The organism is Allorhizocola rhizosphaerae, from assembly GCF_003426775.1.
GTDB lineage: Bacteria > Actinomycetota > Actinomycetes > Mycobacteriales > Micromonosporaceae > Allorhizocola > Allorhizocola rhizosphaerae.
Map to the genome: position 1 here is coordinate 1 of NZ_QJUG01000037.1, position 50,208 is coordinate 50,208.

Below are 50,208 nucleotides of genomic sequence, written 5' to 3' on the forward strand. Positions count from 1 at the left end.
GGCCGCCAGGTGTGGCGGCGGAGCCGGGACGGTCGCGAGATGCGGCGGCGGCGCGGGAACCGCCGGCGCCGCGACGGCTGCGGGCTTTAGCTCGGGCGCGGCCCGTGTGGTCAGCGGCGCGTGCCAGTCCTGCGGTCCCGTGGGCATCGACGCGGTCACCAATGCCGTCACCGGCACGGGCTTCACCACCGGCGCGGCGATCCCGGCGTGCGCCACGCTGCCGCCCACGAAGATGGCAATCATCGATCCCACGAGCGCGCCCGCGACCTTCTGCTGCACGCTCAGGCCGGGGATCCGCCGGGCCCGCCGCCCACGGATCTGCGCCGGTATCTCGACCAGCACACTGATCGTGAACGTCGCCCAGGCCAGCCACCCGATCCACGTCAGCACCCGCATGAACAGCGTCCCGTTGTCGGGCGACAGCAGCAGCTGCGTTATCTCGTCAAGCGTGGGCACATGTTTGGGTAGGGGATTGCCGGCGACTCTGAGCAGGAGCATCGGTGCCCCGCCGATGACGCCGACGGTGAACAGCAGCGCCAGCATGCCGGTGACAAGCCGCCGGAACATCTGAACCTCCCCCTACCCCTTATCCCACAAGCAGTGTGGCGTTGGCGACCCCGGTCGCCGTCCAGGTCGCCCCGCCCAGAAACGCCAGTCCGGACGGGTTGGTGTATTCCAAGTAGACAGTCACGATCAGGTGTGTGCGGTCGTCCGCCACGGCAACCTTTCCCGTCGCCCCAGCGGCCGTGATGTAGGAGCTCGCCGCCTGCTGCGCCTTGACCGGGTCGACAACCTTCTCCCCGCCCTGCACGGCCTGTCCGGCCTCGATCGCCGACCCGGCCGCGCGTGCCGCCTCGGCCGCGATGTTGTCCGCCCGTTGGTAGGCGCGCATCCGCCCGCCGCCGACCACCACGAGCCCGAGCATGAACACCCAGAAGTTGGCCACGATCACCGTGAAGAGGGCCACCTTGCCGCTGTCGTCCCGGAAAGGTCTCATGACCGGCTCCTGTAGCGGTCCAGCGGGCTGACAAAGTTGGAAGTCAGCGTGACGTCCGGCATGGGCAGTCCGGGGAGCGTGAGGTCCTCCAGCGCCGCATGGCATTCGACCGTCGCGCTGACGGTGGCGGGCTCCCCGACCGGGATGTCGAATCCGGTCGTGTTGACGATGACGTTGAGCGTGTTGCAGTTGATGCCCTGCGACTGGAAAGACGTCAACGCAGCCTGATATGCGGTCGTCTCCGCCTCCGTCTTGGTCCGGGCGAGGCTCGCGGTCCGGGCCGCGTCGTACGCCGCCGCGTCGGTCGCCTGATAGGCCAGCGTCAACCGGCCCGCAGCGATGATCGCCGCAGTGCACATGATTACCGGCACCGTCACGATCGCCAGCTCGATGCTGGCGCTGCCGCGCTGCCCGGAGGCCCTCATGGCACGAACCGCTCTCTCGGGCCGCTGGCGCTTTGTGCGACCCCGAAGTTGAAGCCCGGAAGCACCGGCACGGCATTGCCCGTCACCGTGACCGTCACATCGGTACCGCTAAAGACCACGATGACATCGTGGTTGCGCAGGCCGCCACCGGCCTGGTTCAAAAAGTTGTTGGCGCGCAACTGGCCCGCATCGGACGGGGCGTTGTAGGCGCGGGCGGCGTTGGCCCCCTGGGTCGCCGCCGCCAGCGCCGTCGAGCGCGCGTAGTAGACCAGCGCTGCCTGCACCACCATGAACGTCACGATGAGCATGGGCAGCGCGACGATGGCGAACTCGACCACCGCGGCGCCCTTGTCGCGGGACGCCACGTTCGGCCAGGTTCGACGGATCATGGGTTGGGGCCCTCCGGCAGGTCGCCGACCCAGCCTTCCGCGATGACCATGATGGCGCCGCCCACGAACACGGCGACAAGGGCCACGAGGCCCACAAGGATGATGTAAGGCACCGGCCCCTCGCCCCGGTCCGATCGGAGCGCCGCGAGCTTGGCAGCGAGTTTGTGCAGCATGGCCGTTCCTTTCTATTTGCCGGTGAAGAAGACATTCATCATCAGGGGGTACCCGACGAGCACCAGGAAAATGATGATGAGCATGGTGGACGGGACATCCAATTTGGACGTTCGCGTCTTCGCCGACTCCAGCGCCTTCGCCCGCACCTGGTCGCGCAGCGAGGCCGCCTGGGCCCGCAGGGTCGAATAAACTTGCGCCCCATCGGTTCCGGCGCTCTGCATGATGTCGGCGAACGTGGTCAGCTCGACCACGCCGATGGCCGTGGACAGCCGCTTGAGCTCGTCCCACGGCGGGGCCATCTGTAGCTGCGCCGTGAGCAGAGCCATGCGCAGCCGGGCATATGGCCATCCAGTGCACACCGCGGCGGCGCGCTCCATGGCCTCGACCGCCCCGTGTCCGGAGTGGACCTGGTGCGCGGTGAGCGCCGTGTAGGTGCACAGCGCCCGCACGAACTCGGCTCGTGCCGCCTTGGCTCGCGCCTTCAGATCGAAGTGGACCAGCGCCGCCCCACCTACTCCCGCGGCGAGCGTGGCCAGCAGCGGGATGCTCCACGGCAGGCTCATCCCGAAGATGACCAGCAGGAGCGAGACCATCGGCGGGATGAGCAACGACACGACGCCGCCCAGGATCACGTGGAACATGTGCTTTTCCCGGCTTCGCCCCAGGATCTCGAAGTCGGCCGAGGATGCGCGCACCGGCACGGGCTTCGGCTCGGCCACGACAATCGGTTCGGGCGTGGGGTGCAGCCGCTTCAACGCCGGCCCGAGCGCGGGCGTGGCCGGAATGAATTGCACGACAAGCAAATACAGCCCGTACCCAGCTACGGCCCCCGCCGCCACGGCGATCGCCACCCACACTTGCGGAATCATGATCCTCGCTCCGCCCGCAGCAGGCGCGGCAACCGCTCCGGCATCGACAGCGCGCGAATCCACAGCATCAGCCCGGCGTAAAGCCCGGCGAGCGCGACCAGGATCACCTGCCCAAGGAACGTCTGATACGGCCGCGCATATGAGGCGTTGACCGCACCGAACAGAAGCAGCGCCACGGTCACACCCGTCAAGAACCGCACCGTGTAGCGGGCCGTCGCCCGCTCACTGTCCACAGTGGACCGTGCCGTGATCTCCTCACTCAGCGCGTGCGCGATGTCCGACAGCGCCCTGTGCAGGCCCTCACCCGCATCCGTCAGCTGCAGGATCAGCGGCGCCACGACCTCGTCGCAGCTGTAGTCATCCATCTCGTCGGCGAACGCCCGCAACGCCGCCTCCGGGTCCATGCCCGCCTGCAACCGGGCCGCGAGCGTCTTGACCTCCTGGTCGATCAGCGGCGGCGCGGTCCGCGCGGTGGCCACGATCGCGGCCTGCAGCCCGATGCCGTTGCGCACGTAGTCACTCACCCGCCGGGTCCACGACTCCAACGCGCTCAGCCGCGCGATGGCCCGCTTCTCCGCGCTGGTCGCCGAGAACAGCCACGGTATGCCGGGGATCGCCACCAGCACGATGAGCCCGCCGATCGGCCAGCCGGTGAGCAGCCAGGTCGCGGCGGCCGCGATGACGGCCACGGCGAGCAGGATCTGGTGGGTGCGGCGCTCACGCGGAGTCCTCCCCGCCCCGACCCAGAACCTGCGCATTTTCAGCCGCCACAGCGACGCCGGCTGCGGCGGTTTGCTGGTGCCGATGAGAAACGCGATGGCCATCGCGACCCCGCCCGCGACAAGCAGGAAGCTCACTGCGGCAAGCAGATAGACGGTCATCGGCGTACCCGCTTCGTGTGCAGTTCGTGCCGCCACGCGCCGCGGTTGTTCTGCCCCGCCTCGATGTATGCGACCAGCTCCCGCGGGTCGTATCCGACGTCCATCAGGTCCTCGCGGATGCGCTCGGGCAGGTGCTTGGGCACGGCCCGCCCGTCCGGTCCGGGCCCGAAAACCGTTGTGGTGACGACCTTTCCCTCGCGCATGCCGCCGACCTCGACCACATGCGAGACGAACCGGTGCTCGCCACCGCCGATCGCACGCTCATCGACAACCGTCGTGTACACGATGAGATCGATCCCTTGTGCCGCCATGCGCAGCGCCTGCTCCGGCCCCATGTCGTTGCCATACGAGCAGGCGAGCTGCACGATCGAGTCCATCACCTCGCGCGCCTGCCGCGCATGGATCGTGCACATCGCGCCCCGGCTCACGGTCATCGCGCGCAGCATCGGCACGATCTCGCGCCCGCGCGTCTCGCCCACGATCACCCGCCGCACGCCGAGCCGCTGCGTGATGGGCATCATGTCGTGCAACGTCTTTTCGCCGCGCCGCTTGCCGCTGGCGTCGTATTCGCCGTGTCCCTGCAGCGCCTCCAAGCTGATGACCCAGTTGCTCCCGACCGGCTCATGCAGCCCGAGCTCGCGTGACTCCTCCAGAGTGATGTAGGGCTCGCCCGCCGGAATGGTCCTCGCGAGCGCCCGCAACAGGGTCGTCTTCCCCGACGCGGCCAGGCCGGCGATCATGATGTTCGCGCCCGCCTCCAACGCCTTCGTCAAGAACCGGAAAAGCAAATGATCTATCATCTGGTACCGGTCGCGGAGCTCCTCAAGCGAGGCCGTGAACAGGCTGTGCTTGCGGATGTACACCACCGGGCGCGGGGAAACCTTGTACAGCACGGTCATTCGCGACCCGTCCGGCAACTGCATGTCCAGTTCCGGGTTGGACTCCGACAGCTGGCGCTCGGTCGCGGCCACCCGCATCGCGAGCACCTGCAGCATGCTGATCAGCTCGTCGTCGGTCTCGGCGATCGGCTCGCCCCGGCTGCGCGAGCCGTCGGCGTGGTGCAGCAGCACCTGGTCGCAGCCGATGATGTGCACGTTGGTGATGTCGGGGTCGTCGAGCAGGGGCTGCAGCCGGCCCGCGCCGAACATGCCGGCCACGACCGCGTCGAGGAGCACGTTTTCCTGCGCGGGGCTGACCGGGCGGCCCGCGTGGGCCATCGCCGTCGCGTAGTCGGCGACCACCTCGCGCCCCACCCGCTGGGCGAGCTCGCGCCGATATGCGGGCGTCACGTTGGCCGCGTCTTCCAGCAGTGCCGTCATCCGCTCGGTGACCCGGCCCTGCAGCTGGCGCACCACCCCATAGTCCACATCGGACACTACCGGCGCGGGCGGCGCGGCGTGGTGCCCGTTGACCCGCTGCATCTCGGCCGCTTCCACGGCCCCCGGCATGGGCACAAACCGCGGCGGGGTGCTCATCGCGCCGCCGCCTCTGCGATGCGGCCGCCGCGCTCTGCCGTGAATGTCGTGTCGCTCATCGCGCCGCCGCCTTGACCGCCGGGAGGGTGTCGGTATCGCGCCGCTCGATCGGTTGCGCCGCCTGCCTTCGCGCGGCCAGCGAGGCGTGCAGCGAGCCGTATGCCGTTGCGGCCGTGCGCATCAGCGGGCCCGTGCGCCGGCCCCGTCCCGACCCGCACAGCGCGGCCGCCGTGGACGGATCCCACGCCAGCCGCGCGAGCACGGGCGTCACGAGATGGCGTGCGATCTCGCGCGCCGCGATGCCGCCGCCGATGAGCATGAGCCCCAGGTGAGCCGGGCTGTCCTTCATCTCGCGCCGCAGGCGCGACAGCGCAGGCACCCCGGGCGAGATCGTCCGGATCGAATGCGCCCGCAACACCAAAAGGACCAGATCGGCGCGCACCAGCACCGGCCACGGCGGGTGCGGCGCGGACAACCGTCCACAATCGACAAGCACGGTCTGCGGCAGGTTGGCCAGGAAGTCACCGAGGTGCGCCCAGGCCGGCTGCAGCGACGCGGCCTGCGCGGGATCGGTGATGCCCGGCAGCACCAGCCGTTCCCGCTTGGGCGAATCGAGGTCGATGAGCTGGCTCAGGAAGTCCTGCTCGGCCGTGCCGCGCAGGGCGGCACTGGCCAGTGGCAGCACACCCCGGTCGGTGGGCAGTTCATAGCGAGCCAGGTAACCCGAGAGCAGATCCCCGCCCGCGGGGTCACACTCGGCCAGCAGCGTCGGTGCGGGCCACGTGAGCGTGAACGCCAGCGCCGCCGTCGAGACGCCGGGGGAGCCCTTCGCGGAAACCATGGCTATCAGGGTCATGTCGATCAGCCCGCAAGCGTCAGCACGATGCGGTCCTCGGCGTGCATCGCGGCCACGGTCGGCGCGTCCGCGGTGCTCACCTCGACATTGACGATCGTGTCGCCCTGCCGCGTGCCCGGTTTGACGTCGACCACCGTGCCGGCGATCGTGCGCGGCGGGACGAGGTCACCCGCGTTCTCCCCGGAACCGCCGACCGAGTTCTTCTTCGGCGTGACCACCAGCAGCACCGACGCGCCCACCTTCACCCGCGCGACCGGCAGCCGGTCCTCGGACAGGGACAGCCCGAGCAGCTGGTTGCCTTGCGCGGGCACGGGATGGTCGGTCACCTGCTCGGGGGTGAGCAGCGTGCCGGGCACGAGCGGGACCGCGGCCCGCTTGCCCACCACCGTGTTGGCCCGGCTCAGCGGGATCGGCTTGAGCCCGACCGCGTCGTTGACCCGGATCACCATCAGATCGTCGGCCTTGATCTCCGCGCCCTTGCCCACCGGTTTGGCCACGCCCAAAAAGTCGTGCGTGGACCCGATACGCAGCGCCACATAGCCCGCGGTCAACGCCCCGGCCACAATCAGCAGCACAGCCAGCGCGCCCTGCATCACCGACCGGCGCCGAGGCGCGGCTTTGACTATCGGCATCGGCCCCGTCTGCTGTTGACGGGGTGGATTGCTGACCACGGTCATCCCACCACCACCTGAAGTTCTTGAATGGTCACGTCGCTGGTCGTGGTTCTCTGCACGACGACCGTGCCGCTGCGCCCTCCGCCTTCCCACTCGACGTTGAACGTCGTGGTGGCGGTGATGATGTATTTGCCGTTGGGCTTATTGCGCGAGGGCTGTTTGTATCCCACGTAGCCGCAGTCCGGCGACTGCGCGTCGCCACGAGACGGATCGTATGGCGTGCCGGGCTTGGCACACACGATGGTCGTGCCGTCGCCCATGTTCCAGACGATCTGCGTGGCCTGCGACTCCGCGCGGACGGTCACGCCCCGCTCCGACACCTGGGCGCTGTTGGGACCCCACGTTTCGGGAGTCACGGGCGTCCACATCCACACCGGCAGGCCGACCAGGCCCGAACCGTCGCGGCGCGGCGCGGTCTGAATGTCCGGCCCGGTGAGGCCCAACAGTGCTATCGCTCGCACCGCAAGGGTCATCGGGTCCGGCAGGAGGTTTTCATAGCCCGGCGGCGGGCTCGTCAGATAGACGATGTTCTGGCGCACCCAGCCCGCCGATGCGCCCTCCCAGCAGAACGCCTCGTACATATAGCCGTTGGCCGGGTCGCCCTTCCACTGCGGGTCGTCGGCGGGCAGGCTCATCCGCTTGAAATAACACTCGGCGTAGAGGTTACCGGGGTCGATGCCCACCCGGTTGAACCAGCCCATGCTGGTGTGGCAGTCGACCCAGCCCTTCTGCGAGTGCAGGCACTGCGCGGGGCCGCCACCGCCCCCGCCGCCTCCACCCCCACCGCCGCCTCCGCCCCCGCCGCCGGGGTCTTCGACGACGATGCGGCATGGTCCGTTGTCGGGCGGGCAGTAGATGTAATCAGCGTGTGCGGGGCCTTGCACGACGACGAGATAGGCACCGATGAGGGTGAGCACGGTCAGGACGCGTCTTAGCATGTCGAACTCCGATCTGCGTAGGACTCGACCCAGCGCCATCGGCTGTCCGGGTAGAGCCCGGCCCGGAGGGTGACGGGATATTTCTTGTTCTGTCCGGGAGCGGCCACCGACTTCTTCGTTGTCTTATTTATTGTGTCGGTACCTGAATCGTCCACACAGGACTCAATGATGATCGTGGTCGGGCTGACGGAAACGACGCGGCGCAGGGTGATCTTGGGGTCACCGGTGCGCACCGCGGACTGTTCCCGCATCAGCTCGAGGTCGCGTTCCAGCGCGGTGAGGAAGGCGCCCGCGGCGTAGTCGGACAACGGGCGCTTCGTGTGGTCGTCGTTCCAGTCGTAGACGCCGGTCTGCGCGGCCTTGATGTAGATGGTGTTGAGCTTGACGTAACTTTGCCACGCGGTGTCGACCAGCGCCTGCTGGTCCGCGCTGAGCTGGACGGACCTGCTGGGCGGGGCCTGAGCCGGTTGCGCCGCAACATCTTCGATGCGCGGTGAACACGCGCCAACCGCGACCATTGCCGCGACCCCGAAGACGGCTAGTGCGGTTGCGCGTCCACTATGGGCTTGTGGCTCCATCGTGCCCCCTGGTCTGGGTTGCGCTCCCGAGGGCCGATCGTACGATGAGCTCCACCGATGTAACAAGGGGTGTTCGATAAGTGAGCGTTGGGTGATCCTGATATGGGTGTCCTGGTGGTTTTGGCCGGTCTGTCGGTCGCACCATTGGTGCGACTGATCATCTTCCGCTGGTCCGTCGACGTTGGACAACCGTTGCGGGCGATCCCGCCGCTCAGGCGGCTCCTGCTGGTAGGGCCCCGGGTGGGGACGGTGGAGATCGTGCTGGTGGGCGTGCTGGGTTTGCTGGCCTGGCGCGTGCGCGACCCGGTCGCTCTAGTCGCGTTCGCGTGGATCGCTGTGATCGGCGTGGCGCTGGCGTTCATCGACCTGGCCGTGCACCGCCTGCCCAACGCGCTCACGCTGTCGGCGTTTCTGGGAGGTGCGGTGTTGCTGGCGCTCGCGGGCGAGCCCCGGCGGCTCGGCATCGCGCTGCTGTGCAGTCTCGGCATGACCGCGTGCTATCTGATGCTGAGCCTGATGAACCCATCGGGCATGGGCCTGGGCGACGGCAAACTCGCGCTCAGTCTGGGCCTCGCACTCGGCTGGTTCGGCGGGATGGTCACGCTCTACGGAGCCGTCGCCGGGTTTCTGCTCGCCGGACTTTACGCTTTGGTCATGCTCGCGCTCGGCCGGGTCACCCGCAAGGACTCCATCGCTCACGGCCCGTTCATGTTGCTGGGCGCGCTCGCCGCGCTGGTCTGGTTGCCGCTGTGAACGAGTTCGAGGTCGGCCCGCTGCACTGTTATGACCGAGGTGGCGACGGGCTCCCGGTGCTCTGGCATCATGGCACGCCAAATCTGGGCATGCCGCCGGAGCCGTTGTTCGCCGACGCCGACCGGCTCGCGGCGCTGCTGCCCGAGCGGGTCGTCGGCGTGGTGAGCATGGCCGGGTTGGCCCCGTTGGGTGCCGAGGGGTTGGACTGGTTCGCGGGCATGGCACCGGTCGGCGAGGCCGCGCTGGGCGCGGCAACGCGCGGGCGCGCGGCCAGGGAGGCGTTCGAGGAGCCCGAGGGCGACATCGGGCTCAACGATGGCGATGGGGCGGCGCTGGCGGGGGAGTGGTCGTGGTTCGGCAAGGTGGTCGGCCCGGCGCCCGGGGGCGGGCAGGTCGACGACGATCTGGCCTATGTTGCTCGGTGGAGGTTCGATCCCGCGACGATCGGTGTGCCGGTGCTGCCGATGCACGGCGGGCGGGACCGGATGGTGCCCAGTTCCCACGGCGAATGGCTGGCCCGCCACATCCCGCACGCCCAGTGGAGACTGTCCACGCAGGACGGGCACATCACGGTACTGAATAAAGCGCCGCAGGCATTGGAATGGTTGGCCGGTCTCTCATCTGGCGGGTAACGGCTGGAACTGATGGCCCAGGGCCTCAGACAGGCCAACGAAGACTCTCGTGGCGGGGGCCGAGCACGGCACGTCTGAAGGATTGTCGGACAGTGTCGGTGATTCCGGGCATTCGCCGGACGAGATGTCGCTGTTGACCATGACGACGACCGAGGTGTCGGTGGTGGTGTCGTAGAAGAGCGTCGTGTTGAAGCCCGGGAGCTCGCCCGTGTGGCCCACCCAGCCGTCGACGCAGCCGAGCGCGAAGCCGTAGCCGGCCGGGGACGGGAACGATTGCAGCCGTTCGGTTTGCACGCGGGTCGATAGTAGTGTCTGGCCGGTGCCGAGCGCGCGAGCGTAGGTCAGCAGGTCGGCGAGATTCGAGATCATGCCACCCGCGGTCCAGCCGAACGAGGGGTTCCAGTCGGTGGCATCGACCGGCTGGCCCGGCGTTTTGACGCCCTGCAGGGTGTAGCCCTGTGCGTGCGGGCTCGGGATGGCCGGCGACACATCGGGCAGTGAGGTGGCGGTGAGGCCGAGTGGGGCAAAGATCAGGCGCTGCAACGCTTGTGCGGCCGGTTCGCCGGTTACCGATTCAATAACCTTTCCCAGCAGTACCGTGTTGGTGTTCGAATAGTCGAAGCGCCCTCCCGGTTCGAAGACCGGTGATGCCGCGACGCCATAGGCGATAAGCTCGTCCGGCGTGAACACCGTCGCCGGATCGCCGAAATAGCGGGCGAGAAACTCTTCGGTGTAATAGCTGGCGACCCCGCTGGTCATGTTGGCAAGCTGGGTCAGCGTGATGCGGTCTCCGTTGGGGATGCCCGGATAGTACTTGCCGATCGGGTCGTTCAGGCTGAGCCTGCCGTCCTGCGCGAGTTGCAGAATCGCCGTGCCGGTAAAGGTTTTGGTGACCGAGCCGATGCGCATGTGCATGTCGGTGCTCATCGGAGTCTGGGTCGTGGGGTCGGCGTGGCCATAGGCCGCCGTCCACGTGCCTTCGGGAGTGCGCACGCCCACGATCGCGCCGGGTGCGGCCGCGAGCTTGAACGACTCTTGGGCGGCAGTGTCAAGCTTGGCGACCAGCTCGACGGGCAGTGCTGCCGATGTCGACGCGATCGTCGGGGCTCTTGCGACCACAGTGGCCGGGTCGGCGACACACGGCGCCTGAGCGGCGGCCGCCGCTTCTGGCACGACCAATCCCGCCGCCATCATCGTGATCACGCTGGCCCACCGCATGCCCTCACCATAGGGAATGCTTGCCCCTCGCGTGTGACTAATCGACAACCATCGCTAGGCTCGCCTGCTGGTATCAGGGGCGGCTCGATGGTCGGCGTTGGCGGAACACAAGCAGCACAAGCAGTGTGACGGCAGCCGCCAGCAGCAGACCGATGCCGCCGGCAATGAGCGCCAGATCCACCGGGAATCGAGCACCCGGCGCCAGGACGGGCGCGGCGGTGTCGATGCCGGCATCCGCTACACCATCACTGCGAGTCTCGGGCGGCGGCAAGAGCGCGACATCGGCGGTCAGCGCGGCCACGATGTCGAGCGCGCCAAACCCATGCTGCGCATCGCGTCCGGGCGGTCCCTTGTCCGCTGCGGTGGCGGTCAGGCGGTTGACGATGTCGCGGGCAGGCAGGTCGGGGAACTTCGCGCGCAAGAGGGCGGCTGCACCGGCCACCAGAGCCGCCGAATACGAGGTGCCCGTGCCCACAGCCCGCTGATGCCGCAGATAGGGCGTGGAGATTTTGTCGCACGGAGCCGATAGGAGAATCTCCGATCCGGACACGGCCGCCGGCGAGTGTGCGCCTTCCCGGTTGACCCCGCCGACAGCCACCACGCCGGGGTAGGCCGCCGGATAACCGACTCGGCGGCTGCGGTCGGTGTTGCCTGCTCCGGCGACGACGACGACATCGCGGGCGACGGCCTTCTCCACGGCTGCCTTGAGCACCTGGTCGCCATCTGGCGAGGCCAGCGAAATCGAGATCACCTTGGCGTCGTGTTCGACCGCCCAGTTGATCGCGGCGCCCACGGCAGTGGGTGAGCCGCCGCCGATGGTCTCGGCCCGGATGGACATCACGGTCGCCCCCGGCGCCACACCGCGGACTTGGCCGTGCCCGACGATCAGACCGGCCATGGCGGTGCCGTGCCCGGAGTCGTCCGTCAGGCCGTCGCCGGGACCCCGGCGGCTGGTGTCGGCTCCAGCCACCACGGACCCGGCCAGATCCGGGTGTGTGGCATCGATCCCGGTGTCGATGACCGCCACGAGCACGCCCTTGCCCGTGCTCAGCTTGTGCGCCTCATTCAGGCGCAGAGTCTGGACGTACCATTGGCCGTCGGAGATCTGATCGGCCCAGGCTCCTTCTGCGGAGGCTCCAGACGGGGCCATGACGATGAGTCCCAGCACGGCAGGCATGACTCGCAGAAGAAACCTCATGAGCCGGTCTCCGTCCGCGGCAGATCCACCTTGAGATCGTCGGTCCAGGGCGTGGCCAGGTCGGCGAACCAGTCGGCGAACTCGGCCTCGGCCAGCCGCAGTTGCTCCTCGGCCAGCGCCTCCTGCGCCGAGGCTTCGCCGATGACCGGTGGCACACCCGACGCGACCTGCCACACCATGGTGCGCTTGCCACGGTCGGTATTGGCATGCTGTCTCATGGTTGACAATGGTGACATAGTCGAGTTCGCGTGATGAGTGGGGGTGCTCTGGGGCGGCGGCATCGGATAGACCCAGCGGCCGTGGCCGATTCCCGGCCCCGGCAGCACGTAGGCACCGCCGCCGGGCGCGTAGGCGTTGCCGGGCGGCACCGGCAGCACAGAGACGGGTGCACCGGGCACCGCAGCGACGAGCTGAGGCGCATTCGCCACACCCTGCAGCTGCGGCCCGCGCCGCATGACCGGATCGATGCCTGGAACCGCCGGAGGTGGTGCTGTCGCGGCGACCTCGGCCTCGGCCTCACCGGTCGCGGCTGCGGCATCACGTGTCTTCCGCACCACTGCTGCTCGATAGCCCGAGCGTTCTTCGGGGAGAGCCATCGAGCCGATCGAGGTCGGATAGGCGTACTGCGATGGAACAATCAGTTGCTGGCGGTAGTCGCCCACGGCGGCGTCCATTCGCTGCATCACCTCGCGCGCTCGCCGGTTCAGATTCTCGGCGGCATGGTCCCACCACTCGGGCAACCAGTCGGTGGTGACACGATCCCACTCCTGCTTCAACTGCCCTACGCGCTCTTTGGCAGTCTTGAGGGTGGTGAGAATCGAATAAACCCCTCGACTGGTGGACCCATGGGCCACCGCGTCCTCGGCCAGCGAGTCGATCAGCGCGTCGAGGAAGCCGAAAAACCTCGCCGCCGCCGGACTCGTGTCCGGGCTCCAGGCGTTGCTCAGGCTTTCGCGCAGACGTTTCAGACTGTCGTGGTGGGCGAGCAACAGTTGAGCCAGATTCTCGAAGCCGCGGGCCTGGGTCCAGGCGGCCTCATCATCGTCGCGGCGCACCATATCCCACAGCCGCGGCACGTCGTAGGCGTTCCAGTTGATGGCGACCACGGCCGGCTGCGGCTGATCGAGGCGCGGTGCCACCGGTCCGACGAAGGTGCCTTTCACCCGCTGGTGCAGCACCGAATCGGGTGTCGTCATGGCTGGAGCCCGGGGCGCGCCGGTGACGGTTGGGCCGCTGCGTCGGCCGTGTTGACGGCCTCCGACAGGGTCGACTCGATGTGCGCCAGGCGTGAGGCGGCAATCTGATCGCCGTCGGCATAGTTTGCCAGCACCTGCTCGATCGCGGCGGTCAGAATCCGGGCGCCGCGCACCTGCCGCGCGGTGTTCTCGCGCGCCCGTTCCAGTGCCGCCGCGAACACCTCACGGCCGGCCGCCAGTTGGCCGCCCACCGCGGCCAGACCGAACCGGGCTCCGTGCTGCAGCTCGCTTTCCGCTCGGGCCGCACCGGGCGCGAGCCCGAGTTCGGCATCGGCTCGCAGCATTTCGGCGAACGAGCGCAGCTCACCCAAATCAACTTCGACTTTCGGCGCCTGCTCCATGCCTCTTGACCCCCAGTCGCGGTGTATGAACGGAGGGTAGCGGAAAATATAGATCGGCGTCGATCATAATTTACCTAGTCATTTGGCAGGAGAGTATGGCGGAAGGTGATCTCGGGTGTGCGTGAAGACGCTGGATGGGCAGAAACTCATACGCGAGTCACTCACGCCAAATCTCGACCTGCCCGTTCGTGCCAAAGTCTCGAAGTGGACAGGTGGGCGCTTCGTGAGTGAATCGGGTGGGTTGAGTCGGATGACCGCGCTGGTGCTCAGTTGTAGAGCGGCAGCCGGTAAAGCTCGTCCGTCGGCATCCGGCCGCGCAGCCGCTCCTCGACCAGGATGCCCACGATTTCCTGCAGGCCGCGGGCCGCGTCGTGTTCGAAGGGTTCGTCCTGGTCGACGCCCACCATCGACGTATGGCGCAACAGCAGGTCGCGCACGGAGTTCAGCCGATCGTCCACTTCAGACCCCCGCCAGGTCGTAGGCCTTGCTGGGCATCCGGGCCAGGAAGTTGCCCAGGCTGCCGGTGAATCCGGCGGCGACGCCCTCCATCACGGCGATGAACCGCTTCGCGTTGGCGACACTTGGCCCGGCCCTCCCAGTCGCCGGTGAACTGCTTCGTGAGCTCGTCGAGCAGATCGCGGCCGGTGAGGCCCTGGATGGTACCGAAGATCCAGCTGGCGATGCTGCTGAGCTCCAGCACCTCAAAACGCGTACCGACGAAGCCTTGCTTCATCGGGTCGTTCCCGGCGACATCGGTGTAGCCCGGCGTGCCCGTGAACATCTTCGCCGTATCCTTGACGTCCACGTAGTTCTTGGCGGTCTTGGCGCCCGCCGGCCGGACCGTGGTGCCGCTGCCGCCGAGGTGCATGAGCCGCTTGGCCTTCGCGTCGATGTCCTGCTTGGCCTTCTCGTCCGCGTCGTCGTAAAATTTGGCCGCCTTTTCCAGCTCCTGGCCGGAGTTGCGGACCAGTGCGCCGATCTGGAGCACGCTGTCCTTGACCGCGTTTCGGGTTGAGTCGTGGATGTCGAGCATCTTGGCGAAGAGGCCCTCGGAGGCGACCGCCTCCATCCCGGAGCCCGCCCCACTCATCTACATAGGACTGTGCCTTCGCCGCCGAGAGTCCATTGCGGACCAGCATTTTGCCGTAGTCGCGCAGCTCATCGGGGTCGACCTTCACCGCCACGGCGACTCCTCCTCGGCCTCGTCGGTCAGACCGCGCATGTAGGCGTTGCTCTGCGCAGTGCGCGCGGCGCGTTCCTCGTCGGACAATGCGTTCCACCAGTCCAGGTTTTCCGTGCGCCTGCTGGGCGAGCAGCTCGCCGTAGACCCGGGACTCGGCCGCTTGGCGCAGCGTCACGGCGCCGGAGAGCAGATCCTTGCCAGGTCGCGGGCGACCGGATCGGGGTCGCTGCTTGCCTGCTCCCGCAGCGAGCGGCGCATATGCCGCTCAAGCTGCGGGTCGTCCAAATGGGGCAAGAAACGCACCTGAGACATGCGGGCGAATCCATTGCCGCCGCCGTCGTGCCACATCTCGCGCTGAGTTGAAATGAGGTCATACCAACGCGGTAGACGACTACCTTGACGGGAAGACCATCACGCGATACTCGCGATTATCGATGTTGTGCCAGGGTGGCGATTCATCGCGGGATCGTCACCACGCGATGAACGTGATTAACATGCGGCGCGCAGGCCAGTCGCCTCCTGGCGAGTTGGCCCGCGCCGGCCGCATGCTGCTGATCTGACCGGATGGTGCGCAGGACTACCAGCAGGGCGAACTCCAACCGGCGTATGCGGCACCGGACGAGTTGATCACCTCCACCGAAGCCCACGACTCACTGCCGAACATGCACCAGCTGGACATCTGGGTCTGGTTGTCAAACGCGGGCTCGTAACCGTACTGCGTCGACCACCGGATCTGCACGGGGGTCGACGAGGTGTAGCTCAGGTAGCAGTTGAAGAAACCCGAGTACTGGGAACACTGCAGGTAGACCTCCGGCACGCTTGAGGTGGTCGCGGCTTGCCGGGAGGTGCCCGGCGCGGCCGCCGCCGGCGACGCGCCCAACGCACCGGCAACAGCAAGAACAAGAACAGCGCCCAGGTGTGCTAACGGCCGCCAGGCCCGCGCTCGGTTCATCACGCCTCCCAAAGATTGAAACGTTCAAATTCTTTCAATCGATCGTATAGCGCAACGTTCTCATGGCGGTACTGCCTTCGCAGCATGTGAGATGCCCGCCCGGCACCGCATGTACACCGACCGGTGTGCGTCCACATAGGAGTGTCACGGATCCGGCGCTTCAGCGATCTTCGGAAAGGTCCCGGCCGGCCCGTGCCTCGAGTTGGCACACCTATCAGGGGAGAGATTTTCATATTATATGCATGCCATTTTGAAGTTTTTAAATATTTATTTCAAATTGTCCCAAATGCCGTTGGTGTTTGGCGCACGAGGGTCCATGGTTGGACTCGTGACACAAACACTGCACCAAACGGACCAGGAGATTCAGACCAACGTCACCGAGGAACTGCGCTACGACCCCAGCTGCAAGGCTGGACGCATAGAGGTAACCACCAACGGTGGGACCGTGAAACTGTCGGGCGAGGTCTCCAACTTGCGGGAAAGGATCGCTGCAAAGCGATCGGCCATGCGAGTACGCGGCGTCACGGCCATCTCCGACGAGATGACCGTGCGGAGCCCAGGCGCGACCGGTGACGCCACCGACGCGGACATCACCCAGGCCGCCCGCCACATGCTCGACTGGACCGTGGACGTGCCCGCCAGGACGGTAACGGCCGTCGTTCGTGATCACAAAGTGACCCTGTCCGGCACCGTCGCCTGGGACTACCAGCGCGATGCCGCGTCGAGGGCAATGGCGAACCTCAGAGGCGTCACCGCGGTCCGCAACGACATCGTTCTCGACCAGCCGGCGTCATCCACTCCGGCAAAGACCGCGATCGTGGCTGCGATGCAGCGCAACGCGCAGCTTGCGCCACAGTCGATCGGTATAGACGTCAACGACCATGAATTGGTCCTGCGCGGCAACGTGCGCACCTTCGCCGAATACCGCGAAGCCGAGCACACGGCCTGGAACGCCGCAGGCGTCACGAGCGTGCAGAACAACCTGGTCATCACCTCCTGACCGGATGAACAACCACGGAGCCCGCGCCCACCAGGCGCGGGCTCCAGGCCGCCGGAAGCAGAACGAGCCGCGCACCTCATGCGGGGCACTTTCGAACCCCGGTCATGAGACACCTGGTCTGCTGGCGACCAGCCAAATGGCAAAGGGCGCGGCAGAGTCCTGCTCGCACATGGCCATTGCCTTGCTACCTGCAGCGCTGGATCGCCTCCTCACAGGCAGGGATAAACCGTCAACCGGTGACAGCCTGCTGGCCGTGCAGCGAGGCCCGGTCGGCAGCGGCACGGCCGGACGCCCAGCCCTCGCTGCTGTTGATCCGCGTCGCGTGACTGGTCAGGTCGGGGAACTGTCTGTCGAACGCGTCCTGCACGGCATCACTGCGCGCGGCAAGCACGGGCAGCAGATTGATCCCGGCCGCAGATGTGGCCGCCACCTCCCGGTCCACCTCCTGCGCTTCCGCATTGAGCCGCTCACCGATGCGCGAAGCGTAGGCCGTCAGGAACGACTGGCGGAACGCGCGGATGTTGTTGCGCCCATGTCGATCCTGCCGCCCGTTGGCCTGGGTCATCGCCCTCGTGGCCTGAACGAGCAATGAGGTGAAGAGGAGCTCCACCGAGTCGAGGTCGGCCGGGAAGCCCACCACCGTGGTGAGGCCGTAGCGCTTCATCCACACCGATCGGCAACGGTTGGACTCGGCAACCACCTGTAACAGCAGCGACTTGGGAGCCTCGTATGGGTTGTCGATCCCGATCCGCCGCGTGATCGGCTCGTCCCTGCCTCCGGCCTTGGCGGCGAGCAGCGCGTGGTCGATGCTGTGCCGTGCCATCAGTTGCTGCGCCTTGGCGGTGAAGGCCTCGGCCTCCTCCGGGAAGTCCGTGGACTCGGCCTTGGCCAGCAACGCCCGTATCCGGGCAAGCATTCGCTGATCGGCATCTGTACCCGGTCCGGCGACCGCGGACCCGGATGGCGTGTTGGCGCCCGGTATCGGTCCGATACGCTCTATCGGCGGCAGGGTCTGCAGGAAATAGAGCAGGTCAAGCAGATGATCGATCGCGACGGCGCGATCCAGCTCCTGCTGTTTTGCCCACGCACCCACATAGTGGTCGTCGTGATCCCACCAGACTTCCGCGCCCAGCGTGACCAGCTGGGCCTGCCATCTCGGGTCGACGGTCGGTGCCGCGTAGACACGCATCTGCGCGGCGATGGCGTCCACCGTCAGGCGACCGTGGCGGACAGTGAGCTCGCGGCGAGCCAACCGCACCAACTCGGCCGGTTGCCAGCCACGTTCCCAGGTTTGCCTGATACTGCGCAGCAGTGCCGTAAACAGCGCGCGGTTCACCACCTGGACACCGGTCGCATCGACGGCCCCCTCGGCCAACGAAGCTCGGAGGCGTACGAAGTCAGACTCGCGCTTGTGGTGCCGGGCATGCAGCGCATCCGAGATGATCTCTTCGGCGAGGCGGAGCTGAAACGGGATGCCGGCGGTCGCGCCGAAGAGCCCGAATGGATCGCCTTGGCCTGAAGCGTCAGCCGATCTGCGACGCTGCTGCGCCTGTGCCGCCCTGCGTTTGGCCTTGTGGCGGTCACGACTGTTCTTGCCCATGGCAATCTCCCCGAGACGATGCAAACGCCAGAGTCTATCGATTACTCGGTGACACTGTGGTCATCTCGGATGGAAGGGAGTGTCGGCTGTCGTCGATCTTCACGCCTCCCCATAATGGCACGGTGAACGACGACGAACTTCTCGCCCAAGTCCGGCAGTTGCGTGAGCGGGGCTGTGCGCCCAAACAGATTGCCAAGGCGCTGAGACTGCGCCCATCCGCCGTAGCCCCGCTCGTGCGCCAGATAGCCGAGCTTGAGCAGAAGAAGTCTGAGCCGTCCGAGCGTGCTTTGCTGGGCTGCTGGGTCAATCCCGGTTGGAGCTGCGGTCTCGGCTTGACCGATGCGCCTCAATGGGCAGCAGCGGATCCGGTCGGCGCCACGGACCCGGACACAGGGGGCTTGGCCGCCGTCCTCATCGCACGACAGGAGCGCGCCAGTCGAGTCACCGTGTGCGGCTTCCTCATCGATGTGTACTGCCTGGGCGTCAAGAACGTCGTCGGACCAGAGCCCATGGGCGCGGGCTCCGTGGACGCCTACCGCCGCGCCTTCTTCGAGGCGTACGACGCGGCGCCCATCACCATCCCGGTCGAGCTGGCACAGCATCTCGTGCACGGTGCGGTCGCCTATGCCCGGGGCCTCGGATTCGAACCGCCCGCCGACTTCGCCACGGCCGCCTCGTACCTCGGCACTCCGTCAGAGCCCACCCCGATCGACTTCGGCCGCGAGGGCAAGCCGTATTACATCTCCGGCCCCTACGACAACCCACGGGCTGTCCTCGAGACCCTGCGATCCTCCGTCGGCGACGGAAACTACCACTACCTCACTCATCTATGAGCCCGGCGACCGACCCAACCACCTCATCTGCGGAACACAGGGGCTGGCATGGCGGCCGCTGGCGAAGCTCGGCGAGCAGCGTGGGTGGGGTTGGTTTCGCGTGTGCCGGGCTTCGGATGTCACCGTGGGGTTCGCGGGGCTCGGCCCCGCGGCTGGCATGGTGGCTGCTGGCGAAGCCGAGCGAAGCTCGGCGAGCAGCGTGCACCTCATCCAAGTTCTTTCGAACCCTGATCATGAAGCGCTGAATCTTCTAGGTGTCCGCCTAAATGGCTAACGCATGGCAAAGGCCAGCGCGCACCCGCGCCATCGTTTGAGCGCTCAATGCTCCGACATCCCGTTTCAGCTCATCCCGGTAGAGCTTGACGATATCGTCACAAAGAACTCGGCCGACAAGCGGATCGTCTTTGGATAGATCGACAACACTTGGGATTTCCGGTTTTAGGCTCGTGGTGATACGAGCGGCAAGGCAGTCGTCAAGCTTCGTATTCCGAGCGTTGTTGCTGACGATGACAAACGGTTTGTCCCCGAAGCCTTCACCCAGATCGGCCATATACACGCGGCCACGAGCAGGAGTGATCACCTATGCCTCCGCCGGCGAAGCGCAGTGTCAAACGCCTCGTCTTCTTCATCGCGAGAAGCCGCCAGGTGTTCGTAATCGCGTAGCGCTACTTCGTCGCCTAGTTTTGCCAGCGCGAGGCCAATGAGCGCATGAAGGGTTGCTGCTTCTGACCGAGTGGCTTCAGGGCCTCGTAACCGCACAAGGGCTTCGTTCCATGAGGTCCCAGCTTCACGGGCTAATTCGATCAGCTCGAGCTCGGCTGGAGTCAGGGTTACTGACTTCCTCGGGCTAAGGGTGTCCGCCATGCAGCAAACTTTACATCAAATTCTGCTGCATAGCCAGCTGCGGTCCGCGCTCCTAGCGTGGCCTATCGGTAGGGCGGCATGTCTGGCTATACGGCGCCGCGCAGGAATCCGGATTCGTGCTGAGTGGCGGGACCGCGACGCTCCTTGCTTGTGCTCCTTTTAGATGGTCGGTGAATTCGGTGGTGCAGAGGCAGCGCGCCGTCTCCTACAGGGCCGGAACGCGTCGGACGGCTTCACACGCTCTGGGAGCGCCGCCGGCTGGAGATGAGCGCGGAAGCCCATGCGCTGCTTCCGTGGTACCGGGATCTGTTCACGGAAACGCAGCTCGACGTCGCCGAAAAGCGGCTGCGGGAGCATCGGTTCGACGTCGATACCTTCTTGGCGCAAGCTGACCAGAAATGGTTGGAGTGGGCGAAGCGCGATGAGCACGAGGCGCCATAGCGTTCATTTCACGGCCCAACTGGGTGCGTCCATTGCCAATTATGATTGGTTCGAGCCGCAGCGCACCCTATTGGAGAGCTTTCGAATCTGTGTGCACCGCCGTTCACGTGGGGTCCGCAGGGCTCGGCCCGCGGCTGGCATGGTGGCCCACGGCGAAATTGACCGAACGTCAATGAGCAGGGTCGGCGGGCTCGTGCGGGAGGGGGGACTTGAACCCCCACGCCCGAAGGCACCAGATCCTAAGTCTGGCGCGTCTGCCATTCCGCCACTCCCGCGCACGCAAGGCGCAAGTCTACGGCATGTGGTCGGCTAGTCGATGCCGAGATCGCGCCGGAGCTTCGCGACGTGGCCGGTGGCCTTGACGTTGTAGAGGGCCCGCTCGATGATGCCATCCTCATCGATGATGAAGGTGGAGCGGATGACGCCCATGACGGTCTTGCCATAGTTTTTCTTCTCGCCGTAGGCATCGTAGGCCTTCAGCACGCTCTTGTCCTCGTCGGAGACGAGCGGGAACGTGATGGCGTCGCGCTCCACGAACTTGGCCAGCTTGGCCGGGGTGTCGGGGGAGATGCCCACGACCTGGTATCCGTGAGCGCTCAGCGACGCGAGCGAGTCGCGAAAGTCGCACGCCTGGGTGGTGCACCCGGGCGTCATGGCCGCCGGGTAGGCGTAGAACACGACCTTACGCCCGCGGAGGTCGGCCAGGCTGAGCGTCTTGCCGTCGACGGTCGGCAGCTCCCACTCCGGTGCTTTCATCCCAGGTTCGAGGCGCATGCCAGGTACCCTATCAACCTCTTGTTGCAACTTATGTGCAACAAGCGTCATGATGATGCCGTGGACCTCGCCATGCACATCAGCAACGGAATCATCAACGGCCCCGTGTCCCTGGCTTACGCGGCCATAGCGGTCATTCTGCTCGCTTTATCCATCAACCGGGCGCGACAGGACCTCTCCGACCGCCTCGCGCCCATGGCAGGCCTGGTCGCCGCCTTCATCTTCGCCGCGCAGATGCTCAACTTCCCCGTGCTTCCTGGCGTGAGCGGGCACCTGCTCGGCGGCGCCCTCGCGGCCACCCTCGTCGGGCCGTGGGTGGGGGCGCTGTGCGTCTCGGTCGTGCTGGTCGTGCAGGCTTTGATCTTCGCCGACGGAGGATTGTCAGCCCTCGGGCTTAACATCGCCAACATGGCTCTGCTCGGCACGGCGGTGGGCTACCTCGTCGTGGTTGGACTGATGAAGTTGTTGCCCCGCAACGCATCCGGCGTGGGCACGGCCGTCTTCGTGGCGTCCGTGGTCAGCGTCATCCTGGCCTCGCAGGGCTTCGTCCTGCAGTACTACCTGGGCGGCGACGTGGCCCTGACGGTGGGCTATGGCGAGATCTCCGCCGCGCTGGCCGGGGTTCATGCGCTGATCGGCATCGGCGAGGGCGTGATCGCGGCGATCACCGTCACGACCGTGGCCAAGGTGCGGCCCGACCTGGTCTACGCGCTGCGTGGGCAGCGCCTGACCACTGCCGTGACGGCCAGCCCTCGCCGGCTCGTGCTCGTGGGCATCTTCGCGGCGCTCGTGCTCGCGGGCGGGGTGAGCTATTTCGCGTCCAGTGCGCCCGACGGCCTCGACGCCACGACCCTGAAGGGCTGCACGGTCGACGAGGCCACCGGCGAGATCACGGGCGGGCAGTGCATCGCGCAGACCGCCAAGGAGCACGAGCTCGCCGGCAGCTGGCTGGGCGACTACGGGATCAGCGGCATCGAGGGCACGACCGGCGTCGCGGGGGTGATCGGCGTCGTCATCACCTTCGCCATCGGGTTGGCCATTTTCTGGGGGGCGCGCCGCCGGCGCGCACGCGGCGAGTCCGCACCATCGACATCCGAGACTCGAGTCTGAGATGGGCGCAGGCCACGCACACGCCATGTATGTGCACCAGCATTCGCCGGTGCACCACCTCGCTCCCGAGGTGAAGATCGTCGTGGCGCTGGCCTTCACCATCACCGTGGTCGCGACACCACGCGAGGCGGTCGTGGCCTTCGGGGGCTACGCGCTGATGGTGCTCGCCCTGGCGGTCGTGGCCCGGGTCCCGGCCGCCTGGCTGGCCAAGCGCAGCCTGATCGAGCTGCCGTTCGTGGCCACCGCGCTGCTCCTGCCGTTCTTCGCGTCCGGGCCGCGGGTCGACCTCCTGGGCCTGTCCCTGTCCGTCGACGGGCTGTGGGGCGGGTGGAACATCCTGGTCAAGGGCACGCTCGGCGTGCTTATCGCACTGCTGCTCGCCGCGACCACCTCCGCCCGCGACCTGCTCGTCGGGCTCGACCGATTACGCGCGCCGCAGGCGATGACGCAGATCGCGATGTTCATGCTGCGCTACCTCGAAGTGCTCGCCGACGAGGCCCGCCGCATGCGCATCGCCCGCGTGTCGCGCTTGGACGATCCACGCTTCCTGTGGCAGATCAAGGGGTTCGCCAGCGGGCTGGGCACGCTCTTCCTCCGTGCGTTCGAGCGCGGTGAGCGGGTCTATCTCGCCATGCAATCCCGCGGCTACACCGGCCGGCTGCCGGCCGCATTGCACGCCGACAGCACCGCAACCGCCAGGCAGTGGGCCGCCGGCGCCGCCATCCCCTTGGTCGCCGTCGTGGTCCTGCTCCTTTTTGGAGGGTACCCATGGAAGCCCTGAGGATCGAAAGCCTAAGATATTCCTATCCGGACGGGCACCAGGCCCTGCACGGCGTCGATCTGCGGATCGGGGCCGGCGAGAGGGTCGCCCTACTGGGGCCCAATGGCGCGGGCAAGACCACCCTCGTCTTGCACCTCAACGGGATCCTTCCCGCGCCGCGAATGCCGGGAGCTGCCGGCTCGGTCACGGTCGGCGAACAGCGCATCGATCCCGCCGACCGGGCCGGGTTGACCGAGATCAGGCGGCGGGTCGGCATCGTGTTCCAGGACCCGGACGACCAGTTGTTCCTGCCCACTGTCGCCGAGGATGTGGCGTTCGGCCCGGCCAACCTGGGCCTGCGCGGCGACGCGCTGCACGCCCGCGTCGACGAGGCGCTCGCGGCCGTGGGCATGCTCGACCACAAGGGCCGCGCGCCGCACCACCTGTCGCTGGGCCAGCGGCGCCGGGTCGCGGTCGCCACCGTGCTCGCGATGCGCCCCGAACTGCTCGTGCTCGACGAGCCATCGTCCAATCTGGACCCACAGGCGCGCCGCGAACTGGCCGAGATCCTGCTCAGTCTCACCGAAAGCGGTCTCGCCGAGCGTGGCCTGACCGAGCGTGGCCTGACCGAGCGCGGCCTCCTTGCTGAAAGCGGCCTGACCGAGCGCGGCCTGACCGAAAGCGGCCAAGCATCCGCGCCCGTCACCATGCTGATGGTCACCCATGACCTGCCATACGCGCTGCAGCTTTGCGAGCGCGCCGTCATCCTCGACGAGGGCCGCATTGTCGCCGACGGCCCGACCGGCGAGCTGCTCGCCGACGCCGACCTGCTGGCGCGTCACCGTTTGGAGCTCCCGTTCGGCTTCTCGCCCCACGTCACCACCATGCCCTGACTGACGTGGCAGGCGAGTCAGGAGCGGCGAGCGGGTTCGCGGGCGGGGGTGAGGGAAGCCGGCGCGCCGGTTACGCGGATTTCCTGCTCGACGGTCCTGATGAGGCGTGAGGCGGCGAACCAGGTTTGGGCCTTGCCGTAGTAAACGTCCGCGGGGCGGTCGTCACGTCGCGCGACGACGAACCAGGGCAGGAACAGCCGGATGACCAGCACGAGCGGGATCACGGCCAGCACCACGAACCGTTGGGCGATGAGCAGGACGAGCAGCACGACGAGCACCAGCACGCCCAGGTAGGTGAGCAACGCGCCGAGGAAGTTATGGCCGAACATGTCGGTCAGCAGCGAGGGCTCAGAACCGTTGCGCGACGCCCGCTTCGGGGGCATGCGAGACGGCCGCCACGGTAGCCAGCGCCGGTTGACGGTCCAATCCTGCTGGTTGTTGCCGTACTGAACGCGCACAAGCCAAGTCTGCCACCATTCTTCGAGAAGGTCAGCTGATGGCCGGTCGTCGTCCGAAAGTTTCGATCCGTACGCCTCCCGCCAATTCCACGAAAGGTGGGATTCCACGCGCTTGTGCACCGCCTTTCAGCCACATGGTGCCGGAAGTTCCGGAGCACCGGCGAGAGGCGGGTCGCCCATGAGACAGCGGTTGATCGCGGCGGTCAGCGTGCTGAGCCTGTCGTGGCGAGCGGGTTGGTCCCGGCGCCCGCCGTGGCGCAACCGTCCGATGTGGTGTTTACCAGTGACTTTGAGGACGGCACCACGGGGCTGGTTCCGTCGCGGGCCCGCGACGCTCACGGCCGGCACGGCCCAGGCCCACGCCCGGCGTCTACCGCCTGCTGACGACCGGCACGGCCCAGGCCCACGCCCGGCGTCTAACGCCTGCTGACGACCGGACGCACCTCGGGCCGGCACGGCGCCGCCCATGATGTGCCTTGACCTCTAAGCAGGTCGCCAAAAGCCTGTCCGGAACGTCGACAAACCGTGGCCAGGTCACTGCCGGGATAGCCGCCGAAGCTACGGACAACACTTCTGAGCAGGTGCTCAGCGCCTCAGCCCTGCAGCAGGCGGCGATAGGCGGTCGGCGACAGCCCAACAGTGGCGGTGAAGTCGCGCACCAGGTGGGCCTGGTCGCTGTAGCCAAGCTCGGCCGCCAGCCATGCCCAATCCACATCGGACAGTGCGCGCTCCAGCGCCTCGTGTATCCGGTACCGCAGGATCACCCACTTCGGGCTGACCCCCACCCGTTCGGCGAACAGCCGCTGCAGCTGTCGCACGGTCATGCCTTGCCGCCGGGCGAACGGCGCGACCCGCAGGATGCTCCGGTCGTGGCGGATCTGGTCGACCAGCGCGATAACCCGCGCCGTCGCCGGATCGATCTGCGCGGGCGCGAGCGCCAGCAAGTATGCGTCGAGCGCGGCCACCCGGTCGGGCGCCTCCCAATCGAACTCCACCGACGGGAAAAGCTCCTCCGCCGGCACCCGAAGATTGGTCAACGGTTTTGAAGAGAACGGCTGGAAGGCGCCCGGGCGGAACTGCGCGGCAGTGACCCGGCCTCGCCCCTCGAGCTTGATCGAAAACAGGTCGAGCCCCACCCCGGCGATCTCGCCGATCCGCACGTCACCATAGATCCCGAACACCGCGTTGACCGAGGGATGCGGCACGACCTGCTGCTCGAACGGTTGCTCCAGGTCCCAGTCGATCAGCCAATAGTGCTCGATGAACGGCCGCAGCGCGGGCGCGGGCAGGTGCCGCCGGAAGTCGACGCGCGCCATCATGCCCGCGGGATCGACGATCCCCCTGGTGTCCTGGCGCGGTCGCATTTCTTCAAGCTATCGCGACCCCCCGACAATACCGTTGCGCCCATGACGACCAGCACAAGCCGCCTGCTGCACCAGGCGGCCACCGCCGGGGTGCCGATTGTGCAGGGCATCGACGAAAGCCAGTTCGATCGGGGGACGCCCTGCGCCGAGTTCACTGTCCGCGAGCTGATCAACCACCTGTTCCACGTGATCATCGGCTTCCAGTCGCTCGCGGTCAAGCAGACCTTCGACTTCAGCACGACGCCCGGCTACGTGCGGGCCGGCGACTGGCGTGCCCGCTTCGAGCACGAAACGGCGATCCTCGTGAAGGCGTGGGCCGAACCGTCCGCATTGGACGGTGTGTCGCCCGGCATGGGGCTGCCGCAGGAAACCGTCGGCGCCCTGGCAGTGCTCGACCTCACCATTCACGTCTGGGACCTGGCCCGCGCCACGGACCGCGAATACGAGGCCGCACCGGAGATCACTGCCAGGCTCTCGGCGCTCGCCGAGCAGATGGGTCCGACGGCCCGTCAGTGGAAAATTCTTGCCGATGTGGTACCAGTTCCGCCCACGGCGAGCCCGTTCGAGCGCCTACTCGGTTTGACCGGCCGGGACCCTTGGTGGCGTGGCCGCTCGTAGCCGCAGCATCGCCGCGAAGCACGCCCCACCCCCGAGCACGATGACGGCCACGATGATCACGCGCGCCAACGAAGCGTCCCACGGCACGGGCGTGATCGCGCGATGGAACACAGCCGCGTTGACCATGCCCGAGAAAAGCCCGACGGCCGCCCCGCCCAGCGCGACCGCGAAGTCGCCCTCGGTGCGCACCAACGCATACACCGCGGCAGCGATCGCCGCGAGCGCGGTCACGGTGGACCACAGCTGCGCGCTGAACAACTGCCCGACGATCGCCCCGAACGTCAGGTTGCCCGCGTCCACTTCCCGCGAGACGCCATACCCCAACGCCAACGCGCTCCCGAGCATCACCAACACCGCCAACACGGGCGTGATCCGCCGCCGCACCAGCCCCAGCAACGCGACCAACCCCGCGCCCACGATCGCCAGACCCCACCACAGCCCAGCGGGCGGCGGCGGCATCCACTCCAGCACACCGTTGACGGACAGCGGCGTGGCGTCGACCCGCATCGGTACCGTCCAATCACGAATGTGCTGCGGCGTGTCGGCCCGCGGCTCCGCAACCCCGGCAGGCGGCAGCGCCCGCTGGTCATGCCACCGGTAGACCGGCTCCTGCGCGACCTTTTTCCACTCAGGAGGGACCGTCGGGTCGGCATGCGCGGGCGGATCCACGTGAGCAATCGTCACGTTCAGATATGTCGCCGGGGAGTGGATGTTTTCGTACACCCCGTCCGGCCGCACCTCCAGATATGGCTCGCCCTGGTAGCCGAGCACCTCCACATTGCGCCCGCTCCGGTTCGTCAGCTGCAGCCGCGCACCCGCCTCGATCATCTTGACTTCGAGGCCGGCCAACACTGGCGCCTGCACGATCCGCGACAGGTAGTTGGTCGCGTCCGGGGCGTCCGCCCCGTGCGCGTGCGCCGGAACCGGGGTCGACAGCACGAGCGCGATCACGACCAACACCAACCGCAGCAGCATGAGGGGAACCTAGCTCTAGCTCGTGGGCGTGGGCGCCGCACCCCCGGCTTCATTGACTGCTGCCACTATAGCCGCCGCGTTCGCCTGGACCTTCTTGCCATTGACAAACACCGTGGGGGTACCGGTCACGCCCGCCGCCCCCGCGTCGTCGGACACCTTCTTGGCCCAAGTCACGTATCGCTTGTCCTTCACGCACTGGCTGAACTCCTCGGTGAGCCCGGCCTGCAGCCCCAAGCTGATCAGCTGCGCGTCGTCGGGCCCCGCCGACCCCTCGGCCGGCTGGTTGGTGAACAGCGCGTCCACGTATTCGGTGAACCTGCCGCCGTCCGCCGCGCACCCGGACGCGGCCGACGAGCGCGTCGAATACCGGTTTGTCGAGAAGCGGTCCAGATAGGCGACCGGATGAGTCACCAGTGTGATCTTGTTTTCGCTCACCAACCGGGTCAGCTCGTCCTTGGCGTCGTCGTGGAACACCTTGCAGTAGGGGCAGATGAAGTCGATGTAGTCCTCGACCACCACCGGCCCCGACCCCGTCACGACGGCGTTGCCATCCTTGTTGGCGCCGGTCGGGACGTTAACCTTGCCGGCCTTCTGGTTGGCATACACCCCCCAGCCGATGAACCCGCCGATCACGATCACCAGCACGGCGGTCACCGACGTCCAGATGGCCCGCTTGCGCCGCTTCTCGCGGGCTAGCTGCTCCCGCACCACCCGCGCCGCGGCCCGACGATCCTCACGCTTGCTCATCATCTGTTCGCACATCCCCCTCGGGTTTATTGATCCAGCCGTCGAGGGAGAAACGGCTGACCGGGTACAGCATCAAAAATATAGCCATGGCCAGGAACCCGATGTCACGCAGGATCTCCGGCAGATAATTCGGTGTCACGCCGGGCGGCAGGTGCCCGCCCTTGCTGAAGCAGCCGCAGTCGATGTTCAGGCCGCGCGCCCAGGCCGACGTGATGCCCGCGATGAACGCGACCATCGTGAGCGCGCTGATCAGCGCCGTGACGCGGGTGGCCAGTCCAATCAGGAGCAATGCTCCCAGCATGAGCTCGAAGAACGGCTGGATCGCGCCGACGGTCATGGCCACGTTGGTGGGCATGAGCTCGTAGGCCACGACGGCCCGGCCCGACGCGGGCAGGTCGGTAACCTTCAGCGCGCCCGCCACGATGAACACGCCCGCGAGCCCCAAGCGCACGAGCAAACCGATCCAAGGCAAGAAACGCTTCATATTCATCTCCGCAGCGGTTCGGGCCGGATCGCTGCGCGCCCGGCCCGGACCGCGCCAAAATCACGGCTTCGCCTGAACGGAGTCAAAACCTTTCTTCTCCGCAGCGGTTCGGGCCGGATCGCTGCGCGCCCGGTCCGGACCGCGCCAAAGTCACGGCTTCGCCTGAACGGAGTCCAACCCATGGCTATGCCGCCAAGGCTGTAACGACGTCGGCGACCAGATCGGCACGGGCGCGGGCGACCCTCGATCGGATGGTGCCGACGGGCACCTCAAGCACGGCTGCGGCCTGCTCGTAGGTGAGCCCCAGCAGCTGGGTGAGCACGAACGCCTCACGCCGCTCGGGCGACAACTTCTGCAGCAGCGCGTGCGCGCTGATCCGGTCTGCATGATCGGGATGGGCTTCGTCGACGTTCAGCGACAGCCGTTTTTCCAACCGCCTGCGGCGGCCGGAAGCACGCAGGTGGTCGGCACATGCCCGCCGCGCGATGCCCAGCAGCCAGGTGCGCGCGCTGGACCGGGCCTCGAACCGGGGCAGCGCCCGGAACGCCCGCAGATAGGTCTCCTGCGTGAGATCGTCTGCGTTGGATGTGTCGATGAGCGCGGCCACGAACCGCCACACCTCGGCCTGGGTCGCCCGCACGAAGGCCGCCTGCGCCAGGGGATCGCCGGACCGGGCGGCGATGGCCCATTCGGTCGCGGCGTCCAGACTCACGTGGCAAACATTACCGTGGGAACTTTCCTCGGCTTAGGCACGACTACCCGGTCATGCGCGCAACCTGTGATGATTTTCGCGTCGCGCTGTCGGCCCGGCTCGACGGCGAACAGACCGGCATCCCCGCCCCTCGAATCGACGCGCATCTGTCCGAGTGCGCGGCGTGCCGGGGGTGGCTGGCCGCCGCCCAGGACGTGACCCGTGCCGTGCGGCTGCAATCGGTCGACGTGCCCGACCTCACGGCTCCCATCCTCGCGGCGATTCCACGGCCTCATAAGACAGAGCGCAGGCGCATCCTGCAGATCGCGCTCGGCCTCAGCGCCGCACTGCAGCTGATCCTCGCGATCCCGGTGCTGCTCGGTGTGCAAGACGTGGGTCACGTCACGCGCGAGGCAGCGTCGTTCGACATCGCGCTCGCGGTCGGGTTCGCTTTGGCCGCCCGGTGGCCCGAGCGCGCCCGCGCATACCTGCCCGTGGCGTTCGTGCTCGCCGGGTGCCTGACGCTGACCAGCGCGTTCGATATCGCCGACGGGGTGACCAAGCTCGCGCACGAGGTGGGCCACGTCGCCGCGCTCGCCCAGGCGGGCCTGCTGTGGGCGCTGAGCCGGATCGCGCCGATGCGGGTGGCCCACTCATGAGGAGGTTCCTTCCCCTACTCATCGGCGCGATGGTCCTGCTTCCTGCGGCCCCGGCGCAGGCCCACGCCGCGCTCGTCAAGACCAACCCGGTGCAGGGCACGACCATCCAGGTGGCGCCGAAGCAGGTCGAGCTCACATTCAGCGAGGCGATCACACCGGTCAACGACAAGATCCGGATCATCGGGCCGGACGGCAAGCGGGCGGACTCCGGCACGCCCCAGGTCGAGGGCGCGATCCTGCGCATCGGGCTCAAGGACAACCCGCCCCGCGGGACCTATCTGGTGAGCTTCCGCGTCATCTCGGCCGACAGCCATCCCGTGCCGGGCGGGTTCACGTTTTCGATCGGGGAGCCGTCGGCCACGCCCACGCAGGAGGCTTCCGAAGAGGACGACACGACCATCACCTGGCTCATCGGTATCGCCAAATATGTGGGCTACGCGGGGCTCGTGCTTCTGGTCGGCGCGGTCTTGGTGCTCACCCTGCTGTGGCCGGCGCGGCTGGACCGGGCGGGCCCGAAACGCTTGCTGTGGCTGGGTTTCGGCCTCGTGACGCTGTCGACCGTCGGGTCGCTTGCGCTGCAAGGGCCGTACACAGGACTGGGTTTTGAAGAGGTCATGGCAAGTCCCTTCGGCATCGCGCTGCTGGTGCGCCTCGGTGTTCTGGCCGTGGCGGCGATCCTGCTGCGCCCGCTGATCAACGGCACGGGCGGCATCGTCGATCGCGTCCTGGTGCTCGGCCTGGCCGTGATCGGGGCGGTCACCTGGCCGCTCGCCGGTCATCCGGCCGGTTCACCGGTACCCCCTGTGTCGATCGTTGTCGATGCGCTTCACCTGGCGGGCGTCGCCGCATGGCTCGGCGGCCTGGCCATGCTCGCGCTGTTCCTGCTGCGCAAGGCCACGGAGACGGAGCTGCACGCGATCCTGCCCGTCTGGTCGCGGTGGGCCGGGCTCGCCGTGTCGACCGTCCTGCTCGCGGGCGTCATCTCGGCGCTGATCGAAGTCGGCACGGTGACCGCGCTCTACAAGACCACCTACGGGCGCTATCTGCTGGTGAAGCTCGCACTCGTCGCGTTGGTGATGGGTGCGGCGATGCTCGCCCGGCGCGCCGTGTCGCAGCACCGCACGACCATCGGGCCCCTGGTCAAAACCGAGCTCGCGATCGCGGCCGTGGTGCTGGGACTGACCGCCGCGCTCACCCAGACCACGCCCGCCCGCACGGCCGAGGCGATCGCACAGGCCCCGGCCATCGGGCAGGGTCAGATCTTCGCGACCACGCTCGAATCCAACCTGTTCCGGCTCCAGATCGAGGTGGATCCGGCCAAGCGCGGCAACAACCTGATCCACCTTTACGCATACACCCCAGAGGGTCAGCCCCTAAAGGTCGTCGAGTGGAAGGCGACCGTGGCGCTGCCCAGCGCGGGCGTCGAGCCGGTCGACGTGCCGATGCTCAGGCTCACCGACAGCCACGCCACCGGCTCGACCAGCATTCCGACGGCCGGCGACTGGGTGTTCAAGTTCACACTGCGCACCACCGAGATCGATCAGGACTCGGTGACCACGACCATAAAGATCAAGTAATGGGAGAGATCAAGTGAAACGACTGCTGACGGTCGCCGCCGCCACGCTGGCGATCCTCGCCATCGCCGCCCCCGCGTCCGCGCACGTGACGGTCAACCCGAGGGAGGCGACCGGCGGCGGGTATGCCCGGGTCGCGTTCCGCGTGCCGAACGAGTCCGACACCGAGAGCACCACCAAGCTTGAGGTGCACCTGCCCGAAAACGCGCCGCTGGCCTCGGTTTCGACCATGCCCGTTCCGGGTTGGACGGTGGCCGTGAGCAAGCGCAAGCTCAGCCAGCCGGTCGACAACCACGGTACGCAGATCACCGAGGTGGTCTCGGTGATCACGTGGACGGCGGCGGAGGGCGCGGCCATCAAGCCCGGCGAGTTCCAGGAATTCCCGGTGTCCATGGGACGCATCCCCGACAACGTCAATCAGTTGGTGTTCAAGGCTTTGCAGACCTACTCCGACGGCACGGTGGTGCGCTGGATCGAGGAGCCCAAGGAGGGCGTCGAGCTCGAACACCCGGCGCCGGTGCTGAAGGTGGCCAAGGCAGCCGCGACCACCGCACCCGTTGCCACGGAAGAAAAAAGCACCGACATTCTCGGTTGGTCGGCACTCGGATTGGCGATCGTGGGACTGCTGCTCGCCGGGTTCGCGCTGACGCGTTCCCGACGGGAGTCCGCGTAGCCGCATCCGCACCTGTTCGGGCGCGTTGTCCAGGTTGGACCCACGTAACTTTGGGGAAGGCCTGGGCATGCGCGTCTTACGGGTTTCAATCGGCATGGTGACACTTTTGCTCGCCGTCCCGATATTGCTGGCCGGGGCATTGGCTTGGTGGGCGATGCAGCACCGCAGCCCGGACGGCGCCTTCCACGCCGACCTCGCGCCGATCGAGTCCGCGTCACGAATCGTTGTCGTGCCCGACATTGATGCGGTGCTGCGCCGCGACGCGCCGATCGCCCGCGCCGACCAGACCACGCTGCGCGTGCGGACAGACGGCTTCATCGGCATCGCCGAACCAGGTGCCGTCGCCTCGTTCCTGGCCGGGGTCGGATACACCGAACTGCAAGGGGTGACCCTCGGCCGAGGGCCGCTTTCCCTGACATACAAACATTTTTCTGGTACCGGCGCCGCCGCGCCCGGTCCCGCCGACCGCGATTTCTGGCTCCGCCGCGGCACCGGCGAACTGAGCTGGCGACCCGCGCACGACCGGGACCGGCAGGTGGCCCTCGTGATCGTGGCCAAGCCGGGCAGCGAGCCGGTGCGCGTCGACGTGGCCGTCACAGCGGGCTGGCTCAACTCCACGGCGTGGGGACTGCTGATCCTCGGGCCGGTGCTCCTGCTGCTCGGGCTGGCCGCGCTGGCCTGGCCGCAGCGGCCGCGCGAAATCGTGTACGTCATGGACTCGGCCGCGGCCGTCCAAGCGGGACTGCCCGCGCCACCCGTGCCCATGGGTGTCCAACCCGGACTGCCGCCCGCGCCGCCGCCATCGGCCCAGTTCCCGCCGGTGAACGTCGCGTATCAACCGATCGGGCCGTACACTCCGCCGGTGCAGTCAAACCCGCCACCGGCCGAGCTACCCTGGCCTCCGGCCGAGCCCGCCGAAGAGACGTCACCCGCCAGCGACGTGCCCGACAACCGGCCCATGCCGGTCGCGGGCGTGCACCTGCACATCACGCAGCGAACCGAAGCCTCCACCCCCGACCCCCACCCCTCCAGCTGATCATGAGCTTAAGTCCATGTTCGACGGCGTGCCGCGGCATCAACTTCATGGTCAATCTCGTCTCGCCGGCAACTGGTTGAGCCGTGCGCCAAGGCCGTGTTGGCCCGCGTGTCCCGGCGAGGGCTACTGTCGGCGATGTGACACAGATTGTTGTCGTCGACGCCCCGGAGCGGAGCCGATTCGAGGCCCTCGAAGCGGGCGAGCTGGTGGGCATCTGCGATTACCACAGGTCAGACGGTGTGATCACGCTCGACCGGGTCGAGGTCGTCCCGGCGCAGCGCGGGCGCGGCATCGGCGAGCAGATCGTCCAGGCCGCGGTGACCGCCGCCCGCGCCGAAAATCTGGAGGTCATCCCGCACTGCTGGTTCGCCGCGGCCTGGCTCAGATCTCATCCGCAGCGGCCCTGACACGGCGAGTGGCCTGTCGCGGGTGGACAGGCCACTCTCACCGGGGGAACGGTGTCCTAAGGAGACGCCGGAGAGGAGACGCCGCTCCGTACCCTCAAGAGTAGGCAAATCCACCAGAATGGACAAGTATGTCTACTTTGCGCCGACTGTGGGATAATCCCGTTTTATCGGTGTCAAGAACAACAAAGCGATGCTCAGCAGGACGAGCACGTTACGCAGGATGAATGTGGTTGGCGTGTCCGTGGGGATCTGCTTCGGGCCCCAGTCCACGAGCGACACCGCACCGCCCACACTGACGAGATAGCCCACAGCAAGCGGCACGTATTGCCGCGCCGCCAGCAGGCAGGCCAGCGCGGGCACAAACCAGTACAGGTGATGCGGCCAGGTGATCGGGCTGATCAGCCCGCCGACCAGGCCGGTGAGCGCCATCGCCGCGACCCGGTCGCCCGCCGAGTTCGCCTTTGCCGCGCGCCACAGGCCGAACCCGGCCGCGGCCAGCGCGAGCACGATCCACACCACCCGGTTGGGCTGATCGGGAACGACGAGCCGGTGCAGCATCCCGAGCAGCGACTGGTTGCCCGTGTAGTCGGTGCGCCCGACCCGGGCCGTGTCCCACAGCGCACCGGTCCAGAAGTCCCACGAGGCACGCGGCGCGATGGCCGCGGCGAGCAGGGTCGCGGCCGCGGCGGTCGCCGACGAGACGATCGCCGCCCGCCACTGCCGTGTGACCAGGAAGTACACGATGAATATGCCCGGGAAGAGCTTGAGCGCCGTCGCGAGTCCAATCCCGACACCCGTCCACTTGCTCCCCTTGGCGCCGAGGATCAGGAAGTCGTACACGATCAAAATAATCAACAGCATGTTGATCTGACCGAACGAGATGCCCTCGCGCATCGACTCCAGCACCAGCACCAGCGGTACGGCGTACAGCCACCAGCGCTCCATGCCGAGCGCGCGGAAGATCCAGAACGTGGTCACGCCGGCCGCGACGATGGTCCCGAGCGTGAACAGCGCCGCGGTCACACCGAGCTTCAGGAAGCTGAACGGGAACAGCAGCAGCGCCGCGAACGGCGGGTAGGTGAAGTACAGCTTGCCCTGCAGGAAGTCGGGCTGCGCGTAGTCGTACAGATCGTTGCCCGCCGCCCACCACCGCATCGCCGATATGTAGATCTTCATGTCGAAGAAGTTGTGCCCGGCCCCGGCCAGCCGAAAGAAGACGGCCGTAGCCGCGGCGGTAATGAGAGCAAGGATCACCCACCGGCGCATGCGCGAAACAGTAGTGCAGTGAGCGCCCCCACATGCGCCCGCGTCGGATCCGTCGCCGGTCGAGGCCGCTGAGCCTGGCAAGGCTGAGGAATTCGGCCCTGCGCTCGCTGTGACGACCGCGTTGGCCGTAGGCTCGTCGCGTGGTAGATCTTTCCGCTGATGCCGCCGGCCTCGTCAATTCATCACGGTCGAAGGCGGATCTCCGCAGCGACGCCCTGGTGTGGATCGACTGCGAGATGACGGGCCTCACCCCGCGCGACGCGCTGATCGAGGTCGCGGCGCTGGTGACCGACCCCGAACTGAACATCCTGGGCGACGGCGTCGACATCGTCATCCACGCCGACGACGCCGCGCTGGACGGCATGGTGGAGGTCGTCCAGCAGATGCACGCCCGCTCGGGCCTGACCGAGGAGGTGCGCCGGTCGACCGTCACGCTCGCCGAGGCGGAGGACCGGGTGCTCGAATACATCACCCGCCACGTGCCCGACGCCAAGACCGCCCCGCTGTGCGGCAACTCCATCGCCACCGACCGCGGGTTCATCGCCCGCGACATGCCACGGCTCGACGCCTACCTGCACTACCGCATGATCGATGTCTCGTCGGTCAAGGAGCTGTGCCGCCGCTGGTATCCGCGGGTCTACTTCGGCCAGCCCGAGAAGGGCCTCGCGCACCGGGCCCTGGCCGACATCCGCGAGAGCATCCGTGAGCTCCGCTACTACCGCGAGGCCATCTTCGTGCCGCAGCCCGGGCCCGATGTCGAGGAGGCCAAGCGGATCGCGGCCCAGATGACGCTGGACTGAGGAAACCTAACCCCGTCGACAGATGGTGCCGGGGTGTGGCTATCATAGGCGAGCGGTTTCGCATGGTGGTCGTAGCTCAGCTGGTAGAGCACCGGGTTGTGGTCCCGGGTGTCGCGGGTTCAAGTCCCGTCGATCACCCTCCTTCTTCGCGCCGTCCCTCGTCGGACGGCGCTTCTTCCGGCGCTGGCACGGCCTCGCCCGGCTTCGGCTCCGCCTCGACGATCTCGCGAATGCGCCGCGCGTTGCCTTCCTCGTCGCCGCCCTGGGCGGGTGGCACCTCCTCGTCGAGGGTGTTGGGCGACTTCCAATAACGGGTCGAGGCAAACTCTTGATCCTCGCTCATGTCTCCACCATGGCAGAACCGATGAGTTTTGGTACCGGCTGCCACCCAAACGAGCATGACGACGTTCGAGGAGATCATCCAGAGCAAGGTCCGGCCGCAGCACTGAGGCAGGTCCTGGACCTGATCCTCGCCGAAACCGATGACCATCCGAAGACCCGTGCCCGCGCCCGGTGAAGCGGGCGGGCCCGGCTAGGGGCTGGCGGTCGGGGAGGGTTGGGCCGTGGGGGGCTCGTAAGGGATGGCCGAACCCTTCGCATACTCCTCGAAGGATTTGCTCCAGTCGGTCCAGCCGTCGCCGTATTTCAGCGTGGCGCCCGTGTTGCTGGTGATGACCGGGTCGCCGACGCGGGTCTGCTCGAACAGCCACCGGGCATTGTCGGTGGACATGTTGATGCAGCCGTGCGAGACGTTGCGCACGCCCTGGTGTTGCACCGACCAGGGCGCGGCGTGGATGTGCTCGCCGCTCCAGGTGGTGCGCTGCGCGAACTCGACCTCGGCCACGTATTTTTCGCGCGCGTTGGGGTCGTTGCGGGTGTCGAAGATGTCGTGCGCCTTCTTCTCGATGATCACCATCACGCCGCTGGACGACTGCCACTCGGGCTTGCCGAGGCTGACCGGGATGCGCTTGATCTCCTGCCCGTCGACCGTGACCACCATCACCTTGGGGCTGGAGTGGTCGTCGACGGTCATGATGAGCTGCCGCCCGGCGCTCACGGTCAGGGTCAGGTTGCGCTTGGCGAAGTGGCCGTCGCCGCACGGCACGCCGCCCACCCGGGCGTCCACGAAGATCTTCGTGCCCGGCTTCCAGAACTCCTTGGGCCGCCAGTGCAGCTCGCGCGGGGTGTACCAGTTCCACACGCCCTCGACCGCCGGCTCGGTGGTGACCATCATGCGGCGCTGCAGCCCGGCCCGCGCGTCCTTGGGGATGTCGCGGGTCATCTGGAAGATCAGCGGCATGGCCGTGCCGATCTGCGTGTTGTCGGACATGAAGCTCGTGACACGCACCTCGTTGCTGGGCTGGGCCATCGTGGTGAACGTGCTCTTGGCGGTCACGGCCTTGCCGTCGTCGCCGGTCGCGGTGACCGTCGCCGTGTAGGTCGCGCCGTAGGCCAGCATCTTGTCGGGCATCCAGCCCTTGCCGTCGGGGTGCATCTTGCCGGGCACGGCCTTGCCCGCCGAGTCGGTGAGCTCGAACTTGGTGTCCGTGGCCTCGCTTGACGTGTAGACGATCTCGGCCGCCGCGATGACGTCGGCCGCGCCGTCGGCCGGGCTCGTGATCGCGGCCTTGGCCTTGGGCTCCGGCTCCTTCGGCTGGCCGTCGTTGAACGATGGCTTGTCTTTTGAGCACGCGCTCAGACCGGCTACGGTGGTGGCCCCCGCCAGGCCGAGGGCGGTCAGAGTCTGCCGCCTAGTTGGCATGTCCGCTCACCATTTCAAATCGAGGGGTGTGGTGTGGTGAGTTTCCATACTGCCTGGCGTTCACCGCACCGGCAATGCGCTTCCCTTGACATACTCCGACCAGGGCACATTCCACGCGGTGAAGCCGTTTCCGGGCTCCAGCTGGGCTTCTGTGCCGGTCACGGTGACCGGATCGCCCACATGTGTCACGCCAAAGAGCCATTCGGCGTCGCCCCAGGACATGTTCACGCAGCCGTGCGAGACGTTGTTCAATCCCTGATCGGCCACCGACCACGGGGCCGCGTGGATGAACTCGCCACCCCACGTGAGTCGCTGCGCGTACGAGATGTCTGCCCGATATTGGTCACCGGGCTCGCCGGTCGTGTCGAAGACGGTCTGCACCTTCTTCTCCATGATGACCATCGTGCCGGACGACGACGGCGTGCCGGGCTTGCCCAGGCTCACCGGCATCGAGCGGATGGGCGTGCCGTTCTCCTGCACGGTCAAGTGTTTCGTCGCGTTGTCGATGAAAAGCTCCACTCGCGACTGTGCGATGTGGACAGTGGCCGAGCGGTCGGTGTCGCCGTACGCGCCGTCGCCGAACGGTGTGCCGTCGAGTGCGGCGCGCACCTTGATGACCGTGCCCGGCTGCCAATAGTTTTCGGCGCGATACGTGACCTGGCGCGGGCCCGTCCAGTGCCAAACGCCCGGCTGGTGCGGCACGGTCTCGACGAACAACCGGTGCTGCACCGCCGCGCGATCGTGCACGTCTGAGGTGAACTCCACCACGACCGGCATGGCCACGCCGTATTCCTCGCCGTCGAACAGATACATGCCCGTGCCCACGCGGTTTGCCGGCGGGGGCATCGTGTGGAACGTCGTGGTGACCGCCGCGCCGCCGTGCGCTTTGACGGTCGCGGTGTAGCGCGCGTCGAAGCGGAGCGGCTGATCGGGGACCCATGCCGAGCCGTCGGCCCGCATGCGCCCGGCGACCGCGTGTCCCTGCTCGTCGGCGAGGCTCACCGAGTCGGCTGGGCCGTCGATGCCTATCTCGGTGCTGATGGGAAGGTCGCCCGTGCCGTCCGCAGGCGTGACGACGAGTGTCGCGGCCGCCGCCGCGGCGGCCGGCGGTTCGGCGGGCGTCGACGCCTGGGGCGCGTTTGCCGTGGTGCAGGAGGCGACCAGGAGAACGGCCGATACCCACAAAACTTTCATATTTAGGAAATTAGCCCATCAATCGCACGACTTCCTCGGTTCCGTCGGGAAAGACGACGTGCACCTTGCCGTCGCCGCGCTCCAGCCACTCCAGAACCACCTCGTAGACCATCACTGACCGATTGAGGATGTCTGTCTTAGAATCGCCGGTTTTCTCGGCGATGCGCTCCAGAGCTCCGGCCGCCCGCGGCGTGAAGTTAGCCGTGATGCGCGTTAGCGATGCGGTCGGGGTGCTCATCGGTGACCATCTCCTAGCGTGGTGCGATCAGATGTCCAGAATACGACTTTCGTAAGAACAAAAGTCGTACAAGATGTGCGTCGTTTCACTCATTAGTGTAGCCGCTGGTCATGCCTGCTGGTAACCACCTTTTCCGGTAACTGAGAGTTACCAACGATCGAGGTTGAGAGCTGCCGCGATTACGGACAGCTCGTGCGTAATCGCTGTATTGGCAGTGTGCTTTATATGTACGCTCCGTGTACTCTCACGCTCAGTCACTTGCCGACTTGGGGGAGCCGGCGCAATCGCTGAGGGAGAGCTTGAGGGCAATGACGGATCCCGAGCTGGGCAGGGAACTTGACCTGGCCGACGAGCAGCCCGGACGGGGCGCTTGGGAGACACCCCTGGAGCGGGTGGAGATAGATGTGCAGCTGCCGAACCGGTTTCGGACAGTGATGGTGGGCCGGCGCCTCTCGCCGGTGTTCAGCTTCGCCGTGGTCTGCGTGGCCGCCTGTGGGGTCGCGGCCATGGCGCTGTTCGTGTGCGGCCGGGCGGGCGCATCCGCCCAGCTCACGGTGCTGTCGGCGGCGGTGGGCGGGCTCGCGGTGGCCCTGCTGGGCCTGGTCTGGCTGCGTAATGGATAGGGGGAGGGGCGAGATGCGGTTCAGGATCCAAGCTCGTTGGGAGGCCTACGGCAGCGCCGAATCCATTGTGGACGGGCCGGTGCAGCGCGACGAGCGGCTGCGCGCCTTCCAGGCGATTCCGGGGCTGGTCGAGCTGCATGTCGAGCCCTATCGGCACGGGGGGCGCTCCGGCATTTGGCTCAACGTGCCGGTTTCGGCGGCCGGAGCGGCGCGGTGATCGCGTCGCGCGAGCTGCCCTACCTGGTGGTGGCGACGGTGCTGCTGGGCGCGCTGGCGACGGCACGCACCGCGCCGCCGATGCTGTGGGCGCTGTGGGCGATCATTGGCGCCACGATGGTCTGGGCCGGCCATAGGCCCAGGGCGGTGAGGGCGGGACGGGTTGGCGGGCAGGCGACCCGGGCCGCGGCCGCGCTGATTCAGCTCGACGAGGGCGTGCCTGAGCTGCGGCTTCGTGCCGTTCGCGAGCTTGCCGCCATCGCCGACGAGTGGCCGGCCGGGCGCCAGGCGTGCATTGACGCACTATGTGCATATTTAAGAAGACCGTTCTCAGGGGGTACGTTCGGCGAGCTCACGATCCGTACCACCACAATTAACTTGATCCGGGAGCATCTGCAGCCGGGCGCGGACCGCTCGTGGCGCGGGTGTGATATCAATCTCTCCGGGGCGTCCATTCACGACGCGTCGTTCGCCGGCGCGCAGTTCGCCGATTGCCTCGTCGACTTCACCAACGCGCAGTTCAGGGGTGACATGTGCCGGTTCACCGGCGCCCGTTTCGAGCGGGCGACGGTGCTTTTCGCGGGCGCACAGTTTTGCACCGCTTTAGTGGACTTCGCCGGAAGTGAGTTCCGTGGCGGCACAATGGATTTCAGCCGCGCCCGCCAGGACCGGGGCCGGATCGACCTGTCAAACTGCCGGATGAATCGCAATATTGTCAGTTTCGCCGGGGCGCACCTGGACGGAACCGTTGATTTGTCAGCTTCTCGGCTTGAAAAGAGCCGGATCTCCTTTGACGATGCCCATTTTTGCGCTGGAACGGTGCGCGCCGAAGGAATTACCGGAGGCGCAGTCGTGCTCACGCTATGATCTGGCCTGTGTTGGCATTGTCCGAAGCATTCTGGGTATGAGGACCCACCATGTCCACGGACGCGTCTGCTCATACCCCCATGCCGGTCCCGGACGGGATCGGCACCCCCGCCGAGTTCATCGAGGCGATGCGCGCCCTGCGTGACTGGGTGGGTCTGACATATCGGCAGTTGGAAGACCGGGCCATGGCGCTGGGCGAGAAGTTGCCGCGCAGCACGATCTCGACCGCACTGTCCCGGGGATCCCTGCCCCGCGAGGCCACGATCGCCACGTTCGTCAAGGCATGCGGCGGCGATCGCCGTGTGGTCGACGCGTGGATCGACGCCCGGCGACGGATTGCCGAGCAGGACAACGACATCGACGACCTCGCGGCGGCGGTGGAGTCCTGGTTGGTCACTCGCATGACCGAGCCGGCCAAGCCGCGTGAGGAGACCCTCACGCTCGACGGCAGCAGCACGTTCTCCGAGGGCCGGCTGGCGCGCGCCGTCGCCGAGTCGACCACGGATCGCTGGGTCGGGCTGCACCGCAAGACGCGGCGCGGCGGCGCGATCCGGTTACTGTTGCGGCGACAGGGGTCGTGATACGACCCCTGTCCCCTCTTGGCGGGTTCAGCGTTCGATGTAGAACTGCTTGATCATCTCGTCTCGGCTGGGCGAGTTGAACTGGCGGCCGAGCGTGCGCATGATCGAGTCGACGGATGGCCGGTAGATGCAGCGGGTGAAGTAGCGGGCTCCCTCGTAGGTGCCGATCGTCCCGCCGTCCGGTGTGGACTGGCCGAGATAGTTCCTCCACTTGGTGCCGCTGGCCTGCATCTGGGCCGCGGTCAGCTTGGAAACGTTGGGCTCGACCGGTTCGCCGCCGGTGTAGCAGGCGCCGTCGCCGTAGTCGTACTCGTCGGCGAGCCTGCCGATGGAGTGGCCGAGCTCGTGAATCGCGATCTGGCCCGCGCTGGCGTGGCCGCCGGAGGCCGTGGCGACCCCGCCGCCCGCGCCGCCGTACTTGGTGCTGTTGCCCAGCGCGAGGATCTGGTCGGCGTCCGGTGCGGCAGCGGCCTGCTGCTGTGCCTTGGTCTGGTTGACGCACAGCAGGCGCTCGATTCCGTTGCACCAGAAGTACATGTCCAGCGCGGTGTTCTTCAGCACGCCCTGAGTCGGGTCATTGTCCACGCCGGACTGCGAGGAGATCACGTCGACCCGCCACGCGTTGAACTGCGTGCGGTGGCTCTTGAACGGCTCGAACGCCATGATCTCGTTGAACTTGCTCTGCACGTGCTGGGCGTAGGTGCCCAGCTGGCTGCTGGTGTAGCCGTCGCCGACGAACACGAGGTCGAACTTGGTCGAGCTCGGCCCGTTGACCTCGATCGGGGTCACGGCTGCGGCGGTGACGGACAGGGCCGGTTCATCGGGGATGGGTTGCGTCTGGCGGACCCGGCTGATGGTGCCGTCCTCGGAGAAGACCTCCAGCCATTGGCCCTGACCCTTGAACGGTTCCGGCTCCTGGGGCCGGGCCTGGACGGGGGCTGTCGTGGTGAGCAGGAGCACGGCCACCCCGGCCGCGAGAGCGAGTTTGAACAATGTGCACCTCCGAATATCGGTGCACAACGATAGGTCGATTCGATGGGTTTCGCGACCCGTTTAGTGGGAGTGTCCGTGATCGTGCTTTTCGTGGTGATGATCGCGGTGGTGGTCGAGTTCGCGGTGCGCCTCGCGGTGGCCGGGATGGGGGTCGGCGTGCACCAGCGCGGCCGTCAGGCGGGGGATGGCGTGGATGAGGCGGTGCTCGGCGTCGGCCGCGATCGCGTGCCCCTGCGCGACCGTCAGATCAGCGTCGACGATGATTTCGCATTCGGCGCGCAGCTGATGGCCGATCCAGCGCAGCCGCACCGCACCGATGTCGTTGACGCCCTTGGTCTCCCGCAGCGTCTGCTCGGCCTTGTCCACCAGCTCCGGATCGACCGCGTCCATGAGCCTGCGGTACACCTCGCGGGCCGCGTCCTTGAGCACGACCAGGATCGCGACCGTGATGAGCAGACCGATGACGGGATCGGCCCAACCCCAGCCCAGCGCCACACCGCCCGCGCTGAGCAGCACGGCGAGCGAGGTGAAGCCGTCGGTGCGGGCGTGCAGGCCGTCGGCGACCAGTGCGGCCGAGCCGATCCGCTTGCCGACACCGATCCGATAGCGCGCCACGATCTCGTTGCCCGCGAAGCCGATCACGCCGGCGGCCGCGACGAACCACAGATGGCGCACGTCCTGTGGGCTCAGTAGCCGCCGGAACGCCTCATAACCCGCGTAGAGCGCGGACGCCGTTATCACGAGGACGATCAGGATACCGGCTAAATCTTCAGATCTTCCATATCCATATGTGTACCTTCGAGAGGCCGCGCGCCGTCCGATGAGGAACGCTATCCCGAGCGGGATCGCCGTCAGCGCGTCGGCGAAATTGTGCAGCGTGTCGGACAGCAGCGCCACCGACCCGGAGAACACCACGATGACCGCCTGCAGCACGGCCGTCGCCGCGAGCACCAGAAGCGAAATCCACAGCGCGCGCATGCCCTGACGTGACGTCTCCAACTCGGTATCGACCTTGCTCGACGTGTCATGCGAATGTGAGTGCGGTGCGAGCACGTGTTGTAGCCGGTGCATCCATTGGCCGCTCATCGCCATAGTGTGCCACTGACAGGGGAGGACTAAACGTGAGTTCGACACAGGCCGTGCTGCCGGAGTTGCGCACCACCTGGTGGGAGACGGGCATGAAGGCCCGCTCGGAGGCGGGACCGTTCGCGGTGTTCGGGCAGCTGCCGCGCCTGGTCGCCATCGCCGTGGCGATCAGCTGGCGGGCCGACCGCACCCGCACGCTGGTCGTCGCCCTCGCGACCGTCGTGTCCGGAGTGACGGCGGCGTTCGGGTTGCTTGCCACGCAACGGGTGCTCGTGGAGCTGTTCGCGGGCGGCCCGACACCCGACCGGGTGGTCGCCGCGCTGCCCGCGCTGGTGTGGCTGGCCGCGGCGACGGGGCTGCGGGCGGGCATGGGCATCGTCACCGGGTACGCGCAGAACGGCCTCACGCCCCGGGTCGACCGCGAGATCCAGCGGCGCCTTTTCGAGACCACGACGGCGGTGCGGCTCGACGCGTTCGACGAGGACACGTTCGCCGACGACATGGAGCGCGCGTCGCGGGGCACCGACTCGGCCATCGCGCTCGTGCAGGGCGCGATGAACCTGTTCGCGGGGCTTGCTGGGTTGGCGGCGGTGGCGGTCGCGGTCACCGTCATCCATCCGCTGCTGTTGGTCGCGCTGCTCGTGGCGACGGTGCCGAACGGGTGGGCCGCGCTGGCCGCCGGGCATCAGCGCTATCGGGTGTATCTGCAGGGCTCGGCGCGGCGGCGCCGGCTGTGGATGCTGCACCGGCAGATGGCCGAGCGCGACAGCGCACCCGAGTTGCGGGCGTATGGGCTGCGTGGGTTCCTGCTGGAGTTGTACGACCGGGTGATGGGCGCGGAGACCGCGATCCAGCTGGCGCTCGCCCGGAAGGTGACCACGACGACGACCGTGGGCGCGGTGGTCGGCGGCATCGCGACCACGGCGGTGTACGTGTTGCTGGGCTCACTGCTGCTGGGCGGAGGTATCCCGCTCGCGGCCGCGGCGACGTGCGTCGTGGCGGTGCAGGCGGCGCAGCGGGCACTGTCGACGGTCACGTTTCAGATCGACCGGGTATACATGGATGGGCAGCATTTCGGCGACTACACGAGCTTCATGCAGCGAGCCGCCGCGCACATGCCCGCGGCTCCCGGCATGCTCGACCCCGGGCCACTCGCGCAGATCACGGCCGAGGCGGTCGCACTGTCCTATCCGGACCGTGACGCGCCCGCGGTGGACAACGTCACGCTCACCATCCGGGCCGGGCAGACCGTGGCGTTCGTGGGCGAAAACGGTTCGGGCAAAAGCACTCTCGCCGCTGTGCTGTGCGGGCTGCGCAAGCCGCAGGCGGGCACCGTCACGTGGAACGGGCGGCCGTTCGCCGAGCTCGACCCGGACGGGCTGCAGCGCCGGATCGGCATCGTGTCGCAGGACTTCCACCGCTGGCCGTTCAGCGTGGCGACGAACATCGCGCTCGGCGACATCACGAGCGACGCGGGAAGCGACCGCATCGAGGGCGCGGCCCGGCGTGCCGTCGCGCACGACATGATTCTTGAGCTGCCGCACGGGTACGACACGCTGCTCGACCGCACGTTCAAGGACGGGCAGGACCTGTCGGGCGGGCAGTGGCAGCGCATCACGGCGGCGCGCGGATTCCTGCGCGACGCGGACCTGCTCATCATGGACGAGCCGTCCTCGGCGCTCGACCCGCGCGCCGAAGACGCGCTGTTTCAGGCGATCCGGGGCCGGCAGGGGCGCAGGACCACCATCCTGATCACGCATCGGCTGGCCAACGTGCGGCACGCGGATGTCATCTATGTGCTCGACCACGGCCGGCTCACGGAGGCCGGCAGCCACGACGAGCTCATGGCGTCGGGTGGGACCTATGCGTCCTTGTTCAGGCTGCAGGCGAGCGGTTACGCCATCACGGCATAGACTGCGTGGTCATGGGTGAGATCGTGCGGCTGGGCTCGGTGACGTGCCCGTCGGGTGTCCTGGCCGTGCTCGACGGCGGCTGCCTCGGCATGTGGTCGGGCAGCCGGTCACCGTCGGAGATCGATCCCGTGGACGTGGGAATCGAGGACGAGGCGCTCGCGGCCAACATCGCCGGATCGATGGACTTCGAGGTTGCCGGGCCCGACGCGGAGCGGGCGGCGCTTTCGTTTGAGCGCAGGCCCATGCGGTACCACTATGATATTCCGGCTGATCGCATCGGCGAATGGATCGGGCTGTTCGACGAGCATTGCCGCGCAGGCGGTTGGAACGCCACACTGCAACCCTATCCGCGGCGTGTTGCCCATCGGGAGCGCGCCCGGCGGTGCGCGGGTGAGCGGCTGGCGGGCTTCGTCTTCTTCGGGCTGCCCGCGGTCGCCGTCGGTGAGGTGCCCACGGGCGAGTCGTTTGAGGTGGTCGCCGAGCGTTCGGCCGGCCGGTCGCATGGTTGGAAGCAGATGGTCGTGCGGACCGGCGATCGGCCCGTCGTGACGACGCGTTCGCTTGGCTTGGTCGGCGTTGATACGGCGCGGTTGGCGTTCGCGGATGTGGACGCCCTTGACCATTGGGAGCACGAGAGACCGCTGGACGGTCTGGCCGATGTCGTGTTCTGGGGTGGGCCCAATGCCGAGGAGGCCGCAGCACACTTCAGCGCGCCGCGCGTGGGGAGTGACGGCTCCTACGGTTGGGAAGACTTGCCCGCGCGGGATGGGTGGCAGCGGGCCATCGCGATCCAGGCATGGAAGGACGAGAGGCCGGAGCGCAAGCTGGGATTGGACTTCCGGCCGCACTCACACCATTGGCAGGTGATGCGGCAGGTGCGCGCCGATGACGACACCGAATCCGGCACCATCGCGGTCGGCGGGGCGGACATCACGTTCGCGATGACCAGCTGGGGTGACGGCTTCTTCCCGGCTTATGCAGACTACGACGGCCGTGGAGGGCTCGTGGCGGTGCGCATCCAGCTGGCCGAGGACCGTGACTGAGCGGCAGTTCCGCGGGACGGCGGAACACTATGCGGCGCACCGGATCCCATATCCGCGCGCGTTGTTCGGCCATCTGCTGCGGCTGGTGCCGGGGCGGCAGCGCCTGCTGGACCTGGCGTGCGGCACGGGCGAGCTGGCGATCCCGCTGAGCGAGCGGTTCGGCGAGGTGGTCGCGGTCGATCTGGAGCCGGACATGGTCGCGGCCGGCATGCGCAAGGCGCCGGGTCTGACGTGGATCGTGGCGGCCGCCGAGGAGCTCCTGTTCGAGCCGGGCACACTGGATCTGGTCACCGTCGGAAACGCTTTTCACCGGCTCGATCGTGCGCTCGTCGCGGCGCGGGCAAGGACATGGCTCAAGCCGGGTGGGGCGATCGCGGTCGTCAACACCGACAGCGTGTGGCGCGGGACCGAGCCGTGGCAGCGTACGGCCGTGGAGATTGTCGCGAAGTGGAGGCCTCAGGTGGCTCCTGCCAAGCGTGCATCACATGAAAAGGTGCTGCGGTCGGCCGGGTTCGCCGATGTCGAGGAGCGCCTTTTCCACGTGCCTCACGTCTGGAGCGTCGACGGGTTCATCGGCTACCTGTACTCGACGAGCGTCGTGTCCAAGGCAGCGCTGGGCGCCAACGCGGGCGCGTTCGAACGCGAGCTGCGCGCCGCGCTGACCGGCACACTGCGCGAGACTGCCCGGTTCAGCTGCCTCACCGGCTACTGCAGATAGCCCTCGACCTGTGTCTTGGGCTGCGGGTTGACCGTGTCGGGGTCTTGGCCCTGGGCGCGGGCCGCGCGGCGGCGGCGCAGCAGGTCCCAACACTGGTCGAGGGACTCTTCGAGATCACGCAGCCGGTCGGCCTCCTGCTGCGTGTCGACCTGCCCGGCCTCGCGGCGCTCCCGCAGCCGGTGCTCCTCCTCGACGAGCTCGGTGATGCGGCCAAGGATCTGTTTGTCGTCCACGACAATCCAGACTGCCACATCCATAATGGGCGCGTGTCAGAGTGGATTTATTTCATCCATGCTCCCCGCGAGAACTTCGCCGAGACGATGACCGACGAGGAGCGTTCGGTGTGGGGCGTGCACTTCGAGCGGTTCCGGCGGCTGCTCGCCGAGGGCGTCATCGTGCTCGTCGGGCCGACGCTCGGGCCGGTCAACACAGGCATCGCCATCTTTGAGGCGCCCGACGAGGCCGCCGCGCGCAAAATCATGGAGGAGGATCCGGTGATCGCGGGCGGTTACGCACGCGGTGAGCTGCGCCCGTTTCGCATTTCACTGCTGCGCGGGCGCGACTGACCCGGGGCCGGGCGACGGTGGGGATCGGGCGGTGCCGCGCTGCCGGGCCGCCCGTCAGCGCGACCATCAACGGCAGCCCGGCGGAGACGTCGAACCGCCCCCGCGCCGGCGATCAGCACTCGCTGTGCCGGCGCGAGCCGCGTGAACAGGGCGGGCCGCTGCAGTGAGAACCACGCCGCTACGGTTTGCGGGCCACGCCGCACCACTCGGTGACCGGCGTGGTGTCGTTGCCGTCGGGCCGCCACTGCGACACGGTCGCCAGGCCGGGCTCCAGGATCTCCAGACCGTCGAAGTATTCGGCGATCTGCTGCGGCGTGCGCACGCACATCGGCGCGGAGCCGCTCTCGTTCCACATGGCCAGCGCCCGCTCGACGGCCTCGCGGTGCACCTCGACCGTGGGGTGCGAGATGACCAGATGGCTCCCCGACGGGACGGCCTTGACCAGCGTGCGCACGATCGAGGTCGCCGCATCGTCGTCCACGACGAAGTTCACGATGCCGAGCAGCATGATGGCGACGGGCTTGGTGAAGTCGAGCGTTTCCTGCGCGGCCGCGAGGATCTTCTCCGGATCGCGGATGTCGGCGTCGATGTACGCGGTCGCGCCCTCGGGTGTGCTGGTGAGCAGCGCGCGGGCGTGCACGAGCACCATCGGGTCGTTGTCCACATACACGATGCGGGCGTCGGGCCGGGTCCGCTGCGCGACCTCGTGCGTGTTGTCGGCCGTGGGCAGGCCCGTGCCGACGTCCAGGAACTGTCCAATGCCGACATCGCCCGCCAGGTGGCGAACGACCCGGCCGAGGAACTCGCGGTTGTATCGGGCGGACTGCACCAGCTCGGGCATGAAGGCCAGGAACTGCTCCCCCGCTTCGCGGTCGGCCGCGAAGTTGTCCTTGCCGCCCAGCAGGTAGTTCCACAGCCGGGCGGAGTGTGCGACGGAGGTGTCCAAACGCGACAGGGCGTCGCTGGCGTCGGTCGGCGTCTCATTCACGGCTGCCAGGGTAGCGGCACGTCCACCAGTTGGGAACGGTCAGTCACCTGATTGATCAGACATCGGTCGGTGCCGCGAAGAGGCGCAGAAGAGGCGCAGAAGAGGCGCATCAGGCGGCGTCGAGGTCGGCGGCGATGCGGTGCAGGATTTCGGGCGTCTCGTCGGGCTGGGCCGCCTCGATGCACAGCGTCTCCATGACGAGCGCGTATTGGTCGACATCGTCGCGCTTGTCGAGGTAGAGCGCGCTGGTGAGCTCCTCGACGTAGACCACGTCGGGCAGGTCGGGCTCGGCGAAGCGCAGGATGCTGAACGCGCCGCCGCCGTGCACCGCGTGCCCTCCAATGTGGAAAGGCACCACCTGCACGCGGACGTTGGGCAGTTGGGTCGCCTCGATGAGCGCCTGGATCTGCCGGCGCATGACCTCTCTTCCGCCGACGGGGCGACGCAGCGCGCCCTCGTCGACGACCGCCCAGAACTGTGGCGGGTCGGGCCGGGTCAGCACCTGCTGGCGCTCCATGCGCAGCTCGACCCGGCGTTTGATCTCGTCTTCGGGTGCGCGCCCGTGGCCGAGCATGACCACGGCCCTGGCGTAGTCGCGGGTCTGCAGCAGCCCGGGGATGAACTGGATCTCGTAGCAGCGGATGAGTGAGGCCGCCGATTCGAGTCCGATGTAGGGCTGGAACCACGCGGGCAGGATGTCGCCGTAGCGGTGCCACCAGCCGGGGGCGTTGGCGTCGCGGGCGAGCACCAGCAGGCGCTCGCGCTCCTCGCCCTTCGCCAGGCCGTAGTAGGTGAGCAGGTCGGCGACGTCGCGCTCCTTGAAGCCGACGCGGCCGAGCTCCATCCGGCTGATCTTGGACTCCGACGCGCGGATCTGCCAGCCCGCGTCCTCGCGCGTGATCCCTCTGGCCTCGCGCAGCCGTCGAAGATTCGCACCGAGCATGATGCGCAGCACGGTGGGCCCGCCGGACACCCCACCATCCCTTGGTGGCGTCGTCAACGCACCAAACCTCCGATCCGTCCGTGGTCGCTGGCTACTGCTCGGCTTGACACGTCAGCATGTCACTATCCTCCGCAGCATCCTTCGCGGCGGATGACTGCTCGACAAGATCGTCGAAATCGCCGTCCCGCACGCCGGTCAGAAAGGCGGCGATCTCGTCCGCCGTGAAGATCAATGCCGGGCCGTCCGGATTGCGGGAGTTGCGGATCATGTAGCCCGAGCCGTGCGGCAGGCGGGCCAGCTCAACGCAGTTGCCGCTTGCCCCGCTGCGACCGCTCTTGCGCCAGTTGAGCAGGGATAACGGCGCGTCGGTGTTGCCGATGATAGTCACGAACTTAATTCCCTCCGTCCGCTGCACCGACCAAATGCACGTGCATTCGCCCTTGCATTTGCAACTTTCGAGGGGCATCATAACCCCAAGTGGCCGGGTACGAATTGCCCTCGATCAATGAACGCGGTGGTCGGGCGGGGTCGCGCAGCAGAAGGGACCATGGGGTGGAGCCATACGTCGTCGCCGCCGCGGTGGGACTCGCCGCCGCAGCCGCGGGCGCGGCCGCCGCCGCGCGGATGTGGCTGCGGGCGCGCCTGGCCGAGGCCGAGGTGG

At 67.5% G+C, this 50,208-nt stretch carries 61 protein-coding genes, 2 tRNA genes and 4 pseudogenes; 26 read left to right on the top strand and 41 right to left on the bottom strand.

Annotation, left to right across the window (positions count from 1 at the left end; translation table 11 throughout):
* From DM816_RS10150 to DM816_RS10200, 12 genes and pseudogenes are all read right to left on the bottom strand, one after another.
* Positions 1–567: pseudogene (locus tag DM816_RS10150) on the bottom strand (LysM peptidoglycan-binding domain-containing protein); the annotation flags it as partial.
* A gap of 19 nt (positions 568–586) precedes the next feature.
* Complete coding sequence (locus DM816_RS10155; protein ID WP_117209904.1) at positions 587–997, bottom strand: hypothetical protein; 411 nt, start codon at positions 995–997, stop codon at positions 587–589.
* A complete protein-coding gene (locus tag DM816_RS10160) occupies positions 994–1,422 on the bottom strand; it encodes a TadE family protein (protein ID WP_117209905.1) in 429 nt (142 codons plus the stop codon). The genes DM816_RS10155 and DM816_RS10160 overlap by 4 nt, the downstream gene beginning before the upstream one ends.
* Positions 1,419–1,811 (bottom strand): TadE family protein, encoded by a 393-nt coding sequence (locus DM816_RS10165; RefSeq protein ID WP_117209906.1) that lies wholly within the window; start codon positions 1,809–1,811, stop codon positions 1,419–1,421. The genes DM816_RS10160 and DM816_RS10165 overlap by 4 nt, the downstream gene beginning before the upstream one ends.
* Positions 1,808–1,984 carry a hypothetical protein gene (locus tag DM816_RS42390; RefSeq protein ID WP_162907307.1) on the bottom strand — a complete coding sequence of 59 codons (177 nt, stop codon included), beginning with the start codon at positions 1,982–1,984 and terminating at the stop codon, positions 1,808–1,810. Before DM816_RS42390 ends, DM816_RS10165 begins: the two co-directional genes overlap by 4 nt.
* A 12-nt stretch (positions 1,985–1,996) precedes the next feature.
* Positions 1,997–2,854 (bottom strand): type II secretion system F family protein, encoded by an 858-nt coding sequence (locus DM816_RS10170; RefSeq protein ID WP_117209907.1) that lies wholly within the window; start codon positions 2,852–2,854, stop codon positions 1,997–1,999.
* Complete coding sequence (locus tag DM816_RS10175) at positions 2,851–3,735, bottom strand: type II secretion system F family protein (RefSeq protein ID WP_117209908.1); 885 nt, start codon at positions 3,733–3,735, stop codon at positions 2,851–2,853. The genes DM816_RS10170 and DM816_RS10175 overlap by 4 nt, the downstream gene beginning before the upstream one ends.
* Entirely contained in the window at positions 3,732–5,210 is a 1,479-nt protein-coding gene (locus DM816_RS10180; protein WP_117209909.1) for a TadA family conjugal transfer-associated ATPase, read from the bottom strand. Before DM816_RS10180 ends, DM816_RS10175 begins: the two co-directional genes overlap by 4 nt.
* 55 nt (positions 5,211–5,265) lie before the next feature.
* Positions 5,266–6,066 carry a CpaE/TadZ family protein gene (locus tag DM816_RS10185; RefSeq protein WP_117209910.1) on the bottom strand — a complete coding sequence of 267 codons (801 nt, stop codon included), beginning with the start codon at positions 6,064–6,066 and terminating at the stop codon, positions 5,266–5,268.
* Between the two features lie 5 nt (positions 6,067–6,071).
* Positions 6,072–6,698 (bottom strand): SAF domain-containing protein, encoded by a 627-nt coding sequence (locus tag DM816_RS10190; protein ID WP_162907308.1) that lies wholly within the window; start codon positions 6,696–6,698, stop codon positions 6,072–6,074.
* Between the two features lie 41 nt (positions 6,699–6,739).
* Positions 6,740–7,678, bottom strand: a complete 939-nt coding sequence (locus DM816_RS10195) for a hypothetical protein (RefSeq protein WP_162907309.1) — start codon at positions 7,676–7,678, stop codon at positions 6,740–6,742.
* Complete coding sequence (locus tag DM816_RS10200) at positions 7,672–8,256, bottom strand: hypothetical protein (protein ID WP_162907310.1); 585 nt, start codon at positions 8,254–8,256, stop codon at positions 7,672–7,674. The genes DM816_RS10195 and DM816_RS10200 overlap by 7 nt, the downstream gene beginning before the upstream one ends.
* 102 nt (positions 8,257–8,358) lie before the next feature.
* Between DM816_RS10200 and DM816_RS10205 the strand changes: the two genes are divergently transcribed.
* A complete protein-coding gene (locus DM816_RS10205; RefSeq protein WP_117209914.1) occupies positions 8,359–9,009 on the top strand; it encodes a prepilin peptidase in 651 nt (216 codons plus the stop codon).
* Positions 9,006–9,641 (top strand): alpha/beta hydrolase family protein, encoded by a 636-nt coding sequence (locus DM816_RS10210; protein WP_211588625.1) that lies wholly within the window; start codon positions 9,006–9,008, stop codon positions 9,639–9,641. The genes DM816_RS10205 and DM816_RS10210 overlap by 4 nt, the downstream gene beginning before the upstream one ends.
* Here the strand turns inward: DM816_RS10210 and DM816_RS10215 are convergent.
* The 8 genes from DM816_RS10215 to DM816_RS10245 form a co-directional block, all read right to left on the bottom strand.
* Positions 9,627–10,859, bottom strand: coding sequence for a serine hydrolase domain-containing protein (locus DM816_RS10215; RefSeq protein ID WP_246001807.1), 1,233 nt, complete (start codon positions 10,857–10,859; stop codon positions 9,627–9,629). The two genes, DM816_RS10210 and DM816_RS10215, sit on opposite strands and share 15 nt — an antisense overlap.
* A 73-nt stretch (positions 10,860–10,932) precedes the next feature.
* Positions 10,933–12,057 (bottom strand): S8 family serine peptidase, encoded by a 1,125-nt coding sequence (locus DM816_RS10220; RefSeq protein WP_117209915.1) that lies wholly within the window; start codon positions 12,055–12,057, stop codon positions 10,933–10,935.
* On the bottom strand, positions 12,054–13,253 hold the full coding sequence (locus DM816_RS10225; protein ID WP_117209916.1) for a hypothetical protein: 1,200 nt from the start codon (positions 13,251–13,253) through the stop codon (positions 12,054–12,056). Before DM816_RS10225 ends, DM816_RS10220 begins: the two co-directional genes overlap by 4 nt.
* Positions 13,250–13,654, bottom strand: coding sequence for a hypothetical protein (locus tag DM816_RS10230; RefSeq protein WP_117209917.1), 405 nt, complete (start codon positions 13,652–13,654; stop codon positions 13,250–13,252). Before DM816_RS10230 ends, DM816_RS10225 begins: the two co-directional genes overlap by 4 nt.
* 266 nt (positions 13,655–13,920) lie before the next feature.
* Complete coding sequence (locus DM816_RS10235; protein WP_117209918.1) at positions 13,921–14,112, bottom strand: hypothetical protein; 192 nt, start codon at positions 14,110–14,112, stop codon at positions 13,921–13,923.
* Positions 14,097–14,744, bottom strand: a complete 648-nt coding sequence (locus DM816_RS10240) for a hypothetical protein (protein WP_162907311.1) — start codon at positions 14,742–14,744, stop codon at positions 14,097–14,099. The genes DM816_RS10235 and DM816_RS10240 overlap by 16 nt, the downstream gene beginning before the upstream one ends.
* A gap of 264 nt (positions 14,745–15,008) precedes the next feature.
* Positions 15,009–15,149, bottom strand: coding sequence for a hypothetical protein (locus DM816_RS42395; protein ID WP_162907312.1), 141 nt, complete (start codon positions 15,147–15,149; stop codon positions 15,009–15,011).
* Between the two features lie 265 nt (positions 15,150–15,414).
* Positions 15,415–15,789 (bottom strand): hypothetical protein, encoded by a 375-nt coding sequence (locus DM816_RS10245; RefSeq protein ID WP_117209920.1) that lies wholly within the window; start codon positions 15,787–15,789, stop codon positions 15,415–15,417.
* Between the two features lie 328 nt (positions 15,790–16,117).
* Here DM816_RS10245 and DM816_RS10250 point away from each other — a divergent pair, with 328 nt between their 5' ends.
* Positions 16,118–16,789, top strand: coding sequence for a BON domain-containing protein (locus tag DM816_RS10250; protein WP_162907313.1), 672 nt, complete (start codon positions 16,118–16,120; stop codon positions 16,787–16,789).
* A 229-nt stretch (positions 16,790–17,018) separates the two neighbouring features.
* Here the strand turns inward: DM816_RS10250 and DM816_RS10255 are convergent, their stop codons facing one another.
* Positions 17,019–18,389 (bottom strand): DUF2786 domain-containing protein, encoded by a 1,371-nt coding sequence (locus DM816_RS10255; RefSeq protein ID WP_117209922.1) that lies wholly within the window; start codon positions 18,387–18,389, stop codon positions 17,019–17,021.
* 122 nt (positions 18,390–18,511) lie between these two features.
* On the opposite strand from DM816_RS10255, the gene DM816_RS10260 reads away from it, so the two are divergent.
* Positions 18,512–19,222: a hypothetical protein gene (locus tag DM816_RS10260; protein ID WP_117209923.1), complete on the top strand. Its 711-nt coding sequence runs from the start codon at positions 18,512–18,514 to the stop codon at positions 19,220–19,222.
* 262 nt (positions 19,223–19,484) lie between these two features.
* On the opposite strand, the gene DM816_RS10265 is transcribed toward DM816_RS10260, so the two are convergent.
* Positions 19,485–19,802, bottom strand: a complete 318-nt coding sequence (locus DM816_RS10265) for a type II toxin-antitoxin system PemK/MazF family toxin (RefSeq protein ID WP_211588626.1) — start codon at positions 19,800–19,802, stop codon at positions 19,485–19,487.
* A 548-nt stretch (positions 19,803–20,350) separates the two neighbouring features.
* On the opposite strand from DM816_RS10265, the gene DM816_RS43680 reads away from it, so the two are divergent.
* Entirely contained in the window at positions 20,351–20,527 is a 177-nt protein-coding gene (locus DM816_RS43680; RefSeq protein ID WP_211588627.1) for a hypothetical protein, read from the top strand.
* Positions 20,528–20,721: 194 nt separating this feature from the next.
* Here the strand turns inward: DM816_RS43680 and DM816_RS10275 are convergent.
* Positions 20,722–20,802, bottom strand: a tRNA-Leu gene (locus DM816_RS10275).
* Between the two features lie 34 nt (positions 20,803–20,836).
* Complete coding sequence (bcp, locus tag DM816_RS10280; protein WP_117209925.1) at positions 20,837–21,301, bottom strand: thioredoxin-dependent thiol peroxidase; 465 nt, start codon at positions 21,299–21,301, stop codon at positions 20,837–20,839.
* Between the two features lie 33 nt (positions 21,302–21,334).
* Here bcp and DM816_RS43685 point away from each other — a divergent pair.
* The 5 genes and pseudogenes from DM816_RS43685 to DM816_RS45490 form a co-directional block, all read left to right on the top strand.
* Positions 21,335–22,027 (top strand): annotated as a pseudogene (locus DM816_RS43685) (energy-coupling factor ABC transporter permease); the annotation flags it as partial.
* 36 nt (positions 22,028–22,063) lie between these two features.
* Positions 22,064–22,411 (top strand): PDGLE domain-containing protein, encoded by a 348-nt coding sequence (locus DM816_RS43690; RefSeq protein ID WP_342768691.1) that lies wholly within the window; start codon positions 22,064–22,066, stop codon positions 22,409–22,411.
* Between the two features lies 1 nt (position 22,412).
* Positions 22,413–23,192: a cobalt ECF transporter T component CbiQ gene (gene cbiQ, locus DM816_RS10290; protein ID WP_117209926.1), complete on the top strand. Its 780-nt coding sequence runs from the start codon at positions 22,413–22,415 to the stop codon at positions 23,190–23,192.
* A pseudogene (locus DM816_RS45485) lies at positions 23,180–23,752 on the top strand (energy-coupling factor ABC transporter ATP-binding protein); the annotation flags it as partial. The gene cbiQ and the pseudogene DM816_RS45485, both read left to right, overlap by 13 nt.
* A gap of 117 nt (positions 23,753–23,869) precedes the next feature.
* A pseudogene (locus DM816_RS45490) lies at positions 23,870–24,064 on the top strand (cobalt ABC transporter ATP-binding protein); the annotation flags it as partial.
* A gap of 17 nt (positions 24,065–24,081) precedes the next feature.
* On the opposite strand, the gene DM816_RS10305 reads toward DM816_RS45490, so the two are convergent.
* Positions 24,082–24,522 carry a hypothetical protein gene (locus tag DM816_RS10305; protein ID WP_162907314.1) on the bottom strand — a complete coding sequence of 147 codons (441 nt, stop codon included), beginning with the start codon at positions 24,520–24,522 and terminating at the stop codon, positions 24,082–24,084.
* Positions 24,523–25,115: 593 nt separating this feature from the next.
* The gene (locus DM816_RS10310; protein WP_117209928.1) at positions 25,116–25,886 is read right to left on the bottom strand and encodes a helix-turn-helix domain-containing protein; all 771 of its coding nucleotides are present in this window, start codon (positions 25,884–25,886) and stop codon (positions 25,116–25,118) included.
* A gap of 42 nt (positions 25,887–25,928) precedes the next feature.
* Between DM816_RS10310 and DM816_RS10315 the strand changes: the two genes are divergently transcribed.
* On the top strand, positions 25,929–26,504 hold the full coding sequence (locus tag DM816_RS10315; protein WP_117209929.1) for a TIGR03086 family metal-binding protein: 576 nt from the start codon (positions 25,929–25,931) through the stop codon (positions 26,502–26,504).
* On the opposite strand, the gene DM816_RS10320 is transcribed toward DM816_RS10315, so the two are convergent.
* The 4 genes from DM816_RS10320 to DM816_RS10335 all read right to left on the bottom strand — a co-directional run bounded on the left by DM816_RS10320 (position 26,457) and on the right by DM816_RS10335 (position 29,422).
* The gene (locus DM816_RS10320; protein WP_117209930.1) at positions 26,457–27,479 is read right to left on the bottom strand and encodes a hypothetical protein; all 1,023 of its coding nucleotides are present in this window, start codon (positions 27,477–27,479) and stop codon (positions 26,457–26,459) included. The two genes, DM816_RS10315 and DM816_RS10320, sit on opposite strands and share 48 nt — an antisense overlap.
* Before the next feature lie 15 nt (positions 27,480–27,494).
* Positions 27,495–28,226, bottom strand: coding sequence for a DsbA family protein (locus DM816_RS10325; RefSeq protein ID WP_117209931.1), 732 nt, complete (start codon positions 28,224–28,226; stop codon positions 27,495–27,497).
* Positions 28,213–28,716: a MauE/DoxX family redox-associated membrane protein gene (locus tag DM816_RS10330; protein ID WP_117209932.1), complete on the bottom strand. Its 504-nt coding sequence runs from the start codon at positions 28,714–28,716 to the stop codon at positions 28,213–28,215. Before DM816_RS10330 ends, DM816_RS10325 begins: the two co-directional genes overlap by 14 nt.
* Before the next feature lie 178 nt (positions 28,717–28,894).
* Positions 28,895–29,422: a sigma-70 family RNA polymerase sigma factor gene (locus tag DM816_RS10335; RefSeq protein WP_246001815.1), complete on the bottom strand. Its 528-nt coding sequence runs from the start codon at positions 29,420–29,422 to the stop codon at positions 28,895–28,897.
* A gap of 53 nt (positions 29,423–29,475) precedes the next feature.
* Here DM816_RS10335 and DM816_RS10340 point away from each other — a divergent pair, with 53 nt between their 5' ends.
* The 5 genes from DM816_RS10340 (at position 29,476) to DM816_RS10360 (ending at position 33,750) form a co-directional block, all read left to right on the top strand.
* Positions 29,476–30,060 (top strand): zf-HC2 domain-containing protein, encoded by a 585-nt coding sequence (locus tag DM816_RS10340; protein ID WP_117209933.1) that lies wholly within the window; start codon positions 29,476–29,478, stop codon positions 30,058–30,060.
* Positions 30,057–31,637, top strand: a complete 1,581-nt coding sequence (locus DM816_RS10345; protein WP_117209934.1) for a copper resistance CopC/CopD family protein — start codon at positions 30,057–30,059, stop codon at positions 31,635–31,637. The genes DM816_RS10340 and DM816_RS10345 overlap by 4 nt, the downstream gene beginning before the upstream one ends.
* A gap of 13 nt (positions 31,638–31,650) precedes the next feature.
* Positions 31,651–32,307, top strand: a complete 657-nt coding sequence (locus DM816_RS10350; protein WP_117209935.1) for a YcnI family protein — start codon at positions 31,651–31,653, stop codon at positions 32,305–32,307.
* Positions 32,308–32,401: 94 nt separating this feature from the next.
* Positions 32,402–33,343 carry a hypothetical protein gene (locus tag DM816_RS10355; RefSeq protein ID WP_117209936.1) on the top strand — a complete coding sequence of 314 codons (942 nt, stop codon included), beginning with the start codon at positions 32,402–32,404 and terminating at the stop codon, positions 33,341–33,343.
* Between the two features lie 137 nt (positions 33,344–33,480).
* A complete protein-coding gene (locus tag DM816_RS10360; RefSeq protein WP_162907316.1) occupies positions 33,481–33,750 on the top strand; it encodes a GNAT family N-acetyltransferase in 270 nt (89 codons plus the stop codon).
* A gap of 132 nt (positions 33,751–33,882) precedes the next feature.
* On the opposite strand, the gene DM816_RS10365 is transcribed toward DM816_RS10360, so the two are convergent.
* Positions 33,883–35,016 (bottom strand): glycosyltransferase 87 family protein, encoded by a 1,134-nt coding sequence (locus tag DM816_RS10365; RefSeq protein WP_117209938.1) that lies wholly within the window; start codon positions 35,014–35,016, stop codon positions 33,883–33,885.
* Positions 35,017–35,234: 218 nt separating this feature from the next.
* Between DM816_RS10365 and orn the strand changes: the two genes are divergently transcribed.
* Together orn and DM816_RS10375 are read left to right on the top strand one after the other, a co-directional pair.
* Positions 35,235–35,816, top strand: a complete 582-nt coding sequence (orn, locus tag DM816_RS10370; protein WP_281274316.1) for an oligoribonuclease — start codon at positions 35,235–35,237, stop codon at positions 35,814–35,816.
* A 65-nt stretch (positions 35,817–35,881) separates the two neighbouring features.
* Positions 35,882–35,954: transfer RNA gene (locus DM816_RS10375), tRNA-His, on the top strand.
* Here the strand turns inward: DM816_RS10375 and DM816_RS10380 are convergent.
* The 4 genes from DM816_RS10380 to DM816_RS10395 are packed head-to-tail and all read right to left on the bottom strand — an operon-like array spanning position 35,950 to position 39,010.
* On the bottom strand, positions 35,950–36,306 hold the full coding sequence (locus DM816_RS10380; protein WP_117209939.1) for a hypothetical protein: 357 nt from the start codon (positions 36,304–36,306) through the stop codon (positions 35,950–35,952). The genes DM816_RS10375 and DM816_RS10380 overlap by 5 nt on opposite strands.
* Before the next feature lie 42 nt (positions 36,307–36,348).
* Positions 36,349–37,578: a L,D-transpeptidase gene (locus tag DM816_RS10385; protein ID WP_246001816.1), complete on the bottom strand. Its 1,230-nt coding sequence runs from the start codon at positions 37,576–37,578 to the stop codon at positions 36,349–36,351.
* A 60-nt stretch (positions 37,579–37,638) separates the two neighbouring features.
* Positions 37,639–38,772: a L,D-transpeptidase gene (locus DM816_RS10390; protein ID WP_117209940.1), complete on the bottom strand. Its 1,134-nt coding sequence runs from the start codon at positions 38,770–38,772 to the stop codon at positions 37,639–37,641.
* Between the two features lie 10 nt (positions 38,773–38,782).
* The gene (locus tag DM816_RS10395; protein WP_117209941.1) at positions 38,783–39,010 is read right to left on the bottom strand and encodes a hypothetical protein; all 228 of its coding nucleotides are present in this window, start codon (positions 39,008–39,010) and stop codon (positions 38,783–38,785) included.
* 308 nt (positions 39,011–39,318) lie between these two features.
* Here DM816_RS10395 and DM816_RS10400 point away from each other — a divergent pair, with 308 nt between their 5' ends.
* From DM816_RS10400 to DM816_RS10415, 4 genes are read left to right on the top strand one after another with little or no spacing between them, the layout of a single operon-like run.
* Positions 39,319–39,633, top strand: a complete 315-nt coding sequence (locus DM816_RS10400) for a hypothetical protein (protein WP_117209942.1) — start codon at positions 39,319–39,321, stop codon at positions 39,631–39,633.
* 13 nt (positions 39,634–39,646) lie between these two features.
* Positions 39,647–39,850: a hypothetical protein gene (locus tag DM816_RS10405; RefSeq protein ID WP_117209943.1), complete on the top strand. Its 204-nt coding sequence runs from the start codon at positions 39,647–39,649 to the stop codon at positions 39,848–39,850.
* Entirely contained in the window at positions 39,847–40,716 is an 870-nt protein-coding gene (locus tag DM816_RS10410) for a pentapeptide repeat-containing protein (protein WP_117209944.1), read from the top strand. Before DM816_RS10405 ends, DM816_RS10410 begins: the two co-directional genes overlap by 4 nt.
* A gap of 50 nt (positions 40,717–40,766) precedes the next feature.
* Positions 40,767–41,297, top strand: a complete 531-nt coding sequence (locus DM816_RS10415; RefSeq protein WP_162907317.1) for a hypothetical protein — start codon at positions 40,767–40,769, stop codon at positions 41,295–41,297.
* Between the two features lie 27 nt (positions 41,298–41,324).
* Here DM816_RS10415 and DM816_RS10420 read toward each other — a convergent pair whose 3' ends face one another.
* Both DM816_RS10420 and DM816_RS10425 read right to left on the bottom strand, forming a co-directional pair.
* Entirely contained in the window at positions 41,325–42,290 is a 966-nt protein-coding gene (locus DM816_RS10420; protein ID WP_246001817.1) for a M64 family metallopeptidase, read from the bottom strand.
* A 60-nt stretch (positions 42,291–42,350) separates the two neighbouring features.
* Positions 42,351–43,376: a cation diffusion facilitator family transporter gene (locus tag DM816_RS10425; RefSeq protein ID WP_246001819.1), complete on the bottom strand. Its 1,026-nt coding sequence runs from the start codon at positions 43,374–43,376 to the stop codon at positions 42,351–42,353.
* A gap of 92 nt (positions 43,377–43,468) precedes the next feature.
* On the opposite strand from DM816_RS10425, the gene DM816_RS10430 reads away from it, so the two are divergent.
* The 3 genes from DM816_RS10430 to DM816_RS10440 are packed head-to-tail and all read left to right on the top strand — an operon-like array spanning position 43,469 to position 47,050.
* Positions 43,469–45,289, top strand: coding sequence for an ABC transporter ATP-binding protein (locus DM816_RS10430; protein WP_117209958.1), 1,821 nt, complete (start codon positions 43,469–43,471; stop codon positions 45,287–45,289).
* A gap of 11 nt (positions 45,290–45,300) precedes the next feature.
* On the top strand, positions 45,301–46,332 hold the full coding sequence (locus tag DM816_RS10435) for a hypothetical protein (RefSeq protein WP_117209947.1): 1,032 nt from the start codon (positions 45,301–45,303) through the stop codon (positions 46,330–46,332).
* Complete coding sequence (locus DM816_RS10440) at positions 46,325–47,050, top strand: class I SAM-dependent methyltransferase (protein ID WP_162907318.1); 726 nt, start codon at positions 46,325–46,327, stop codon at positions 47,048–47,050. The genes DM816_RS10435 and DM816_RS10440 overlap by 8 nt, the downstream gene beginning before the upstream one ends.
* On the opposite strand, the gene DM816_RS10445 is transcribed toward DM816_RS10440, so the two are convergent.
* Positions 47,038–47,289, bottom strand: coding sequence for a DUF2630 family protein (locus tag DM816_RS10445; RefSeq protein WP_211588631.1), 252 nt, complete (start codon positions 47,287–47,289; stop codon positions 47,038–47,040). The two genes, DM816_RS10440 and DM816_RS10445, sit on opposite strands and share 13 nt — an antisense overlap.
* Positions 47,290–47,316: 27 nt before the next feature.
* On the opposite strand from DM816_RS10445, the gene DM816_RS10450 reads away from it, so the two are divergent.
* Positions 47,317–47,616, top strand: coding sequence for a YciI family protein (locus DM816_RS10450; RefSeq protein ID WP_117209949.1), 300 nt, complete (start codon positions 47,317–47,319; stop codon positions 47,614–47,616).
* 178 nt (positions 47,617–47,794) lie between these two features.
* On the opposite strand, the gene DM816_RS10455 is transcribed toward DM816_RS10450, so the two are convergent.
* The 3 genes from DM816_RS10455 to DM816_RS10465 all read right to left on the bottom strand — a co-directional run bounded on the left by DM816_RS10455 (position 47,795) and on the right by DM816_RS10465 (position 49,935).
* A complete protein-coding gene (locus DM816_RS10455) occupies positions 47,795–48,604 on the bottom strand; it encodes an SAM-dependent methyltransferase (RefSeq protein ID WP_117209950.1) in 810 nt (269 codons plus the stop codon).
* A 109-nt stretch (positions 48,605–48,713) separates the two neighbouring features.
* Entirely contained in the window at positions 48,714–49,547 is an 834-nt protein-coding gene (locus DM816_RS10460; RefSeq protein ID WP_117209960.1) for a helix-turn-helix domain-containing protein, read from the bottom strand.
* 91 nt (positions 49,548–49,638) lie between these two features.
* On the bottom strand, positions 49,639–49,935 hold the full coding sequence (locus DM816_RS10465) for a DUF397 domain-containing protein (protein ID WP_425455231.1): 297 nt from the start codon (positions 49,933–49,935) through the stop codon (positions 49,639–49,641).
* Between the last annotated feature and the right edge of the window lie 273 nt (positions 49,936–50,208).

Coding starts and splice junctions, on each gene's coding strand:
- DM816_RS10380 (WP_117209939.1), bottom strand. CDS start 36,306: ATGGTCATCGGTTTCGGCGAGGATCAGGTCCAGGACCTGCCTCAGTGC.
- DM816_RS10185 (WP_117209910.1), bottom strand. CDS start 6,066: ATGACCCTGATAGCCATGGTTTCCGCGAAGGGCTCCCCCGGCGTCTCG.
- DM816_RS10215 (WP_246001807.1), bottom strand. CDS start 10,859: ATGCGGTGGGCCAGCGTGATCACGATGATGGCGGCGGGATTGGTCGTG.
- DM816_RS42395 (WP_162907312.1), bottom strand. CDS start 15,149: ATGTCTCAGGTGCGTTTCTTGCCCCATTTGGACGACCCGCAGCTTGAG.
- DM816_RS10160 (WP_117209905.1), bottom strand. CDS start 1,422: ATGAGGGCCTCCGGGCAGCGCGGCAGCGCCAGCATCGAGCTGGCGATC.
- DM816_RS10425 (WP_246001819.1), bottom strand. CDS start 43,376: ATGAGCGGCCAATGGATGCACCGGCTACAACACGTGCTCGCACCGCAC.
- DM816_RS10155 (WP_117209904.1), bottom strand. CDS start 997: ATGAGACCTTTCCGGGACGACAGCGGCAAGGTGGCCCTCTTCACGGTG.
- DM816_RS10255 (WP_117209922.1), bottom strand. CDS start 18,389: ATGGGCAAGAACAGTCGTGACCGCCACAAGGCCAAACGCAGGGCGGCA.
- DM816_RS10340 (WP_117209933.1), top strand. CDS start 29,476: ATGCGCGCAACCTGTGATGATTTTCGCGTCGCGCTGTCGGCCCGGCTC.
- bcp (WP_117209925.1), bottom strand. CDS start 21,301: ATGCGCCTCGAACCTGGGATGAAAGCACCGGAGTGGGAGCTGCCGACC.
- DM816_RS10315 (WP_117209929.1), top strand. CDS start 25,929: ATGACGACCAGCACAAGCCGCCTGCTGCACCAGGCGGCCACCGCCGGG.
- DM816_RS10195 (WP_162907309.1), bottom strand. CDS start 7,678: ATGCTAAGACGCGTCCTGACCGTGCTCACCCTCATCGGTGCCTATCTC.
- DM816_RS10365 (WP_117209938.1), bottom strand. CDS start 35,016: ATGCGCCGGTGGGTGATCCTTGCTCTCATTACCGCCGCGGCTACGGCC.
- DM816_RS10240 (WP_162907311.1), bottom strand. CDS start 14,744: ATGAGTGGGGCGGGCTCCGGGATGGAGGCGGTCGCCTCCGAGGGCCTC.
- DM816_RS10390 (WP_117209940.1), bottom strand. CDS start 38,772: ATGAAAGTTTTGTGGGTATCGGCCGTTCTCCTGGTCGCCTCCTGCACC.
- DM816_RS10460 (WP_117209960.1), bottom strand. CDS start 49,547: ATGCTCGGTGCGAATCTTCGACGGCTGCGCGAGGCCAGAGGGATCACG.
- DM816_RS10320 (WP_117209930.1), bottom strand. CDS start 27,479: ATGCTGCTGCGGTTGGTGTTGGTCGTGATCGCGCTCGTGCTGTCGACC.
- DM816_RS10355 (WP_117209936.1), top strand. CDS start 32,402: ATGGTGACACTTTTGCTCGCCGTCCCGATATTGCTGGCCGGGGCATTG.
- DM816_RS10395 (WP_117209941.1), bottom strand. CDS start 39,010: ATGAGCACCCCGACCGCATCGCTAACGCGCATCACGGCTAACTTCACG.
- DM816_RS10415 (WP_162907317.1), top strand. CDS start 40,767: ATGTCCACGGACGCGTCTGCTCATACCCCCATGCCGGTCCCGGACGGG.
- DM816_RS10430 (WP_117209958.1), top strand. CDS start 43,469: ATGAAGGCCCGCTCGGAGGCGGGACCGTTCGCGGTGTTCGGGCAGCTG.
- cbiQ (WP_117209926.1), top strand. CDS start 22,413: ATGGGCGCAGGCCACGCACACGCCATGTATGTGCACCAGCATTCGCCG.
- DM816_RS10225 (WP_117209916.1), bottom strand. CDS start 13,253: ATGACGACACCCGATTCGGTGCTGCACCAGCGGGTGAAAGGCACCTTC.
- DM816_RS10165 (WP_117209906.1), bottom strand. CDS start 1,811: ATGATCCGTCGAACCTGGCCGAACGTGGCGTCCCGCGACAAGGGCGCC.
- DM816_RS10175 (WP_117209908.1), bottom strand. CDS start 3,735: ATGACCGTCTATCTGCTTGCCGCAGTGAGCTTCCTGCTTGTCGCGGGC.
- DM816_RS10230 (WP_117209917.1), bottom strand. CDS start 13,654: ATGGAGCAGGCGCCGAAAGTCGAAGTTGATTTGGGTGAGCTGCGCTCG.
- DM816_RS10190 (WP_162907308.1), bottom strand. CDS start 6,698: ATGCCGATAGTCAAAGCCGCGCCTCGGCGCCGGTCGGTGATGCAGGGC.
- DM816_RS10245 (WP_117209920.1), bottom strand. CDS start 15,789: ATGAACCGAGCGCGGGCCTGGCGGCCGTTAGCACACCTGGGCGCTGTT.
- DM816_RS10405 (WP_117209943.1), top strand. CDS start 39,647: ATGCGGTTCAGGATCCAAGCTCGTTGGGAGGCCTACGGCAGCGCCGAA.
- DM816_RS10180 (WP_117209909.1), bottom strand. CDS start 5,210: ATGAGCACCCCGCCGCGGTTTGTGCCCATGCCGGGGGCCGTGGAAGCG.
- DM816_RS10435 (WP_117209947.1), top strand. CDS start 45,301: ATGGGTGAGATCGTGCGGCTGGGCTCGGTGACGTGCCCGTCGGGTGTC.
- DM816_RS10200 (WP_162907310.1), bottom strand. CDS start 8,256: ATGGAGCCACAAGCCCATAGTGGACGCGCAACCGCACTAGCCGTCTTC.
- DM816_RS10310 (WP_117209928.1), bottom strand. CDS start 25,886: ATGCGACCGCGCCAGGACACCAGGGGGATCGTCGATCCCGCGGGCATG.
- DM816_RS10345 (WP_117209934.1), top strand. CDS start 30,057: ATGAGGAGGTTCCTTCCCCTACTCATCGGCGCGATGGTCCTGCTTCCT.
- DM816_RS42390 (WP_162907307.1), bottom strand. CDS start 1,984: ATGCTGCACAAACTCGCTGCCAAGCTCGCGGCGCTCCGATCGGACCGG.
- DM816_RS10205 (WP_117209914.1), top strand. CDS start 8,359: ATGGGTGTCCTGGTGGTTTTGGCCGGTCTGTCGGTCGCACCATTGGTG.
- DM816_RS10170 (WP_117209907.1), bottom strand. CDS start 2,854: ATGATTCCGCAAGTGTGGGTGGCGATCGCCGTGGCGGCGGGGGCCGTA.
- DM816_RS10400 (WP_117209942.1), top strand. CDS start 39,319: ATGACGGATCCCGAGCTGGGCAGGGAACTTGACCTGGCCGACGAGCAG.
- DM816_RS10330 (WP_117209932.1), bottom strand. CDS start 28,716: ATGAATATGAAGCGTTTCTTGCCTTGGATCGGTTTGCTCGTGCGCTTG.
- DM816_RS43680 (WP_211588627.1), top strand. CDS start 20,351: ATGAGCGCGGAAGCCCATGCGCTGCTTCCGTGGTACCGGGATCTGTTC.
- DM816_RS10220 (WP_117209915.1), bottom strand. CDS start 12,057: ATGAGGTTTCTTCTGCGAGTCATGCCTGCCGTGCTGGGACTCATCGTC.
- DM816_RS10385 (WP_246001816.1), bottom strand. CDS start 37,578: ATGCCAACTAGGCGGCAGACTCTGACCGCCCTCGGCCTGGCGGGGGCC.
- DM816_RS10325 (WP_117209931.1), bottom strand. CDS start 28,226: ATGAGCAAGCGTGAGGATCGTCGGGCCGCGGCGCGGGTGGTGCGGGAG.